Source organism: Abyssisolibacter fermentans, from assembly GCF_001559865.1.
Taxonomy (GTDB): Bacteria; Bacillota; Clostridia; order Tissierellales; family MCWD3; genus Abyssisolibacter; species Abyssisolibacter fermentans.
The window spans coordinates 1-57,671 of sequence record NZ_LOHE01000052.1 but is presented as its reverse complement, the minus strand read 5'-3'; the positions used below and the strand labels follow the sequence as shown (position 1 = coordinate 57,671).

Sequence of the window (57,671 nt, the reverse complement as noted above, 5' to 3'; positions counted from 1 at the left end):
AAAATTATATGAATAATCAGGGTTAAATATTAATATACATTTTTTATATATGTTAGCATATATTAAGTAGTATTTAATAATAGTATATAACAAAAAATATCATTGAATAGTATTTAAATCCAGATTATTAATAGAAAAGTAAACACTATACAGCATATTATCGGGAGTTATATGAATAATCTGTTTAAACAATGAGGTGATAAAAATGAAAATAAAAAAACTTACATGCTTACTTATAGTCCTATCAATCCTTTGCATAAACAGCACTACATTTGCAAATTATAATATCACTCCAAACCCATCTAGTCAAAGTAGTATATTAATGGAAAAATCCACTGGTAGAATTTTATATTCTCAAAACCCTCATAAAAAATTACCTATGGCTAGTACTACTAAGATTATGACAGCTTTAGTTGCTCTAGAATATGGTAATCTGGATGATATAGTAAAAATCCATCCAAAAAGTGTAGGTGTTGAAGGATCTAGTATTTATTTAAAACATAATGAGAAAATTACATTAAAAGATTTACTATATGGATTAATGTTACGCTCTGGTAATGATGCAGCAACTGCAATTGCATATCATGTAGGTTCTTCTGTTGAAGGATTCGTTGAATTAATGAACAAAAAAGCTAAAGAAATTGGTGCATTAAATACTCATTTCATGAATCCTCATGGATTGCATCATAAAGACCATTATACAACTGCTTATGATTTAGCTTTAATAACTAGAGCGGCAATGAATATAGATGAATTTAGAAAGATTTCTAAAACTAAACTATATATTTCTAATGGAGATATCAAAAGATACTTTTATAATAAAAATAAAGCCCTCTGGCAATTTAGTGGTGGAGATGGTGGCAAAACAGGATATACAAAATCATCAGGTCGCTGCTTAGTTTCAACAGCTACAAGAAATGGTATGCAGCTTATTTCAGTAGTATTAAATGACGGTAATTGGTTTAATGACTGTTACAATTTATTAAGTTATGGATTTGAAATGTATTCTCCTAGTATAATATTACAAAAAAATCAATTCATTAAAAACATAACAGTAATAAATGGTAAACAGAATTATACATCTGTCATAAACACTTCTGACATAATACTACCATTAACTAATCTTGAAAAAAAAGAAATTAAGATAATTTTGGATATGCCAGAAAAACTAAAAGCTCCTATTAAAAAAGGACAAAAAATAGGAACTGCTAAAATATATTTTAAAGGTAAGCTCTTATGTAGCAGTATTCTTTATGCACATAGAGAAGTAGTATCTAAAACACTTAAAGATAAATTAGTTGATTTCTTTTATAATATTTTTGATTAGGTAAGTCATTATAAGTTGAAAAGCTCTATCTAGGAGTAAGCGATTTACACCAAATTAAAGGTTAGGTTCACTGTTTGAAAATTTTACTTTCGTCAAGAAAGTAAAATTTTTTATTGCTTTTAAAAAAGTATAAGTAACAAAATAAAAACATATAAATATTCTAATATTAGAAATATTATTTACTACCTCATACTATAAAGGGGGGATTACGTGAAAAAGAATCTTGAGTGCATAGACGCCGGGGGAGAATACTGTCCCTGTTATTTAGCTGAAACTAATAACTGTATAACATGTTCAATACTACAAGGTAAAGACTTTTGTGATTGTAATTGGAGAGGCACATGTATCTATCAGGAATATGTATGGAATGGTAATAAGAAAAAAACTCCAAGACAATCTATACCTGTCAATGTAGTCTCAAAGACTAAAATAAATAAAAATTGCTATCTATTAAAATTAGAAGTTTCAAAGACACTAGCAAGATATTTAAAACAACCTGGTTCATATGTTTTTTTAAGAAATATTGAATGTCTACATTATTTTGATTTACCAATGTCAATTTTAGACGTTAATGATGTAGATGGATATATATATATTGCCTATCAAGTTGTTGGTTCAAAGACAAAACAATTAAATTTATTAAAAGACAAACTACTTCTTAGAGGTCCATATTTTAATGGAATACTTGGTTTTAAAAATTTAAAAACCCTTAAAAATAGTGAATGTTTATTAATTTGTAGAGGTATAGCACAAGCACCTTGTGTGCCAGTTATCAAATATCTTATAAGAAATAATAATAACATAACATTATTATTAGACAAAGGTAAAGTAAACGAACCATTTATTAAAAATTTTATTAAAGATTTAAATATAAATATTATTGAGGAAAATGTTATGAGTACTAGCTGCCAAAAGTTAATCAATATTATGTTAAAAAATAATAGTTATGATTTTTTGTTTTTGGCTGGTTCGGATATTGTCCAACAAAAAATTATCAATATTGTAGATGAATTAAAAATTAACCCTTTAATATCTGCAACAAACAACAATGAAATATGTTGTGGTGAAGGTATTTGTGGTGCTTGTTCAAAACGTTTAGAAGATGGAACTGTTGTTAAAACGTGCAAGACACAAATTGATGTCAGAGAAAGTATTAAAAGGAGGGTTAATCTTGATTAAAGTTGTAATTATAGGTGGCGGCTGGGCAGGTTGAGCAGTCCATCAAGAACAACAGCATATTATTATTTAAGCAATTCAATCTTTATAGTGTTGTTTTCAGAATCCCAAATAACTGATTTTACAATAGTTTTAATGTATTTCTTTTTAAGTGCAATATCATCATCCAAATAAACAAACTGCATAATTTGATTATGCAAAACATCAACATTATTGTCATTTAAATTATTAATAAGTTTTTTTCTTTCTAGAATTAATAAGTCTTCTTTAAGATTACGATTAATAACTGATAATTCTTCTATCTTTTTAGTTATAAATAACGAAGCGTCATTACTTAACAGTGTAAGTTTATCAACCAAATTATCAATAGCTTTATTGTTTAATGATATTTTTTTATCTATTTGCTTAATTTCTATGTCCACATCAACATCTTTTTTATTGCTCTTTAAACATCTTTTTAGATACTCTTTGTCTAAGTACTGCTTAATAGTTTCAAAAACATATTTTTCTGCAATATCTACTTTAAGAAATTTACTACAACCTTTAGTGCGACATCTAAAATAAAATATCCTTGTTCCATTCTTTCTCCTATGCCCAGGCTGTATAATCATATTTGAACCACACTTACATCTAACTAATCCAGATAAAAAAGAATAATTACTTTCTCTAGGATGTGGGTTAGTACAATTTTCTTCTAATTTCTGATGTACCTTCAGCCACAACTCCAAATCAACGATTGGTTGATGCATAGAGGTAGCAACAAATTTCTCACTGCTAATTGTCACTTTCTTTCCCTTAATTCTTGGCCTACGATTATATGGTAAAAAACCACAACCATTAGGTTCACCATATACAATATATCCTAAGCTCTCTAAATGCTTAATAGACTCTTTAGTCGCACGTAAGTATGTAGGATTAGTCAATATGTTTTGTATAGTCTTAATTGGGTAATTTAGGCCTTTGTTTTTGAAATATTTACTAATTTTATAGGTAGAATAACTGTTGCTATACAATTCAAACATTTCTTTAATATCTTTTGATTTATCCTCAATTAATTCTAAATAAGTAACCTTTTTTCCCATTTCCAAAACTTTTATAGTAGAGTAGCCAGTAGGAGGTGTGCCACCACTCCAACGACCTATTTTAGCTAATTCCTTCATATTATCCTTAACACGTTGAGCAATATTCATACGTTCCATTTCAGCAAAAGAAGCGAGTAGAAGCATCATCATTTTACCTGCAGCAGTTCGAGGGTCAAATCCTTCCGTAATACTAACAAGTTGAACACCCATGGTTTCAAGCTCATCATAAATATTCACAAAATCAACTATATTCCTAGCAATACGATCTATTTTATATACAGCAATAACATCAAATTGTTTTATCTTCACTAACTCCATCATTCGCTGAAAAGATGGTCTATTAGTATTCCCACCAGTAAATCCTTCATCTTCAAATATTTCAAATTTACAATTATTTTCTTGTCTCATAAAATAATCTTTACATAATTTAACTTGGTTTTTAACACTTTCACCCTTACCAGTATCAATAGATTTCCTAGAGTATATAGCTATATTCATAAATAACAATCCTTTCATACTTATTCTTGAAAATATTGTATCATAAATACATTTTAATAAATAGGTTATATATTCAGTATATCCTTAATGATACTAATATCACTTTTGTTATGAATAATAAAATATTGATCACGTCCTAAAAGCCAGTCGGTAGAAATATGTAGAGTGTCAGCGATATGAACTAAAGCATTTGTATTAGGAATTCTGTTACCATTTTCCCAGTTTTGATATGTTCTAAAGTTAACTTGTAAAATATCTGAAAATTTTTCTTGAGTTAAATTTAGACTTTCTCTGATATAGATTAGACGGTTTCCGATTATATTCGACATAATTTTTCACTCCTTTTGCTATATTATAACATAGCAAAAACGAAAGAATGAGTGGTATAATTTTCAATAAAAGTAGCATAAATCAATAAAAAAATCACAAATTTATACGTCATAGTTTCGTGACAAAATACGTCAAAATGGCTATTTGACAGTATTTAAGATAAGTTTTATACTAATATTAAATATTTAAAGAAAGTAATGTTACTCAGCTGACAGAAGGGGGATAATCTTGTGAAGCATTTTCATTTTGGAGTAAATTATTTTGAGCAAATTGTTATTGACTATGAAGTTTACTATAATTTGGATTTTAATGGAGAGTTATATAAAATTAATAAAGACAAAAAATAAAATTAGGACTAGAATAATCCTAGTCCTATTAATTTGCTTTTTTACTCCTCACAAACTCAACGAACCGCAATATTTCTTTAACCTCGGCTTCCCCCAGGTCAGAAACATCAATAATATTTGTAGTATCCTTATTAACAGGCGCATCCTTCTTTTTAAAACTAAAATATGTAGTAATAGTACCAGTCAGCATACCAATAAAACCAATACCAGCAAGCATCAATATAGATGCAACAATCCTTCCTAATGAAGTACTTGGAGAAATATCACCATATCCAACAGTTGTAGTAGTTACAAAACTCCACCAAACAGCATCACCTAAGCTATCAACTGTTTGTCCCTTTTCAATTATATAAATAGAAATAGCACCTATTATAACAATAGAAAAAGTAATATATATATTATAAATAAAGCCATTAGTACGCAAAAATTTATTAACTTTTTTTGCAAATTTCTTAGAGAAGGCAACAAATCTAATTAATCTAACCGTTTTAAATAGTTTAGTTAACCTAGTCATTTTAGTAAGCCTTAATAATCTTGTCACTCGTAAAACTCTAAACATTGAATTAAAAGGTATTATTGCTATTAAATCAAGAATGTTGCTTTTAAAAAATTCTTTTTTATTTTTTGCTAAAAATAATCTAGTAAAATAATCAATAGTAAATATTATTAGGATAGATTTGTCTAAATAGACTAATATATAATTATCAGGAGAAAGTTTACCACAAATATCAATAAATGCAATAGTAACAGCAATTAGAGCTAATATTGCTATAACAATATCATATAAAACAGTTATTTTTTTATTTTTAGTTAAACAAAGCATTGCTTGTCCTCCTATCAAAAACCTTCTATTGGTAACATATATTCAATAATACATTTATAGAATATATAGGTAACGGAATAGCAAAAAAAATAATAACCCATTGAGTTATTACTTTTTTAATCCTTTAATAACTTTTAGCAACTTCTCAACATCCTCAGGTGGTATTTCATTATCTTTAAAACTTTTTGCCAAGGCTATATATTGAACACCTAACTCTTTTAATTCATCAGGTATTATAGCTGGTTTTGTATCTGAATCTATTAATAAATAATCTGTAGATATATCGAAAATTTTTGCAATTTTTACGATTAGCTCTACATCAGGTGTTCGTCTCCCTTGTTCGTATAAACCAATAGCAGCAGGAGTTAAACCTAGTTTTTCAGCTAAATCTTTTTGAGTAAAATTATATTTTTTCCTTAAATCTTTTAATTTAGTACCAAACATCATGATTCCTCCAAACAATTTCATATACTAAATTATAACATTTAGTATACTTTAATAAAAGAAACTAAACAAAATGTATATAAATCACTTGACACTATACAATTTGTATATTATTATATAGATATACAGAATGTATAGTAAAAGGAGATGATACTATAAAACGCAATAATTTAAAAAAACTTAGAAAAGAAAGAGGATTAACTCAAAAGCAAATTGCTGAACATTTTGAAATAACAACCGTATTTTATGGAATGATTGAAAGAGGCGAAAGAAATCCTACTTTAGATTTAGCAAAACAAATATCTGTTTTTTTTAAAACCACTATAGAAAATATTTTTTTTAAACAATAACTATACACATTGTATAGTTATTGAACAACAAAATGCCTAATCATTTATTAACATTATCGCATATATCATAGAGATTTAAAGAGTTAATTTATACCAATTAGCATTTTGAAATGGGTTAAATGAGAGTAAAAATTTAAAAGAAAGGAGAAATAACAAATGTCAAATAAGCAATTGTCAAAACATGAAATATTCGAAATCCTCGAATGTATAAAAGGTGGAGAATCAAACATAAAAGACTTATATAACTTTTATGGTGCTACATGTACAGTAAAAAAAGTTGATGATGTAAACGGCAATAGAACTTATAGAATTACTAGCAGAAACACAAAAGTTATTATTGAATATAGCATAATAAACGAAGCTTCAGGCGAATTGTGGGCTTGGATAGTTAAAAAAGGCAAAAAGATGGATAAACAGCTTGGGATTAATAAGTAAATACAAAAAAGCATTAAAGAATTTAGAAGAAACTATAGCTGTAAAATATGATAATTGATGAAACGTTTTAACATAGGACGAACATCAAGAAGCATACAATGATAGCAGAATTGTATGGAGGTGTAAATGATATGCCTAAGAACAATAAAAACGAAGAAATAAAAGTTATAATTGTAAATCCTGAAGCAATAGAAAAAGCAAAAGAACGTTTTACAGAGTGCGTATATAATTCATATTTGGAAAGAAGCACTACTGATAAAAATATAGAAACAGGTGAGGATTCAATAAAATGGAGGTATTGAAATGGATGAATATGATGCATATTTAGAAGAATTATATGATGAATATTTAGAAGAACTAAAAGAAAAATACATCCAAAGAGGATGCATAGATTATAAACTAACTACCATTGAAGATTTAAAATCTATATATCAAATTGACTGCAATTCTATACATGGTTATAAAAATTTAATAAATCCCAAATTATTTGAGAATTTTATAATCAATTTTTACAACGCTTGGGGTTTAGAGGCTAGAACGACTATAAAACCAATAGCTGTAAAACATTGTAATGATGAATCTAATGGAACATATTTAAGATTTGAATATAAGATATATACACGCAAAGAATGGTTACATGTGAAAAATGCAACAACATGGTACTGATAAAAATAAGGAGGAGCTAAAAGGAGGTATAACACGTGCTACACGAAAAAATCGACCAAGCTGTCAAAAATTCGGACATGCCAATAAGTATTATAGCTGAAAAATGCTTTATTGACGAAAAAGTACTTTACAAAATAAGAAAAGGACAACAACAAGCAACAGCAGACAAAGTTTTGCGTTTGGCAACTGTACTTGATAATGCTGATTTAATTAGGTACCAATGTTCAAGTTGTACTATAGGTGAGAAGTTTCATTTAGTGTGCCTTGATGGAAATATCCGCTCTCAAGGTCATGAAATACTTATGAAAAACAAAACAGAAATCAATGAATTTTTAGCAGTCTATGAACAAATGCTTGAAATACTCTTTGATAAAGATACTTACACAGATGAAGAATTGAACCTAATTGACAAGGGACTTGATGAAGCAATAGACGTAAGACATTGCGTTGAAACTCTAGAACTATGGTATGCCAAGAAGTTTGGTATTGAAAAATTAAATCAGAAGATAGAAGATCATAACGAAAAGTGTATTAAGAATGGTTATGCTAGGGGGTGAAATAGATGTGTAAGATTGAGTTGAATTATAAAGAACTAAGATGTCTAAAAAGGATTATTGTCTTTACAGATCATGAGTTAGAACAATGTTTAAAAGAAGGTATCAAGATTTTAGATTTAAGTAAAGAACTAATGTTAAAAGATGAATGCGACAGACAAATACATCAACATTATAAGAATGTTTTAAAAATTTATTTAACAAGAAAAGAGGAACTTCAAGAAGTAAAAGACTTAGAAGTTAAAATTAAAATGTTTATAAAGTAAAAATATGAAGGGAAAAAGTAAAATGCTAAGGCTGTTTAGAGTCGTAAAAAAGATTAACAACCAAGTATTAGAATCAGCTGATATTGGAGAAATTTTATATCAAAATGAAACAGGGATATATAATGCCTATAATCAAAAAATTTGTGATGTAGAAAGTGAAATAGCTAAGGAATGTATAGAAGAAATAACAAATTAGGACGGTGTATCTTTTTTAGTATAAAAGGTTATGCAGTTAGATAAAGATGGAGGTAACGTATGAAAATTGATGTTGATTATGAGGTTTTGCACAATGCAATTAGAAAATTTAGAAATGGCCAAGAATTAAGTGATATTGAAAAAAAGAGTTTATTAATTTTAATTAGTGCTACTCAAGATGATTACTATCCAAATGAACATGAATATAACAAACAAATTGAAAGAGTAAGAATACTAAAAAATTTAGATTACGACAAAAATCGAAAAAAATGGAATCGAATCATGGAACAATGCACTATTTTTGAAAACGAGTATATGTAAGGAGGTATCATTTTGAAAATTGCATTTAGAGGAAAAGATGGATTGTGTCCATATTTCATAAATAATAAAGACAAGTATTTTATTCAAGATGAGAAAGTAGATGGTGTTTGGAAATATAAGTTGATGTATGTAAGTTTGGAAACTAAAGAAAGAGTTTATGATAACTTTGATACTGCAGAAACATTTACCGAAGCAATGTTAAAAGGAAAACAATATGAAAAATTCTATAGTGATAGCTACAAAAAAACCGTTGGATATAAAACAAAAACTAAGTTTTACATCATAAAAAACAATAACCTTACAATAAGAATGGTACCTATAAACCTGTCTAGTCTTTTTGATAGCTATAGAGAATGCTTAGAATTTTCCAAAGATTATGTTCGTAAACAACTAGGTGAACAGCTATCGTTTTTTAAAGGTTCAAATAAATGAAAGGGGTGAAAATGTGAACGCTATTTTGTGTCTATATGTAGGCAAAGTTAAAGATTTAGAAATAAAAAAAGCGACTCTCTCGAGCCACCAACCTAATTCAATTATAGCAAACAATGTAAACTAATACAAGGGTAAATAAGGAGGAGAAAAACTTGATTATTGGAGTAGATAAAGGTTCAGCATATACCAAAACTAGCAAAGGTATAAAAATCAAAAGTACTATTAGAGATTGGAATGAGAACGATATTAGACTTAGTGGTGATGATACAAAGCTTGTTGAAATATTTGGTCGTAAATTAGTTATTGGAGGTACTGGTAGCTTTTCTACAGATTTACTTAAATCACAGCATGAAAATACCAAAATATTAACTTATACAGCTATAGCTGAAAGCTTCAATCAGGATTATATAAAAACTAATATGGTAATTGGTTTTCCTATTGGCTTGTATTCAAGAAATAAAGCAGATATGAAAAATTTATTTCCTACAAATGAATTAGTTGAAATATCAATCAATTCTAAAAAAAAATTTATTGTTTTTGAAAATGTAGAAGTTTTTCCAGAAGCTGCTGGAATTTACTATCTACTTAATGTTAAAGATGCTTTAATAATTGATATTGGAGGTTTGAGTGTAGATATTGCTTATTTTAAGAACGGTAAATTAATTAAACATAGAACATATCCAATGGGCATATTGAAGCTCTATTCTAAAATTGCTAATCATCTTAATTCCAGCTATGATTTAGATCTTTCCGAATGGGATATTGAAGATGTATTAGTTAATGGGTTAGAGCTATGTGGCAAGAAAGTTGATCTTAATACAGACCCTATAATAATCAATCATGTCAATGAAATAGTGGAGAAAATCAAGTTGGAGTTTCCAATAAAGACAATAAGTAATGTTTTCTTTGCAGGGGGTGGAGGTAAAATGTTATTTTATAAATTTAAGAAGTTTATATCTCAAAGTAAATTAGTTGAAAAATCACAAATTGCTAATGCTAAAGCTTTTGAAGAAATAGCAAAAAAAATATTTAGCAAGTAGAAAATGTTATGTTAAAAATTTATATAGATGAAAATGTATTTAATAACGCAATAGCTCCATACAAAAGAAAAAATTATGTTTTCACTAAACTAGAAGCTTATTTATATATTTTAATTGCAATTGAGAAACAAGAGAGCTTTAGAACCAAAATATATACTTTATCAAAAGAATGGAACTGGAGTAGAAATAAAGTCAGAAAATTTTTAGATGATTTAGTTATTGATAATAAGATTATTATTTCAAAGGGCACTGAAAATAACATTCAAATTCTTGCTAATATCAATAATTATAAAAAATTAAGAGACAACAAAAAAGACAGTCAAAAGGACAGTACAAAGGACACTAAAAAAGACACACTAACTACTGTTAATAACAGTATATACAAGGATTTAAGAGACAGCGAAAAGGACAGTATAAAAGACAATCAAAAGGACATTAAAAAAGACAGTGAAATTAATATTGATGTAAGTAGTATTAATGAAATATTGAACATGTAAGGCGGTGAATAATTACGAAGAGGATATTTGTTTTAAATGAACCTAATGCTCCAAGGCTTAACCCTGCATTAGCAAATGAAATAGGACTGAACGAAAGCATAATACTTTTACAAATTGAGTATTGGATTTCAATTAGCAATAACATACAAGATGGGTTTAATTGGACATACCAAAGCTTAAACGATTTTAAGAGAACATTCCCATTTTGGAGTAAAGCAACAATCAACAGAGCATTGAAAAAACTAATAGATAGCAATTATTTACTAGAAGGTAACTATAATAAAAAAAAATATGACAAAACACGCTGGTTTACACTTGGTTATCAAAAGTTATATGAATTAAAATCAATAAAAATACAAGGGGATGAAACACGCTCGGCTCAAAATGAAACACGCTCAGCTCAAAGTGAAACACGCTCGACTCAAAATGAAACAACGATACCAGAGACTACTACAGAGACTACTACAAAGATTACTACAAAAAACATAATACAGCAAATTAAAAATTTGCGTTTGAGGTATTCGGATGAACAAATTAAAACTATAGATTCATATTTAGATATTTTAAGATGGACCAGAAAACATGGCAAAATAGCAGACAGTGTAATTATAAAAATATACGAGAAATGGACCGAGTATAAACCAGAAGTAGTAATATATGCACTTGAAATATATATAAACAACCCAAAACATCATGACAAAAAAGAAAACTATGCTTATGGCATTATGCGAAATACAACAGCAGAGCAAATAGCAGATAAAAAAAATAAATCACAATCAATCAAAAATACAAATGCCGGCAATCAATTCAAAACAAAATTCCACAACTTTAAGCATACGACTACTAAGTACAACGATGATGAATTACAGGATAAGCTAAATAAAAATTTAGAAAAGAAATTGAAACGGATCAATGGGGGTTTAAAAAATGACTGACTTAGAAACAGCTGATTTATATGAAAAAGCTATTGATAAATTTGGTATGGTCGAACAGCTTGTAGTAGCTATAGAAGAACTAGCAGAGCTACAAAAAGAGATAACAAAAGCAATAAGGGGCAAAGCAAATATTAAGAACATGACAGAAGAAATTGCTGACGTATTGATTATGATAGATCAAGTGACAAGGATGTATTTCATAGAAAATAAAGATATTGAAGTAGCTAAAGATTATAAGTTGAACATATTGAAAGAGATTGTGGAAAAGAGGGATTGATATTGAAAACTATAAAGGTGATGTGCTTAGAATGTGGTGGGGTTAACATAGTTGAATTTCAAAAAGAATTAACACCACAAACAAAAAGCGTAGAAATCTTCTGTGCGAATTGTGGGCGAAAAATAGAAGTGAGATTACAGTAAGGAGGATAAGATGGGTTATTGGGTAGAAAAGGTAAATACTTCACCAAAGCAAAAGAAAATCAAAGTAGCTCTTGAAAAACTAGGACACACAAATGTTGAGGTATGGTGGGAAAATATTAGCTCAGCGCCAATAATGTGTGGACCAGAAGGAGGATTTAGTTTTCACAGCGACCAAGAAACAATATGCGGATTAGGCTATTCGTATAAAGAAGCTATGGAAGCCATAGAAACATGGGAATGGTTAAAAGTTATTAAGTAATCTAAATTACGATGATAAAGGTGATGAATAAAAATGGATAAAAAATTATTAGCATACCCAAAGAAAAACAATAAAGGCAAGTGGAATGTTGAAGTTGAAACAGATAGCGGTAAATTGTTAATTGGCCACATGATAGATAACATATTTATGGAATATGATGAATGGGAAAATGAGCAGGAAGCTATTGAATTTATTGATGGACATGAAGGATTGAAATTATTAAAAAAGGAGTGTAAATAATGAATAATTTAGAAAATAGTATAAAAGATTGTATATCAAAAGAATTAGAAAAGGGGATTATAGAAAAGGTTATTAGCGACAAACTAGAAAAATGCATTGAAAGTGCATTGGAAGACATGTTCGGTTGGCGTGGAGAAGTTAAAAAAGTAATAGATAGTAAAATTAAGTCAGTTATGATCCCGTATTTGGAAGACTACGACTATTCGGAATATATTACAAAACTAGATTCTGTTTTAGTTGATGTTTTGAAAAATTCAACCACAGAAAATAAAAAATTATTAGAAAACTTTAAAGAATTAATGTCAGTTAATGAGATCCCCAAAAAGATGAAAATAACGGACCTGTTTAAGAAATGGTGCGATTATTGCGAAGAAAAAGTAGATAGAAGCAATCTTGAATTTGATTTTGATGGAACATATATAAGCTTAAGTTTTGAAGTTGAAGAAATAAGCATCAATTGGAGCAATTGCGACAAAAGGATTGTAAAATTTGAATGCGAAGAAGACGACAGTATGAATATCGAGTTCATAATTAACCGATGGACTAAAATCGATGAAAATTTTACGTTGAATTGGAATAAAATCCATGATTTGAAATCTTTAAAGCATTTAAGTGAATTTGATATGTTAATGATGAACATAGATCAGGCTTATTGCAAGATTGAAATTGACAAAGAATGTGATTCAGATGAAAGATTTATAGAATACGAAGAGTAGGAGGACAAGTCATGAGTAAATATTATTGGAACTTTAACCAAGATGAAGAGTTTTGGCATAATTCAGAAGATACCATTGAAAATTGTATTGAAGAAGCAAAGCAAAATTGCGAAGAAGGCGAGCATGAATTTTTATATATTGGGGTTATTGAATATCATATACCAGTAATTAGCGGAGAAGATATCATAGATAATTTAAGAGACCAAGCTTATGACGAATGCGGAGAACGTTGTGATGGGTGGTTAGATGGAGCAGACGAAGAAAATCTTGAAACCAAACTCAATGAAGTTTTACAAGAGTGGCTAAAAGAAACAAAACAACAACCATCATTTGGCAAATTTTCGGAAATATATTGCTATGAATTAAATACAGGCAAGAAGGTTGAACAACAGTAGAAAGGAAGGATTATAATGAATAGCGTGCTATTAATAGGCAGATTAACAGCTAATCCAGAACTAAGATTTTTACCAGGCAATGGAATTGCTGTAACTAGATTTTCATTAGCAGTAGATAAAGACCTATCAAAAGAGAAAAAAGCTGAAGCAGAAAGATTAGGTAAACCTACAGCAGACTTTCCCAAAATAGTTGTCTGGGATAGACAAGCAGAAAATTGCGCTAATTATCTTGCAAAAGGGCGATTAGTAGCAATACAAGGAAGAATACAAACAGGGAGCTATAAAACAATAGAAGGTTACAAAAGGTACACCACTGAGGTAGTTGCTGAAAGAGTAAAATTCTTAGATTATGGAAACAGACAGCAAAATAATTATGATGCTACAGGTGGTTTTCAGCCAGTTGATGATGAAGATATACCGTTTTAATTAGATATAAATTGGTGGATAAATAATTAAATCAGGAGGATAAATATGAGAATTTATGAAACTTGTTACGATGGTAATCGGTGCACTTTTAATGCATTAAGAGGTGCAAAAGATATGCTGTTATGTAACATTAAATATAGTGAAGAATTTACAGAAGAAGAATATCACAAATATGAAAAAGAAATCAATGAATTAACAGAGGGAGATTTAGAAAACGAACCATACCATGCTAAAGAGTATTCTTTAGAAATTGGAGGAATGAACGAAGAAGAATTTAATAATCTTCCTGAGTTTGAAGGTTATTAAACATTTAACGAGGTGAGAACATGCCAAGTGGATGCATATTAGGAATATGCCCAATATGTAAAGAACTGATATGGGAAGATGAAAAACCTATATTTAAAGATACATTTTACCATGAAGATTGCTTGGATAAATTACCATACGGAAAAGATACAAAAAATATAAGACTTAGTTTATTAGAAAACAAAATCAAAAAAATAGAAAAATCAATAAATAAGCTTAATGACAAAATAGATATTATTAAATCAGAAATAAAAATAATTAAAGAAGAATAATAAAAAAAATAGGAGGGATGGGACATGCAGAATACCCTTGGAGATCTAAATAATCATCTTTTTGCACAACTTGAAAGATTAGGGGATGAAGAAATAAAGGGAGAAAAACTCCAGGAAGAAATAACAAGAGCTAAAGCGATAAATAAAGTTGCTAAACAAATAATATCAAACGGATTTTTAGTCTTGGAAGCTAAAAAAATGATGGATGATAAAATGGACGCTAATGCTAAATTACCAAAAATGCTGGAGGCCTAAATATGTTTCACAGCTACACAAAAGAAGAAAAAAAGTTTATTGCTGACAATGTAAAAGGTAATGGAAATAAAAAATTAACAGAAATGTTTAATAAGCAATTCAACTTAAATTTAGATATATCTCAAATAAGAGCACATAAGAAAAACCACTCTTTAAGCAGTGGATTAGATGGTAGATTTAAAAAAGGACATACCCCATTCAATAAAGGGAAAAAAGGTATCAATATTGGCGGAAAGACTACACAGTTTAAAAAAGGGCATAAACCTTATAACTATAGACCAATAGGCTTTGAAAGAATAACAGTAGATGGATATACAGAAGTTAAAGTAGCAGAGCCTAATAAATGGAGATTAAAACAACAATTAATATGGGAAAAACAAAATGGACCTGTACCAGATAATCATGTTGTTATATTTGGTGATAGAGATAAACGCAATTTTGACATAAATAATCTAATTCTTGTATCTAGACAACAGTTATTAATACTAAACAGAAACAAGTTAATACAAAAAAATGCAGATTTAACACGTGTTGGGATAGTTATTGCAGATGTACAACAGAAGATAAGTGATAGAAAAAAATCAGGAGGTAAATATGTTCATAGTTATTGAAATAGATAACGAGTTCACGCTAGGAATAGATCAGAGCAAAGGCATGAAAGGTATAAGGTTAGGATTTATTGCTATACACATAGTAAATCTTAAGTTTGAAACATTTATAAAAAAAGTATCGAAATACCTAGATTAAAAATGTTTAAAGGGGATGGAAAAATGAGTATAGAAGTAGCTGCTTATGCATTCAGGGGAATAATAAGACACTTAAACGGTGATCAAGAAGAATTTTCAAGACTAACATCTATAGCAATGCAAGAATATAGAAATATTGAATACAACAAAAAATCAATATGTAGTATAGGTGAGATATTACCTAAAGAAACAAAAGAACAACTATACACAGTTGCAGGGGGTATAAACTGATGGAATATAAACAAGGTGAGAAAGTTTCAGTGATATATAAATATAAATACAAAAAGAAAAACACTACTAAAAAAGGAACTATAGCAGGGATTACAGATAAATTTGTAATCGTCCAATTTAAGCAGTACAAAGAATGTTTCTTAATAAAAGATATTGAAACAGGTCTTGTAAAAATCGAAAAAAAGGTTAAAGCAGCATGAATTTTGAACAGGGGTTAAGAGAATCTATAAGAGAATTAGCTAACAAAAACAACATGACTGATAAAGATATTGTTTTAATAGGGATAAAGCTATTAAAGGGGGAAAACAATGAGTAAATTAAAAGAATACGAATGTGTTAATTGCGGTTTTCGAGCTTGGTCAATAAGGAATGTTGCAAAATGTGAAAAGTGCGGATCAGTAGTTTTATGTACCGAACCAACAGTTATAGTAGATAAAGAAGGGAGATTAAGCAAGCGTGAACGCATATTGTAATAGAACAACACAAAATCACAATAGAAAATCATTAGTTTATTATGAAATATTCATTACAATTTTAGCTTTAGTAGCTGTGGTTACAACGGTGTTAGATAAAATGGAAAAGCTTAATGATATGATTTTGATAATATTTGCAATAGATTATATTGGCAGACTCATTGTATCAGAGAATAAACTTAAATTTATAAAGAGTAATGTATTAGATCTAATAGCGATCATTCCATTCAATTCATTATTTAGAGCTTTTAGAGTTGTAAAGTTACTAAAGCTTGTAAAAATAATAAAAATAACAAAAGCAACTAAGCTATTAAGAATACTTAACTATACAAAGAAGTTTCATAAAAACACAAAAAAATTCTTAAATACTAATGGATTTAAATATATGATATATATTACTATTGCAATTGTTTTCGTAGGCTCTATAGTAATCTATGCAGTAGAAAAAGGCGACATAATAAAAACTTATAATGATGCTGTATGGTTGAGTTTTACAAGTGTGACACTGTTTGGTTATGAGGGGGTCGAACAGATGTCAATGGCAGGAAAAATAATTTGTGGAGTACTAGCATTAATAGGAGTAATATTCACAGGCTCATTTACAGCAACGCTTATAAAGTATATAGATGAAAAAAAGAATAATAATAGTAATGGTAATGATGAAGAGAAAGTTACAAGTATTGATATATCAACACTTTCTCAAGATGAACAAAAAGAAGTAATAGAATATATAGAGTATATCAGATTCAAAAAAAGCATTTAAGGAGGTTACATTTATGGTTACATCTATAAAGAAAAAAGGAGCACTAGAAAATAAAATAAATAATTTTATTGACAATGTATTAAACATAGCACAAACACAAGGTAAATTAGATTATATAGATATTGAGATTAGTAACCACAATGGCACATTACAAATGAATTATAAACTTAGAGATAGAAAAAAAGCATATTAAGGTCCTACTGGACGTCCAGCGGACACTCTTAGAATTACTAGGAGTGTCTATTTTCATTTATTAGAAACATGGGGGAGGAAGTTATGTATAGAAAAATTGAAGAAATATTATATAGTCACTATGAAAAGAAAAATAAGATTAATAGATTAAAGAACAGATTATCAAGAATTGATAATAGAATAAAAGTTTTAAAGCAAGATATAAAAGAGTGTAATATTGAAATGCAGGACACTATGAAATCTATGGATTATTCAAAGAATAGTAGAAATTCTAATAAAGTATCTATCATAGAGATTGAATTAGAACGAGCATTTAATGTATTAGAAAAAAGAATAAAAACTGCATATCACAACAAATACAAGCTAATAAATAGAATTAGAGATTTAGAAAAGAGAATTGAAAATATAGATATAGTATTAAATGAGCTAGATGAAGAAGAGTTGCAACTAGTAGAATATAAGTATAATGATAAATATGGATGGATAAAAATATCAAAAATACAACATTGTAGTACTGCAACTATATACAGAAAAAAAGACAAGATCATAGAGTATTTATCAAACGAATTAATAAAATGAGAAACATTTGAGAAACTTTTGAGAAAAAACAGTCAATATTGTATGTTATAATGTGTATTGTAAAAGTTCATCAAAAAAATAAGAGCTACTGAGAAGTAGTTCTTTTATTTATTTCCCCAATACGGTTGACAAGTATATATATTGAATTGTATTCTTAAAATGAAATAGAAATTTATATACTAAATAGTAATAAGTTCATAAGTTAGGGGGATAAAAAATGTTAGATATAATTATGAAAATAATTGACAAAGCTTTACTTCCAATATTGATACCTGTGATTATATTTCAGTATTACAAGTATCCAATAAAAAGGAAAAATAAATACATTCAATTAACAAGTGTTAAAAATGAAATATTGAAATTTATACTAGGGGTAACAATAATATATCCATTAATTAGTATACCCATGCAATTTGTATTATATAAAATATTCGGGTTTAGTATATCATCAATTATTAATATTAGTATATCTATATGCATATATTTTTTTATAGGTTATTTATATGTTAAAAGTTCATTAAAATATGATAAAGAAAGGAATGTAAATTTTGGTCCTGAATTCAACCGTAAAATAAATTATATATACAGAAATTATATAAAACCCATATTAGCAACAGTATCAATGTTATTAATTTCTTTCTGCACAACTTTGACAGCTCTAGGAGTTGTTGAAAACATAAATAAATATAAATCAATTAGAGATAGTATGGCATATATAGGTGTAACCTTAGAATTTTTTATAATAAACATATTTTTTGTTTATTATTTATATAGTACTGATAAAATTGGGTTACAAGAATATGCTAAAGATATTAATATATTTTACTTGCAAAATGGTAATCAAAAAGTTGTGTTGGGAGTAAAGTATAATGATTTTGATATAAACAAGGATTTTGTCATAGTTTATTCTAGTAATAGAAAAAAAAGCATTGTATTTCCTAGAAAAGATTTATTAAGAATAGAATATTTTTATTAAAAGACAGTAAAAGCACTGTCTTTTTTAATACAAAAAAAGGTGGTGACTATGGATAATATAAGATGGGCCAATAAGAAAAATCTGTATGAATTAAAGAAAAAAATAAGGCAAGAAACAATACAAGAAATAAAAGAATGTTGTGAATGTAGGAAATGTAAAAAGTTCAAAAATTACTTAAAAAAATCAGGTGTTTAACTATGGCTAAAAAAAAGAAACCAGCAAATCCTATCAAAGATAAAAATTTAATACTAGATATACAAGATTATCTAAAATGTAAAAGCGAAAGAAACTATATATTATTCACATCAGGCATAGCTACAGGATATAGAGCAGGTGATTTAGTTAAGCTCAGAATACGAGATATAAAAACAGCACTCAATAATGGGTATTTTGAGATATTAGAAGGTAAAAAGATAAATAGTAAAAATATCAGAAAAGAGAACATAAAACCAAGAAAAGTAAAAGTCATAGACAACTTAGAATATATATTGAGACGATATATAAAAAACAAAAGGGAATATGAATATATGTTCTTATCAAGAAAAGGCAAAAACAATCACATAACAGTTAGTCATGTAAGTAGGATATTAAAAGAAGCTGGTAATGAATTTGGATTAAAAAATATAACAGCACATTCTATGAGAAAAACATATGCCTATTCAATTTATGTTGAGAGTGAATATAATATTACTTTAGTAAAAGAGATGCTAGGACATAGCAGCATAGAAGAAACTAAAGATTACCTGGGATTAGACAGGGAAACATATGATAAATACAGTGACACATTGAATGGTTTGATTAGGATATAATCAGGCTTTTTTTATTTTCACATTTTTGAATGTTTTATAATCTGACATATGAACATTAGAAGATAAAAAAACAATGACATATATAAGAAGAAAAAAATAAAATTGAATGTTTGATTCCCTATGAAAACCGAACATTCAAAAAAGTAGTCAAAAACCTTTATAAAGTAGCATGATTAAATAGTTAAAAAGGTTTTTAGTATAAAAATAGTATCCGTAATATTTTTTTCTTAAAAATAGACCTGATTTTTCAATTGGTACAAATAGAAAGGAGGTGTTTTATACTGGCTAAAAGCAAATGGGGAAGAGTAAAGCAAAAGCTTGAACAGGTTGAAATTTGGGCATCTATGGGACTAAGTGAAAGAGACATAGCACATAATTTAGGAATATCAAAATCAACTATGGAGAATTACAAAAAGGCTCATTTGGACTTTTTGGGCAGCTTAAAAAGAGGAAAAGAAGTAGCAGATAGTAAAGTTGAAAATGCACTATATAAAAAAGCTACTGGATACAAGTACATTGAAAAGCAAGCAATAAAAGTAAAAAATAAATACTATGATGAAAAAGGTAAGAAGGTAGAAAAGGAAGATGTAGTTGTTGTAGATATAGAGAAAGTAGTTCAACCAGATGTAGCAGCTATGAAATTTTGGTTAGTTAATAGACAAAAAGGAAGATGGAAAGACAATCCTCATAAAGTTCAAAACGATAAAGAAGTACTTAAGTTAAGAAAAAAAGAAATAGAAGAAAAGGAATGGTAACATGGCTCAAGGATTTAGTAAGAATTTTTATAACAGTAAAGAATGGCTTGTATTCAGACAAATGTTAATTCTAGAGCGTGGACCGATATGTGAAGAATGTGGAAAGCATTTAACAGAAAGCAGCGACATTATACTACATCACGAGAAAGAACTAACATCTGATAACATCAATGATGTAAATATAACGTTGAATCCTGACAACATTAAAATAGTATGTAAGAAGTGTCATAACAAGATACATGATAGGTTCTGTGGTAATGTAAATACAAATAGGAAAGGTATATATATTGTGTATGGACCACCAATGAGTGGCAAGACATCATATGTATTAGATCATAAAACAGATAAAGATATTGTTGTAGATATGGATAGATTATTTAGTGCTATAACTTTATTACCAACTTACAATAAACCTGATTGTTTAAAATATAATGTGTTTGATCTAAAGAATATGTTATTAGATAATATTAAAACACGTAAAGGGAAGTGGCATAGTGCATGGATAATTGGAGGATACGCTGACAAATGGCAAAGAGATAAACTCAAGAATGATCTAGGAGCTGAGTTAATACAAATGAACTTAACAAAAGAAGAATGCTATGCAAGATTAGAATGTTGTAATGACTATAGACAACAACATAAAGAAGAATGGGAAAAATATATAAATAAATGGTTTAATAGCTTTACAGAATAGTCCCCCCATGACAAAATTAAACGAGCTGTCCGAAGGACCGAAGGGGGAAGGACAGATTTACACACACCGAAAATTTGACTTTTTTGCCGAGAGTTTTAGACAACTTTCAAAAAGGAGGGTTGAGCTTGAAAGTACAAAAAGAATACGAAAGAATCAAAGCACTATTTGATGGAGTGGATGAAAAGCAATTGAAGTTGGTTGATGGGAGCATATTAGAAACAGCAAGATTAAAAATAGAACTAGACAAGCTACATGAAATAATCAATACAACAGGTTTAATAAAGGTTAATCCAAATAACCCAAATCAACAAAAAGAGCTGCCAGTATCTAAACTAATTATAAAAACTAGAGCTAATTATCTTAATTACATTTCAAAGCTATCAAAATTATTAGGCGTTACCATTGATGAAGATGATGATCTATCAGATTATGAATAAGTTGGTGGTTATATGATTAACTGTAATCACAAAGGCGAACACAGCTACTTAAAAGAATATTACATCAAATGCAAAACCAAAGAAATACTAGTTGGCCATGAAATGATGCTAGAGCTTGATAGGCTTATAAATGAAATTAATAGCCAAGATGTAGTTTTTGAATTAGCTAACCCTCATAAAAGAATTAAATTTATAGAAAAAGAATGTAAGCATTATGAAGCACCATATGCTGGAAAGCCTTTTATACTTGAGTTGTTTCAAAAAGCATTTATAGAAGCATTGTTTGGCATCAAGATATATGACGATGAAATAAATAGATATGTAAGAAAATATCAGGAAGTAATATATTTAGTTGGTCGTAAAAATGGTAAGACACCTTTCATAGGAGCAATATGTTTGTCAGAGTGGTTTTGTGGTGAAATGGGAACAAAAGTAATATGTGCATCAAATGACTATGAACAAGCTGACTTGTTATTTAGTGCAATCAATGCCATGAGAGAAGAAAGTAAAACCTTAGCAAAGGTTACTAGAAAGAACTTACGAGGTATGTACTTTGGTAACATAAAACAAAGGAAAAAAAGAGGTAAATTTAGTAAACAGAATAAAGGCAGCATAAGAAAGCTTAGCGCAAAAACAGGAGCAAAAGAAGGAAGAAATATAAAAATAGGTGCAGTTGATGAAGTCTTTGAAATGCAAGATAGTAGTTTAGTATTGCCTATCAGACAGGCATTATCAACACAAGATGAACCAATATATGTAGAACTAACAACAGAAGGTTTTACCGATGATGGATATTTAGACAAAAGATTAAAAGAAGCAAGAAAAGTTCTAAAAGGAGAAATAGAGAGACCACGTTGGCTAATTTGGCTATATACACAAGATAGCGAACAAGAAGTATGGGAAGACGAGGACACATGGTATAAAAGTAATCCAGGACTAGGAATTATTAAAAAGAAATCATTCCTTAGAAAAATGATAGAAGAATCAAAAGATGATAAAGCAATGAGAGCATTTGTATTAGCAAAAGATTTCAACATAAAACAAAACAATGCACATGCTTGGCTAATGGAAAAAGAAATAGTAAATGAATTAACCTATGACTTAGAAGATTTAAGAGGTAGCATTGGTATAGGTGCAACAGATTTATCAGAAACAACAGACCTAACATCTGCAAGAGTATTAATAATGAAACCAAACAACAAAATAAAATACTTTATAACAAAGTATTTTATACCTGAATCTAAATTACAAGAAAAAGACGATGGAAAAGACTATGTTGAATGGGCGAAACAAGGTTGGGTACATGTGTGTGAAGGTAACGAAGTTGATTATTCAGATATAGTAGCCTGGTATGTAATGCTTTGGAAAAAGTACAACATAAGAGTATATAAGGCAGGCTATGACAAGTGGAATGCAAAAAGCTTTAAAGGCGAAATGGAAGACTATGGCTTTGATATGGAAAAGGTGACACAGGGATATGATTTATCAAATGCAATGAAAATGGTTGGTGCAGATCTAAAGTCAAACCTAATAAACTATAATTGCAATCCAGTAGACATATGGTGTTTAAAAAACACAGTAGCAAAAGTAAATGATAGAGCACAAATAATGCCAATAAAACCAAAGGACACAGGCAATAAACGTATAGACGGAGCAGTAACAATGATAATAGCCTATGAAACATTTGATAGATTTAGAAGAGAATACTTAGAGATTGTAAGGTGATGCTATTGGGAATATTTAATATGTTTAAAGGAGTAAAAAACAAATATAAACAGTACCAGTATTCAAAAATGTTAAGTGGAATGACACCAATATTCAGTCAATTTGGTGATGATATATATACAAGTGATATAGTAAAGAATTGCATAAGAATAATAGCAACAGAAATAAGTAAATTACAACCAAAACAAATTAGGTTTGAAACAGATAATCAAATCATAGTAAACAATAGCATTAATAGACTATTGAAATTTTCACCAAATCCATTAATGACAACAAGTGAATTCTTAGGAAAATGTGTATGGCTTAGAGAAAAAACATATAATTGTTTTATCTATCCTATGTATTATGTAGGAGAAAATAACAAAAGACAATATACAGGACTATATCCCCTTAATCCTAACCTAGTAGAATTTCTAGAAGATAACGCACATACATTGTTTGTAAAAATGCATTTCAATAACGGAGAACATTACACGCTACCTTATGAAGATATAATACATTGGAGAAAAGATTTTAGTTTCAATGATGTAATGGGTGGAGATATAAATGGGAGACCTGATAACAAAGAATTATTAAAAGTTCTCAAAATCAATAACACCATAACAGAAGGATTAGACAAAGCAGTCAAGACATCATTAAATGTTAGGGGAATATTGAAAATTAAGACTTTATTATCAGACGAAAATCAAGAAAAAGAAATAAAGAAATTTGAACAGTTATTAAAAAATGCAGATACAGCAATTTTACCAATGGATTTAAAAGGTGAATATATACCAGTAGATATAAATCCCCAAATAATATCGAAAGATACATTAGAATTTGTTGAAAAGAAAGTACTAAATAATTATGGTATATCATTAGCAATATACAACGGTGATTTCACAGAAGAACAATACCAGGCATTTTATGAAAAGAAAATAGAGCCAATGATAATAAGTCTAGGACAATGTTTCAGTAAGACACTGTTAACCTCCAGAGAAATAGATGTAGGAAATGAAATCATATTCTATCCTCAAAAGCTTTTATTTACAAACACAGCAAATAAAATAGCAGTAGCAGATATATTAGGAAACAGAGGAGCATTGACAGATAATGAGTTATTAGAGCTCTTTGGATATCCACCGTTTGAAGGTGGTGAAACAAGACATCAATCATTAAATTATATAAATAGAGATATAGCAGATCAGTACCAAATGAAAAATAGGAAGGAGGAAAAAGGTATTGAATAAAAATAATCTAAATGAGTTTAGATTAATAGATTTTAGAACAGTTGACAATGACGATGGAAAAATGCTCATAGAAGGATATGCAATAACTTACGATCAACCAGCAACACACGAATGTGGTAAATATAAATTCACAGAAGTAATAAAAAGAGGAGCAATAGCCAATACAATAATGAAAGATGTACCACTTCGATATAACCATAAAGATGGATATGTAATAATGGCAAGAACAAGAAACAATAGCTTACAGCTAATAAAAGATGATAAAGGCTTAAAAATAAGAGCAGAATTAATAGATACACAAAGCAACAAAGACATCTATAAATCTATCCAAGAAGGATTGATTGATAAGATGTCTTTTGCATTTACAGTAGAAGAAAAGGGCGATAATTGGACCTATGGAGAAAACGAAACAATAAGAGAAGTAACAGCAATAAAACGATTGTATGATGTTAGCGTGGTGGATACCCCGTTTTATGATACAACTTCAGTTTATGCAAGGAGCGTTGAATTATTGGAGAATAATTTAAAGCAGCTGGATAGCTTTGACTTGGATAAAAGGAAGCTAAAACTAAAATATGAATATAGGATGGTGAATTAATATGGATTATAAAAAATTATTAAAAGAACTAACAGACAAAAGAGCAGCAAAATATCAAGAAATTGATACAGTAGCAAATAGAGAAGCACTTGACAAAATAGAGCTTGAAATACGCAAACTAGATATACAAATAAAAGAAACACAAGCAAAAATAGACGAAGAAGAACAAAGAGCAGCTAACGAAGGAAGAGGACAACAAGCACAGCCACAAGGTGGATTTAATCCAATAGGAACATATGGAACAACAGGAGAAACCAGAAGCGATGAAATAGAAGATATATATGGAACAATGGAATACAGGCAGGCATTTAAAGACTATATAGTAAAAGGAACACCAATTCCACAGCAGTATCAAGAAGCAAGAACCGCAGAATTAACAACCGTTGGAGATGTAGCAGCAGTAATACCAACAACAATAATGAATAAAGTAATAGAAGATATGACAGTAGAAGGAAAAATACTAAATAGAATTACACAAACAGGTTTTCAAGGTGGAGTAGCAATACCAATATCAGAAGTTAACCCAGAAGCAACATGGTTAAGCAGTGAAGAAGAAACATCAGAAGAACAAAAAGCAAAAATGAAAGCAAAAATAACATTTGCATATCATGTATTAGAAGCAAAAATAGCATTAGGATTAGTAACAGCTACAGTAAGTCTATCAGTATTTGAAACAACAATTGTAAAACAACTAAAAAAAGCAATGATTAGAGCATTAGAAACATCAATAGTAGCTGGAACAGGTAGCGGTCAGCCATTAGGTTTTACAAAATATACATTACCAATAGAAAATGTAGTAGAGATGACAGTAGATACAATAGGAACAGTAACACAATGGGCAGAGGTTGAAGCAGCAATACCAGAAGTTGTAGAAGATTCAGTTATATATATAATGAGTAAAGCTACATGGGAAAAACACTTAAATGGAATGACAGATACAACAGGTCAAAAAATAGGTTTAGGTAAAATAAACGAAAAAGGACAAAAAATATTAAACGGTAGAGAAGTATTAACAACAGGTAAACTACCATCATTTGATACAGCTAAAGCAGGAGATATATTTGGAGCTTTAATTGATCTATCACAATATATGCTAAACTCTAACTTATCCATGTACTACAAAAAGTATTTCGACGAAGATAAAAACAAATGGATTCATAAATCACTAATGATAGCAGACGGTCAAATGGCTATAGGTAAAGATTCAGAAGATAAATTAGTCGGTGCTCAAGGATTAATATACTTGAAAAAGAAAGTTGAATAGTCATGGCGTTAATAGATGATGTTAAAATATCTTTAGGTATTACTACAGATGATACTGATATTATGAAGAGTATAGATTTAAAAATAAAGGCTGTACAAGTATACCTAACAAATGCAGGAGCAACAGAAGCAAGTATAAATACAGAACTTGGCACATCATGTATAGTCATAGGTGTGAATGACATGCTTAATCAGAAAGCAGGAGAGATGAAGTTTTCTCCTGCTTTTAAAATACTTGCGAATCAAGTTTGTAGGGGGTAGTATTTTGAAATTTATAACACCTATTTATTTAGTCACCAATGAAGTAGATGTATTTGAAAGTATACCAAAAGATAAATTAAACAAAGTGTATGCAAGTGAAGAATCAATTAGTCAAAGAGAATTTTACAAAGGACAATCGGCAGGGTTTAAGTTAGAAAAAAAACTCGAAGTAAGATATTTTGAATATAAAGAAGAAGAATATTTAATATATGACAATGAATTATTCAAAATACTTAGAGCCTATAAAAATGAAAGTAAAGGAATATATGAACTGACATGTATAAAAGAAAATAGTAGGGTTGTTATTGATGGCTAAACTACCGAAGTCAGTTAAAATAAAAAGAAATGGTGTTGAATATATCTCAAATGTTGAAAGGGTTCAGTATACATTACATGAACTTATAAGAGCTGCACTTAGAGATGTAGGTAAGTTAATAACTAAGAGAGCTAGGCAAAACATGGATAAAGCTGGTATAAAAAGACATAAGGGTAGAATGAAGAAGAATACACAATATTGGGTAAGAAGAAAACAAAAAACACCTAATTTACAAGTTGGATACAAACCAGCTGGATTTTATGCCGGCTTTTATGAACTTGGGTCTAGTAAACATAAAAAACATGGCATGTTGCAAAATGCAGTTAAGGACAATATGGAGGATATTCAAGACATACAAGCACAATATTTAAGTGCTATAGAAGATGAAAGAAAAGCCATAAATTTAATAGATGATAATGAGTATCAAGGAGGATAGATATGGGTAAGACAAATAGACTGATTGAATATTTAAAAGAACTATTATCTCAAACATCTAGCATAGAGGTCTATCATGAGCAGGCAATTAGACCATCTTATCCATATTTAGTATTTGATTTTGATAGTTTTGGATATAGCAACATACTAGAAATAAATTTATGGGATAAGGGTAGTGCAGTAAGGATTGAAGATATAGCAGATATATTAGAGAAGGAACTAGATAAATCTACAGATATTAATGATGATATGAGAATAATTTTACATTTTAAAAACAGAAATAATGTAAGTGATCCTCAAGATAATCTCAAAAGAAGAAGGCTAACGTTTTATATGGCATATTATAATTTGAAAGGAGAATGATATGAAAAAAATATTTTCAGGCTTCACAAATAAAACAGGTGAAAATCTGTTACTAGATGCAGGAGCATACTTCAAAAACTATGATGTAGAAACTGATACTTTTGAAAGTGCTGTAACAGCAGGAAAATTAATAGGTGCAACTAGAGGAGGTGGAGAGTTTAAAGCAGTACCAGAAATACGAACTGTTGAGGTTGACGGAATTAAAGGCAGAGCAAAAGGATTGACAGAAATAGATAGTTGGGATGTAAGTATACAAGCTAATGTATTAGAAGTAACTACAGAAACACTAAAACTAGGATTAGGAGTAGCTACAATTGATACACCAACAGAAGGTAAATATGACATAGTAACAGCTAAAAACAGTATTGAAGATGAAGATTATCTTGATAATATTACTTGGGTAGGTCAATTGAGTGGAAGCAATGAGCCTGTAATAATACAGGTGTATAATACTTTGAACATAGAAGGATTAACATTAGCTACAGCTCCAAAAGGGGAAGCTGTTACAAGCATGACTTTTGCTGGTCATTACAAACAAGATGATCTAAACACTCCACCATTTAAGATATATTATCCAAAAGCTAGTTAGGAGGTTTGTATGAAAAAATTTTGTACAGAAGATGTATTTAAAACCGCAAGAATAATAAAAAAGTATAAAGCTACAGAAATCATTAAATATTTTACCAATGAATACAAACAAGAAGATATGAGTGAAGAAGAAGCTGGGTTAAATGCAATAATAAACATTGCAAGTGATCAAAAAATTGAGAAGGCTTTTTATGAAATCGTGGCCATTCCTTTAGAGGTAGAAAGTAAAGATGTTAAAATGTTGCCAGTAGATGAATTAATAGACGGATTAATAGAACTTAACAAGGAGCAAAACTTAATACGTTTTTTCAATTTAGCGGGTCGATTGAGCTTGAAGTAGTTCAGGACCTGCTTTTAAAACGTTATAGTTCATTAGATTATATATTAAAGCTTGATGCAGATGAAGGAATAGAATTGATTCAATATGCTTTTGATCAAAGAGTAGAAGAATTACTTATGAAAAGATGGATAATGCATTATCAAGATCAGGTTTCTTTTGATGAATTTAAGAAACAACTAGGTGCAAATAGTAAAAAGAATATTGATAATAGATCAGCAGAACAAATACTTGAGGAAGTAAAAAAAATCCTACAAAAGGATTAGCTTAATACTTTGGGAAAAAATAAAAACAAAAAGGAAGTGCTACCACTTCCATAAATTAGACTTAGCTAGGACCTTTGCCTTAGCTTTATTTTTTGCTCTTTTTGTAATTTTTTTAGAGTCACCTGATGCAATAGCTTCAACATCTTTAGCAATTGAAGCTACTTTATTAATTTTTCTCAGGGCTTTTTTCCATGTCATAATTACCACTCCTTAATAATATTATACGTTATTTTCCAAAAAGAAAGAAGGTGGAATTTTGGAAATATTTCGCTTAATGGGTTCTATATTTGTAGACAATGAAAAAGCAAACAAGAGTATAGCAAAGACTGATAAACACGCTGAAAGCTTAGCAACTAAGTTTACGAAAGGTGCAAAAACTGTTGCTAAGTGGGGAGCTGCTATTGGAGCAGGAGCAACAATAGCAGGGGGAGCATTATTAACAGTTGCAAATAAAGCAGCTGCTACAACTGATAACATAGACAAGATGTCTCAAAAACTAGGCATGAGTAGAAAAGCATACCAGGAGTGGGATTTTATTTTGTCTCAAAATGGTGCTTCTATAGATAGCTTAGGAGCTGGTATGAAAACTCTTACAAACCAAGTTGACGAGCTTGGGAAAGGTGGAAAAGTAGCAACAGAAGCATTTGGAGAATTAGGATTGAGTTATGAAGATATGGCTGGGTTAACTCAAGAACAAATATTTGAGAAAACAATAGTAGCATTGCAAGGAGTAGAAGATACAACCAAAAGGGCAGCAATAGCAAATGATTTACTTGGAAGGTCAGGCCAAGAGTTAGCACCTTTGTTAAACGCTGGAGCAGATAGTGTAGAACAAATGAAGAAGAAAGCAAGTGAACTTGGAATAGTGTTAGGTGATAAAGCCATTGATAGTGGAGTTAAATATACAGATACAATGGACCAGATGAAAAGAATGCTAGGCTCTTTTGTAACTAAAATTGGAGTGCAAGCCATACCAATGATGCAAGACTTTATGAATTGGATAATAAAAAATATGCCTTCTATTCAATCAAAAATAGAAACTGCATTTAATATTATTAATGCAATAATAGACGGTTTTTCAGAAGCTATTGCTTTTGCTAAAGATAATGCAAATTGGTTAATACCAATTGTGATTGGTTTAGCAAGTGCAATAGGTACACTGGAAATTATAGGAGTGGTAACTGGATTAATGAACGCCTGGAAAGCTACAACATTTGCACAAACACTTGCACAACATGGTCTGAATGTAGCATTAAAAGCAAATCCAATAGGGATAATAATAACTTTGATAGGCTTAGCAGTAGCAGCAGGAGTGGCATTGTACCGAAATTGGGATACTGTAAAAGAAAAGGCAGGGGCATTATGGGATAAAATAAAGGATGTATGGGATGGAATAAAAGGAGTATTTATTGGAGCAAAAGATACAGCTATAGGTTGGGGAAAAAATATAATAGAAGGACTAGTCGGAGGTGTTAAAGCACTAGCCTTAAAGCCAGTAAATGCCATAAAAGATGTATCTAAAAAAATGGGTAATGCAATTAAGGATTTTTTTGGAATACATTCACCTGCTAGACTTACACAAGAATACGGGAAATATATAGATGAAGGTTTGGCCGAAGGTGTAAAAAAGCATTCATATAAACCAATAGAAGCAACAATAGAGTTATCACAAAAAATTGGTGATGCTCTACAAAAAGTTAATGATTTTGTAACTTCATCAGTTGATATTATACAAAAAAAGTTTGAGTTATGGAAATTAAAAAATACTGACTTGATAGGAAGTTCTAAAGAGTTAGAGATGCAATTAATAATGCAAAGAGAACAGCAAACACTATTACAAAAAAATATAGGAGAAACAGAAAAGGCACTAATTCAAATTACCAGTAAATATGGTGAAAGCTCTAAAGAAGCACTTGAATATAAAAATAAACTTCTAGATTTACAAATACAACACTCTCAATTAACTAATAACATTGAAAGAACTACACAGGCATTGAACAAACAGCATGAAGCTCAAACAAAATTAAAAATAAACAGTGATGGCAGTGCTATAATAGGAAACACAAAATACAGTAAAGAAAGACTTAGGGAATCAGGCAAAAAAAGAAAAGAAAGGTACGATAAAAATAGAGATGAAATAAGAAAAATTGCAGAAAGAAACGATGTAGACCTAGGTGTAGCAGAGGATATGTTTGATCGAAACAGGCTAGACAAAATGTTAGGTAAAACTCCTCAATATGCAAAAGGTACTGATTACCATCCAGGCGGTTCAGCAATAGTAGGTGAAAAAGGTCCTGAGTTAGTAAATCTACCAAGAGGTAGTCAAGTGTTTACAAATGAAAAAACAAAAGATATGTTAGATCGAAAGATTGAAAACAATTTTAATATATCAAAATTAGTGGTGAGAGAAGAAGCAGACATTAAGAAAATAGCTAGAGAATTATATTTCTTGCAACAAGAAGAAGAAAGGGCAGGTGCATATTGATGTATGGATTTACTATAAATAATAAACATAGCAGTGAATTTGGACTATATTTAAAAACAAAAGTATTTCCTGCACTTGCAGAAAAAAGATATACAGAAGAAATAATACCCAATAGAGATAGTTCATATAAGTTTGAAAATGGATATGAGGATAAAATTATAGAATTACAATGCACTCTTATTGAGTCAAACTATGTTTTAAGAAGGTCTAAAATTAGAAATATTGTTCAGTGGCTTGATAATGGTGGAAATTTAATATTTGATTATGAAAAAGACAAATATTATATAGTTAAGCTCTATAAATCAATAAATTTAGAAGCAGTTTTATCTTTAGATATTTTTGTGATTACTTTTACAGCGTATCCTTTTCAATATTCCACCGAGTTAAAAAAACATGAGGTACATGTTGATGGGTATACAGAATTAAATATATTAAACTCAGGGACATATATAACAACGCCCATAATTACAATAGATGGGACAGCTGACAGTATAACCATAAGTAATAGTACTGGTGTTTTTACTATACAAAACATCACTGAAAAAGTATATGTTAATTGTGAAAAAATGATATGTTATACCTTAGATGCTTATGGTAAAAAGGTTAACAAATCAATAGACTTTACAGGAAATTATTTAAATATTCCTTTAGGTGCGTCTCAAATTGTGGTAGATGGTACTAATTTAAATTGTAATGTATTAATTAATTACAAACACACATATCTCTAAGGTGGTGTTAACTTGAATTATCCAATGATTAAAAACAAAGACGGTAAAATGTTAGCAGTATTAAATAATGTAATTAAAAATGCTATAAAAGAAAGAATAAATGGTAAATACACATATAGCTTTACATGCATAATAGAAGAACTTAAAACGGACTATATTGAATATGGCAATCAAATAGAAATAAATAATCAGCTTTTTAATATAATGACTTATACGAAACGAAGAACAAATAGTAATAAATTAGTATGCAGTGTATACTGCGAGCAGGTGGCATATGAGTTATTAGATCATATGTCACTTTTTAATTATTCAAATATCACAGCAGAACAAGCAATGCAAAACCTGTTACTAGATACATCATCATTCACAGTAGGTCATGTTGATTATCTTGAAAAACATACATTTCAAAGAGACGAAAAAGAAGCGAATAAAAAGGCTTTACTATTAGATATTGCACAGGCGTATAATGCTGAATTGTATTTTAATAAGTATGAAATATCTTTATATAGCCAAATTGGAGCAAACAACGGAGTTCAAATAAGGGTAGGAAAAAACTTAAAAGGAATTACTAAAACAGTAGACGGTACAAAAAAAGACATAGACGGTAAACCATCTATAATATATGAAATTAATATATTTGAATTGGTTGAAACAGAAGAATATACAGATTATATAGAATTAGAAACTATTAGATTAGGTGATACTGTACATGTTATAGACGAAGGGTTAAACATAGATATAGCTGCTAGAGTATTAGAGTATGAATATAATCCAATAAAAAACATCAATTCTAAAATAGTACTAGGTAACTTTGTAGAAAATATTGCAACATATAATGTAGAAGTAAAAAGACAAATAGATGTAGTAAAAAAATATAAAGACATATGGAATAGAGCAAAAATAATAAATCCAAACAAAACAATTAGTACAGAAATACTTGAGGGTTCTATTAACACACTTAACAATGAAATACTAGCAGGCTTAGGAAGCGTAAGAATAACAGAAAATAACGGAATAATGGTCACAGATAACCCAGATGAAGCACAAGCAACAAAAGCACTAAGATTACTTGGCGGAACATTAGCATTAAGCAATGAAAAAGACCAAAGCAATAACTGGATATGGCGATCATTTGGAACAGGTGACGGATTTGTAGCAGATGAAATTATATCAGGGCAAATATGGACCTCAATGATAAATATTGTAGGAAATGTACAGCAACCAAACGCTTTTAAATGGGATGCAAATGGAATTAAAGTCCATAAAATTAAAGAAGACAACAATATTGATTTTAACCAATTTATATTACTGGACAATAAAGGATTGAAATTTACAAAAGATGGCGGTAACAATTTTGAATTAAGCATGACATTTGCTGGTGGTTTAAAAATAGGTAAGCATAGCATTGAAGGATTAGAAACAGAATTAAACAATATAAATGAAATAGCTTCAAATGCACAAAACACAGCAAGTACAGCAAATATAAATGCACAAGCTGCACAAACAAAAGCTAATGAAGCAAATACAAAAGCAAGTGAAGCTTATGAAAAAGCAGAAGATGCATTACAAGAAGGTATTCAATATAATAATGTTTCAATAACTACTAATAAAGGTGTTGTTGCAACACATGGAGATGGTAGTGAAACAATTTTAGATGGAGATGGATTTAAAAGAAGAATTATAAGTAATGGGAATGTTTATAATTATGTAAATTTACAGAACGCAGGAACTTATACAACTACGGGCAGTTATTCAAAAAGTGACAGTAATATAAGCCCAATTAGTCAATCAAGTTTGGACTCAAGAGGCGTAGGTGTAAATTGGATAACTATTCCCAATCCTGATTTTAAAGGCAGACATTTTATTGTTATTTTAGCCATCTTAGGAATAGGTGAAATTTTCACAGGGTTTTCAGGAGGTGGTAGTTATTCAACATGGAATTTTTTCTTAGAAACTAATCTAAAAGTATTAGAATATGATTATTCTAATGGGAAATTTAAAGTTAGAGCTAGAATAAAAGATTCTCGAACAGAACGAGGAAGGCTAAAGTATGAGAGATGGAGAGGTATGCCAATCAGTTATTATGTATATGCAACAGATTAAATGGGAGGTAATTTATGTTATATTTTATTAAAATAGAAAACGATATAATAAATGGTTCTTTCTCATGTGATGAAGAAGATTTTAATAAATTTGAATTAGAAGATTGTTATAAACAAGTATCCAGAAAAGTTTTTGATAGTATAATGCTACCTTCAACATTTGAAGTAAATGAAAAAGGTGAAATCATAAATGTTCAGTGTACTAGAAAAGAAAATAATGAATTAATAACTATTATTAATGATTTAAAACATAAAATCACTAAATTAGAAAATCGAATAAGTAAAAAAGAAGAAGCATTAGTTGCAAATAGTGTATTATGAGGTGAAAGATTTGACTGATTACAAAACCCCACTTTTTACACAATTTAATGATGATGGGAGAAGACAAAAAATAAGCAAAGAAATATTAAACGAGGAAAAAAATATAGCAAATTCAAGTCTTCAAGGCAATATAACAGCACAAGGAACAATATTATGTACACATGGTGGAACAGATAAGAATGATCCAGAAGGACGTTATACAAGTAAAAGTTCATCAACAACAAAAACATATAGTGATGGAACCCCAGATAAAAGAATGGCAGAAGGAAATGTTGACATTAACATAAATACATCACAGCTAGAAATAAATACAAATATGACACCAGTAGGAGAAGGACAGCCACATAATAATATGCAGCCTTGGGCTTGTGTAAATTATATTATTTATGTGGGAAAATAAATGAAATTAATTATAAATACACACCACCTATATAAAAAAATTAAAATCTATGGTTGTATAAAACCATAGTTATCGACTTATATGTATGAAAGTATTTAAAAGTATACTTTTAAAAATACAATAAAAGGTGGGAGAGAATAATGCAATACAATAGTAAAACTAATTGGCAAAGAGATGATATTGTTACTGAAAAGGATTTGAATAGGATAGAACAAGGGATTAAAGATGCATGCACCAAACTAGCAGGAATTCAAGAAGGAGCAACAAATTACCAACATCCAGCTACACATCCAGCTACTATAATTACAGAAGATTCTACTCATAAATTCGTAACAGATACAGAAAAAACTAACTGGAACAATAAGGCTGATACATCAAAATTGAATGAGATAGAACAAGGTATAGAAGATGTGCATGAAAAAATGGGCAAAATCAGATATATGCAAAACACAGAACCTACAGTAAAAGAAGAAGGGCTTACGTGGTTTAACCCAGAAACGGGACTTTTATATATACACGATGGGACAAGATACGTTCCAGTTCCCCCAGTTCAAATCTTACAAGAAGTTATAGATTTTTATGAAGATGACGTAAAAATACAACACAATAGCACAATAAAAAATAATGGGGGGATAGTTATTTGTAATCAACATGTAGGTAGCGATGTTATGCAGTTAACTGATAATCAAGACCCTGTAATTGATGGAAAGTGTGGTATTAAATTTATTGCCAATAAAGATATGGACGGTATTCGTTATTATTTATTTAAAACTCACCCTAACATGGGAACAATAACGTTATTTAATGATAATTTTCAAGAGTTGAAAAGCCAAAATATTTATTCGAGTGGTTCTTTATATTACCCGATTGTTGCAGGAAAAACATATATTCTTTGTGCCGTATCAAAAATAAATAAATATATGTATTTAGGTGCAAATGGTACGCCTGCTTTTCCGTACGCATCAGAATATATAGATGTAATTAGTAGTGTATTAGATACGAATACAACGGTAAATAGCTATGTTTATGCTTTTAGATGCATAAGTCCAATTGTACCCGCATCTACCTCGGGTACTGCAATTGTAGAAATAACCAATACAGAAAAAAATATAAAATCATGGGACCTAGCTACTTATCAAAACACGCTAGATGGTGAAACGGTAACTATTGATATAGAAACTAGTCCCGATGGCAGTGTGTGGACAACGGAATTTGTTGATATATCGCAAAATTTTGATATATCAACGATAGATTCAATGAAAGACATAAGATTTAAAATTAATTTGTCCAGAAGTAATATAGACAATAATCCTTCATGCGATTATTTGGCGAGGAGGTTTGTTAGATAATGTATGCACAACTATTAAAAGAAGTTAGGGCGCTTAAAAGCGTTGTGGAAAATTTAGTAGATGAATTAGATGAAGTTGAAACTAGGGTCGCAAAACTTGAAAATAAAGAACCAAAACCAAAGCCAATAAAACCAAAGATGGATGAAATAAAACCAAAATGGGAACGTGAAGGATTTAAAACCAAGAAAGATTGGAATGAAAATAAAGCACATAAATAAGGTGTTATTTTTATGCTCAAATCATGGAGGTGAGGAGTTGCAAAATGTAAAAGAAAACATGAAAGAATTAGAACTATCTAATTGTATACAATGGTGGAAAAAAGGATATAAAGGGCAAGGTGTAACAGTTTTAGTATTAGATGATGAAGGAGATAGACATAAATGGTTTGATGAAAAAATCATAACTGGTGCTAAATTCCATGATGGAATAGGACATAATACAAATGTAACAAAAGTTATAAGGACTCTTGCTCCAGATGTAAATATAATTATGTATAATTGCTTTGGAAAAAAATCAGACACAGATAAAGAAGTTTTACAATTCATTAAAACACACGATATAGATTTAATCAATATAAGTTACAGCACATTTAAAAGATCAATGTATGAAGAAATTAATAAGCTAGATATTCCTATGATATGTGCTGCTGGAAACGCAGGTAATGATAATAGTATTAGTTATCCTGCTAGATTACCATTTACTATTAGCGTAGGTGCATTTAAGGAAGCTAGATGGGATAATGCTCATTATAGTAATGAAGGTGAAGAGTTAGACTGCATGGGTTTTACTGATGTGTATGTATGGAATAGTAGAAAAGATAGAATTTTTGTATTTACAGGCACTTCATGTGCGACACCTTATGTAACTGGCATATTAGCTTTATATTTAAGCTATATAAAAGCTAATAAACTACCTAAGCCTACAATAGAAGAATTAAAAAGTTTTATACATGAAAATTGCATAGACTTGTACGATAAAGGTCATGACACCAAAAGTGGTTATGGTCTTTTTATTTTACCAAATTTAAAAGAATTGAAGGTAAAATATATATTTAAAGATATACAAGATCATTGGGCTAAAAAAGATATTCAAGAGGTAGTAAGTAAAGGATTAATGAATGGATATCCAGACGAAACTTTCAAACCAAATAAGCAAGTAACAAGAGCTGAATTAGCTGTAACATTAAATAGATTAATAAAAATGGAGGGGTAAAGATGGATAACAATTTACTTATAAATGGATCCAAAGGAATTCTAGCAATGATAACTGGAATATTCATTTATGTAGCTGGATCAATTACAGAACTTGTAATAGTTTTAGTTTTCTTAATGATCTTGGATTATATTACAGGTATGATTGCAGGCTATATACAGAAAAAATGGAGTTCTAGTATAGGTCTTAAGGGAGCTGTTAAAAAAGTAGGCTTTATTTTTTTGGTTCTAATAGCGATTTTAACCGACTATGTAATTGTACAGTTAGGGGCAAAAATAGGAATTACATTAGGCTTTGTAGGTGTGTTTACATTTGCAGTTACATGTTGGCTTATTAGTACAGAGCTACTCAGTATAACTGAAAATCTTGGGAGGATGGGAGTTACTATTCCAAAGTTTCTAAGAATAGCATTTACAAAATTAAAAGATGTGTCTGAAAAGGTTGGCGGTGAAGCAGCTGAAAAAATTAAAGAGGGTGAACAATCAAAATGCAAATAATACAAGATTTTATTGATAAAAGATATAACAAAATGATTCCGCAGTATATCACAATCCACGAAACAGCATGTTATACAAAAGGTGCTAATGCTAAAATGTGGAACGGATATTTGAACAGAAAAAATACAGATGATAAATGTTGGCATTTTACAGTAGATAGTACAAGTATATACCAGCACATACCAATAGATTATAACGGTTGGCACGCAGGCGATGGACTCAGAGGAAAAGGCAACCGAGAAAGCATAGGCATAGAAATGTGCGTAAATAAAGATGGAGATTATGAAAAGACATTAGAAAATACTATATGGCTTTGTAAAAAGCTGATTAAAGAAAATCCAAGCATTATGGATGTTGTGCAACATAACCATTGGAAAAGCAAAAAGTACCCTAATGGAAAAGATTGTCCGCATGTACTTAGAAGTACCGGCAGATGGAACGAATTTAAAAATGCAATATACGAGGATAAAAAGCATTGGGCAGAGGTGCATTATAAAAATTTAATTAATAAAGGTGTTAAAATCAATGAAAAACGATTTAATGACAACATGACTCGTGGTGAGGTATTTGCTTTGATAGATAGAATTTACAAAGGCTAGCGTTTTGCTAGTCTCTTTTTTTATGCCTAATTTAAACATGATTAGTGCAAAAGTTACATGGAATAAAGGGTTTGTATGATATATATAGAAGTATATTATTGAATTATAAATTATTAAGCATTAAAGTAATATGAATTTACTAGATAATATGTAAGAGGTATTCGTGAACTATAGTTCTGATTATTACCAAAATCAAGTAATAATCAGAACTAACATACAGAGATTTACAAGTTAGGTGAAATTATCATTCTAAACAAAAAGTTATATTATAAAGGAGTGAAGGAGATGTCATTTCCAAAACGAAAAAAAAGTGCAAAACACGGCATAACAGGGCAATCATATTTTAACCATTATGTGAATCAAAAACTTGATTGTATCTATCATCCTATATATCAAGAAAATGATTTTGGTATAGATGGATATATTGAACTTGTGTGTGATGACAATGTGATCGGGAAGAAGGTGGCAATTCAAATAAAACATGGTGATTCATATTTTAAGTCAAAAACAAAAACTGGCTACAAATATTATGGTGAAAGCAAACACTTGAATTATTACCTTAATATCATGGTTCCTGTATATTTAGTTATAATGAATGAGGACTTTAGCCAATTACATTGGGTAGAATTTGATATTTCTAGAACATCGGAGAGTGGGAAAAATGGATGGTGGATAAATATACCCTATACAAATACTTTAAACAGTGAATTTAAGGAAGCTATATTTAATACCGTCGGACCTGTGATTGATTTTGATCAACAAATAAAGTCAATTTGGGCTTTGGATAAGGCATTAAAAAAGTCTAAATATACTTTAATATCAATATTGAAAGATGATATTGATTCTTTAAGTTTTATAAGAATTGATGAATTAATATCTCAATTTACTAAGAATTATGAAACTCTATTAAAATTAAGGTCAACGATGGACATCTTTTTCACAGACTATGATAATGACGAAAGAGAAATTTTTCAGATACCTGAGGTTGTAAAATGGTTAAAATACTCAGTTGAACACGGCATACCATGGTTTTATTTTTTGGGGTATCAAGAAAAGAGTAATGGTTTAGATTTATTGTTGCATGCTTGTTGTGGTAATTATGATATTAAACGACATGATAAAAATTATGAGCTAATTTATTCTAGTGATGATATTAAAGCCTTCTTTAGAGTTAATTATAAGAATCTAAATAATTTTACAGAAAAATATCAAATTGATGAATCAATTAACAATGAAATATCTAAAGGTATTGGTAATTATATCAAAAGAGAATTTAATAAGTCATAGGAAGTATGAATAATAACTACACCCTAACACACTATTTGCAAAATGCTATATTGTCCACGATTAGCTTGTTTTGTCATATAGAGTGGTTGGTCAGTACTGTATGAATGTAAAGGCAACGTACTTCGCAAATAGTGGGAACGTTACAACTACCCATTATACATATTTTCAAATATAAGTCTGTTAGCTTTGTATTCATTATCATCAAGTATAAAATTTACTTTAAAACAAAATATAGTTATAAAACATTGCTGTTATTCCAGACGGGCAGGTTGTGCCGCAGCAATAAGCGCAAAAAAAGCTGGTGCAGACGTTACTATTATAGAAAGAACAGATATGCTATTAGGTCTTGGCAATGTTGGCGGAATAATGCGAAATAATGGACGTTATACTGCTACTGAAGAAAGTATATGTTTAGGTGCAAAGGAGCTTTTTAATATAACTGACAAAGTTTCGCGACATGTAGATATCGATTTTCCTGGACATAAACATGCTTCACTATATGACGTAACAATTATAGAACCAGAAGTTAAAAGACTGCTAAAAGAAATGGATATAAATATTAAACTAATAAGCAGAGCAACAGATGTTATAAAAGATAATAATAAAATCACAGGAATTATTCTTGCTGATAATACAATAGTAAGTGGAGATATTTTTATAGAAACAACAGGCTCAACAGGACCAATGGGCAATTGTTTAAAATACGGAAATGGATGCTCCATGTGCATATTAAGATGTGCTTCATTTGGTCCTAGAGTAAGTATTAGCTGCAGGGCAGGTATTGAAGATATACTTGGACAGAGAAGTGATGGATCGTATGGCGCTTTCAGTGGTTCATGTAAATTATGTAAAAACTCGTTAAGTAAAGAGGTACGTCAAAAACTAGACAATGAAGGAATGGCTATTCTGTCTATTCCAGAAGAAGACATAAAACTAGATAAATTAAAATTAAAGGTTTGCCAGCAATACGCACTAAAAGATTTTGCAGAAAATCTAATACTTCTAGATACAGGTCATGCAAAGCTAATGACACCATTCTATCCACTAGATAAACTGAGAAAAATAAATGGACTAGAAAATGCCAGATATATCGATCCTTATGCCGGAAGTATAGGAAATTCAGTCAGATATCTTTCAATAGCTCCTAGAAATAACTCTATGAAAGTAATCGGTTTAGACAATCTTCTATGTGCAGGAGAAAAATCAGGTTTATTTGTAGGACATACAGAAGCAATCGTAACAGGTTCACTAGCAGGTCATAATAGCGTTAGATTGTTCTTAGGAATGCCACTACTAAAACTACCTAGGAATTTGGCAAGCGGGGATATAATAGCATACTCTAACGAACAAATACAAACAGAAGAAGGCAGAAAAAAAAGATTCACATTCTCAGGTTCTTTGTATTTTGAAAGAATGAAAGAATTAGGCTTATATACTATTGATAAAAATATAATAGAAAATAAGATAAAGAAGATAAATTTATATAATATTTATGATATAAAATTGGTTTAATTTTTGTTTAAGCATCTAATGATATGTAAATTAGATATAATATGAATAAAATTTATTAATATAGTTCAGGGATGTTTTGGTTCTTGGACTATTTATTTTATAGGTGCAGTGAGTTCAGTCACTAACGCATTATGATTTTAATAGGTATGTTGTTTAATTAATATACTTCGCCATAAAAATTATCATATAAACTTTTTAAAGCTTTATATCTTACGGACACACTTCGTTAAATGTAATAAAGGATAATAAAGATAAATATAGAAATATTACATTATATCTTTTTAAATGAATTAATATTTATTAATGAAAGGGGAAGATTGATGAGCGAATTTACAAGCGGGAATTTAATATTAAGCAAACATAAAAATGTGATTGACAAAAATAAAATTGAGGGAATAAAAATTGGAGAATTAAACTCAAAATGGACAGTTATTTTAACTGAAAATGATTATTTAGATGAAGTACCTGAATATATAATTAATATTTCTAAAGAAACTCCTGTTATGATTTTTTTAAACTTCGAAGATCATGGATGGGGCTATAAAATCATTAATAACAAAAAAGAACTTGCTAATATATATGTTGATTATGAATTAGTATTTACAATGATTACTCAAAAAGCTGAAGAAAGATATCCAAATGAAGATGATATTATTGAATTTTTATTTTCCAATGATACAGGAAAAGATGTACATGAAAATCTTTATGACGAAGTATATAATTCAAGTGAATATAAAAATGCTGTTGAAGAACAATTTAAAAATAAAAATGTTGAAGTATTTGAGCTGTTTGGCTTAGATACAAAAGATATAAATAAATTAACAGAATTATTAACTGCCGATACTTTTTTTAAAGGTAGATATATGCGTGATCAAGTTGAAAACTTCAAAGAAATTTTAGGTATAATAGAAATGGAATGGGTAAATTATAACCTTACTGATACTTTAAATATATAAATAACTTCAGAAACACTAATAAAGAAAGTGGCAATGAGCAATCTAATATAGATCATATAACATATATGTATGAGTTAGAAAATGGTGTTGGGAAAAATAAATTTAATAATAGAACTATATTATGGATTATTAAGAATCATTCAATATCATTTTCATATTAAACAATACTATACATAGATGATATTAATTAATAACAATTGAATAAAAAGATTGAAAATTAACCTCTTCTAGATCATTATCATTGTTCACTACAGAATTGAAAGATTGAATATTTAATAGAATGGCTACTACAATGACTATAGAAAATATTATACTAAACTTAATATACGGTTTCATAAGTATCACCTCTATATTATTTAATTTAGGTAAAAGATGAATAATAACATATTTACATTTGGTCCATAAGCACTATAAAACCTATTAGGCTCAAGCCCAAATACTACAAGTGAGCTTAAGCCTAACAAGGTTTTATCATGTTTTAACTACCATCTTACATCTGAAAGAAGATAGTCATCAATAACTTTTAAACAAGCAGTACACACATGGTTAAATTTAATAATAGTATTTGTATTAAATTTTTTCTTAAGCTTTTTCATAATAAACCTCCTTTCCAATTGAAATTAAGTATTTCACTTAACATATATTAGATGATTTCAAATGTTAATTTGTTCCTATTCTGACGATTTTTATTTAACCTGTGACTAGTATAAAAGTTACATTAAATAAAGAAGGGAAAAAATCAGGTTTATTTGTAGGACTTATAGAAGCAGTCGATACAGGATCACTAGCAGGTCATAATAGCTTTAGATTGTTTTTAGGAATGTACTATTAAAACTAGCACGCGGGAATATAATAGCATACTCTAATGAGCAAATACAAACAGAAGAAGGCAGAAAAAAAGATTCACATTCTCAGGTTCATTGTATTTTGAAAGAATGAAAGAATTAGGTTTATATACTATTGATAAAAATATAATAGAAAATAAGATTAAGAAGATAAATTTATATAATATTTATGATATAAAATTGGTTTGATTCTTGTTTAAGCCTCTAAACAATATATAGATATAATATGAATAGATGCTGATTAATATAGTTCATGGGTGTTTTGATTCTTGGACTATTTATTTTATGTTAGAGTATAATTGTAACTGGTGAATGACCAAATAATAAAGAAGAAGAAACCTCTTTCATATATTTTTTTATAAATTTTTAAGTAATTGTCCATGCATATATAAATTTTAAGTTTTTTTTACTCAATTTGTAAATTCATAGGTGATAAAAGGGTTTGTACGATAAATATAGAATATTATAAGTGTTAAATTAATTAGCTTTTTTAAGGTACCTAATGTCTATAATAATAGCTAGAACTAACATACAAAGATTTAAAAGTTAAACAACAACATCATCTTTTAAGTAACTCTTTGGAGGGAAAATATGAAAAAGAAAATTATAAGAGTATTGATTATAATAGTATCATTGATACTTGCTTTTAAAGTGTATGAGAGTGAGTACTTTATAAAAGCTAACAAAGCTAGCATTGAAAAAGGAATAGAAGAGTTTCTTGAGTTAGATGTATCTATACTACAATACATAAAATTCCAAAACGTTTTAATCGTTTATTATGAAGTTGCAGGCGGGGACTATAATGGGTCTACAATTTTATATAGAGGTATTAATAATAGATATCAAATTAGAATGGCTGGTTATGGAATGAATAATAGAGTTTTTTCAGGAAAAGCCTTTAAATCTCATGGTGAAAATTATTTAGCCATTATGGGTACAAATTATGATCTAATGATTAATGAAGTTATAATAGAGACTTACTCAAATCAGAAAGAAAGTTTTTTTACAAACGGTGAGAAATATCTCATAAAAGTGTTTCCATCAGAAACAGAGCGGGAGGGTTTATTGAAAGGCTATAAATTATATGATAAGCAAGGCAATGATATAACAAAACAAATGGATGAATATGTATATAGGCGTGGTGGTTTTAGCAGTGTAAGAGGAAAAGCAGAATTGTTTATGTTATATGTTTATTGTTTTACTATTATTGCGATTGGATATTTCGCATCAAAAATGTTCATAGCAAAGAAAAGTGATAAAAAAATTGATGATAACATCGTCTAGTAATGAATATTCGTAAAGGTTCGAAGGGTATTCCTCTTAGACTTGCTGATAAAAGTATTCCTAATAGGTTTGAAATGCATTTTATGGGTATTTAGTTTTGACAAAACTGAAATAACACAAAATATGGATTTATTAATGTTGTAAAGGTGGGGGTAAATTGTACGTTAAGCAACTATCAGAAAACGAAAAAAGAGCACTGAATCAAAGATTCGAAAAGATAAAAGAGTTGCAAGAAAAAGGTATATGCTTTTCATGTTATAATTTTATTACCGGAGATATATTCCCTGATGAGGGTTTGATTTTTTACGAGGATGATAAGGTGAGATGTCAATTTGAAAAATACCCAAGAGCAACTGGACATACAATTATTGTATCAAAGGAACATTATGAAGACATTTCTGAAATGCCTCTTGAATTAGGAGTACATATATTAAAAATATCAGATGCAATAATTAAACTTCATAAAGAAATTATAGGTGCAGAAAAAGTATATATGTGTACAATATGTGACGGTAAAAGAAATCATTTACATTTTCAACTGTTCCCTCGACTAAAAGGAGATACAATAGGCTTTGGGAATTTTGCCAGAGAAGAAGGAATTATTATGGATTATCATGAAACAGTAGAACTTTATAAACATAAATTAAAAGATATTATACTATAGATCAGGAAGAAAGAATGCCATACATGTAGTAGGAGTAATTTTATTACAATTTTAGCAGACATAAATATTTTGTTGAAGAAGATTTAAACTGACCTTCTTTCTAAGGTTGAGAAACGTCGCAAATCTAAAGCGTTATGCGCAATATTAGTTTAACATATACCTTATTGATTTTAGATTTTATAATAGTTGATCTTTATGAGTGAGAACTAATGACATAAAATTTGAATTTGTTCCATAACTTTTGAATATGTTAATTTAATTAAAGCTTGGAAATATACGTGAACCTGATTTCACAGGGAAATATGGAAAAGATTTTGTACATCAAGGAATTAATTTTGGAATACAGAAGTTTAAATACAAAGGGAAATATATTAAATTATCAGTAAATATTCTTAACAAACCAGCGACAAGAATCTATAAAAAAGTAGGATTTGAGGAACAAAAGAAAAAAGATGATGAGATTGAAATGAGTAAAGCGTTGTAAGTTACAATTTTTAAGAAAATTAACAAAGATTAATATAGTTCAGGAATATTTTAATTCTTGAACTATTTATTTTATGTTAGTGTATATTAGATTGACAAAGAAGTATAAAGCCTTAACCATAATAAGAGAAAATATACTGAATTTAGAAGGATGAAAAAGTATAATAAATTGGCGAAAACAAACACTAAAAATGGTTGCGTTGAGTTGAGATGTATAGTAGATAACTAATAAATCATTACCTATGTTTTATGTATAAGAAAAAGCTAGAATACAAAAATATAAAAGAAGAAGAGGAGATACAATGACAGAGAAAAATGCAATAATAGAAGCAGGATGGAACTTTGACAACAGTTATGCTCGTCTACCAAAATCATTTTTTTCCAACCTTAACCCAGAACCTGTACGCTCACCTACGTTAATCATTCTCAATAATCCGTTAGCAACATCCCTAGGATTGAACAATAAAGCGTTGCAAAGCTACAATGGCGTAGCGGTGTTTGCTGGTAGCCGTATTCCCGAAGGCGCTTTACCAATTGCTCAAGCTTATGCGGGACATCAATTCGGATATTTTACGATGTTAGGGGATGGTCGAGCTTTGCTAATTGGCGAACAGATTACGCCTTTAGGAGAAAGGTTTGATATTCAGCTCAAAGGTTCAGGTAAAACTCCATATTCCCGACAAGGGGATGGTCTAGCTACACTAGGACCGATGTTACGTGAATACATCATTAGTGAAGCAATGCATGCGCTTGGTATTCCTACCACCCGTAGCCTAGCAGTAGTGACAACTGGTGAATCAATAACTCGCGAATCTGACCTGCCTGGTGCAATTTTGACACGTGTAGCTGCTAGTCATCTGCGCGTAGGCACTTTTCAATATGTTTCAAAATGGGGTACTGTAGAGGAGCTCAAGACTCTAGCTGATTATACATTAGAAAGACATTTTCAAGACTTTGATGCTGTTGAAAACCGCTATCTTTTCCTACTAAAGGAAGTGATAAAGCGTCAAGCCGCGTTAATTGCCAAATGGCAACTAGTTGGCTTTATCCATGGGGTAATGAACACAGACAACATGACTATTAGTGGAGAAACCATTGATTATGGTCCTTGCGCCTTTATGGATGCATATGACCCGAAAACGGTATTCAGTTCCATTGACATTCATGGCCGCTATGCCTATGGCAATCAACCGCAAATTGCCGCATGGAATCTCGCTAGATTTGCTGAAACCCTACTTCCTCTACTACATGTTAACAAATCGCAGGCTATCAAACTGGCAGAGAATGCAATCTCAGATTTTAATGAGTTGTATCACCGTAATTGGCTCGCGGGAATGAGAGCAAAACTGGGAATATTTAACGAAGAACTACAGGATGAATCCCTTATTGAAGGTCTCCTCAGCATGATGAATAAGTACGGTTCGGACTATACCAATACCTTCCTATCATTAACTTTTGATAAGCTAGAGGATACAACCCTATTTAACACTACAGAATTTGCTCAGTGGTATGAGCTGTGGCAAACGAGACTAGGCAGGCAGCAGGAACCAAAGGCATCTTCATATCAGTTTATGCAAAATAATAATCCTGCAATAATACCTCGTAACCACCGAGTAGAAGAAGCATTAGAAGCCGCGGTGAAACAAAGCGATTACAGCGTGATGGCAAGATTTCTTGATGTTCTTTCAAGCCCTTACGAACACTCTGCAAAACAAGCTGATTATGCTACTCTGCCTCCGCCATCAACCTGTCCTTACCGAACCTTTTGTGGTACCTAATGTTGCTAATATCATACAATATAGCTTGGTATTAGCAAAGGCTGTAAGAGTATTACTTTATGATATAAAATTGGTTTGATTTTTGTTTAAGTCTCAAATGAATATATAAATTAAATATGAATAGCTATTTATTAATATAGTTCAAGGATGTTTTGGTTCTTGGACTATTTTATATTATAAGAATAAATATAGAATAATTAGTACAATTGTGTAATTTAACTTGGAATTAAGATAGTATTCAATATAAATAAGATAGAAATCTATAAAACAAAAGAAAAATTATTGTAGGAGAGTACATCCTTTGTAAGTCACGTGGCTAATTACTCTTTGATTCAGCGATGTAAGAGATTCTCTCTCAATATTAGAAGTACTGAAAGATGTAAAGATTTATAATTACAATATATGAGGTTGTTAAGTAAATTCAACTGATATTAAAATGCTTTTACCCGAAAATGAGGTTGAATCTGATAGTTTTTTTACTCAAGATAAAATCTATATACATGTAAAATTTCTTAAAAACCTTGGTTATAATGGAAAGTTAAGATGTATTATAGAGTATAATTAAGGTAGATGTGTAATATTTACTATTCTTTTTTATGCTTAAATTAACATGATTAGTACAAAAGTTACGTGGATTAAAAGGGTTTGTATGATAAATATAGAATATTATAGATGCATGATTTTTAATAGTAGATGATAAATTAATTTGATATTCTAGGGTATTGTTACTGAGACATATGTTGCGAAGGTGGTTTGATACGACTGTTCCAGAAGAAATAAGTAATTGAATTAAAAGGGAGAGGATAAAGACTATGGAATATGAAATTATACATTTACCAAAAGATAAATGGAAGGGAACTATAATTCCAATAAAGTACGAAACAGATAAATATTATGATGTTATAGTAAATAAAATAGATAAAGGATTTGTTATTGAGATAGAAAAGAAAGATTTTACAAAGCCAGTAACTCATACACCAGAAGAATATGATTTCTCAGATAAATTATATTCAGATCACTGGGAAAATGCTTATGCTTGGGGAGTGTTAGTTAATGATGATTTAGTTGCTGCAATTGAAACTGATCAAGAATTATGGTCTAATCGACTAAGAATTACAGAACTATGGGTATCAGAAAAATATCAAAAACAAGGAATAGGTCATGCGTTAATTGAAATGTCAAAGGAGCAAGCAAGAAGAGAACGTCGTCGAGCTATTATACTAGAAACACAATCTTGTAATGTTAATGCAGTAGATTTTTATCAGCATGAGGGTTTTAGCTTGATTGGTATGGATACTTGTTGCTACAAGAACAATGATTTACAAAGAAAAGAAGTAAGGTTAGAATTTGGATGGTTTCCAGAAGAAAGGAAAAGATTAAATCATGAAGAAATAGAAATTAGAATGGAAACAGAGGATGATTGGTACAATGTAGAGTTAATGACACAGCATGCATTTTGGAATAAACATCATCTTGGATGTGACGAACATTACCTTGTACATAAATTACGTCAAGATAAAGACTATCTTCCAGAGCTAAGCAGGATAGCAGTAAAGGATAGAGAAGTAATAGGATGTATAATGTATTCAAAGGCACGAGTTGTTGATGGTGCAGATACGCATGAAATTATAACCTTTGGACCTCTTTGTGTAGAGCCTAAATGGCAAGGATGTGGAGTTGGTGAGCTGTTATTAAGAGAAACAATGAATTTAGCTGCAAATAAAGGTTATAAAGGTATTGTAATTTTTGGAGAACCAGATTATTATCCTAGGATAGGATTTAAAACATGTGATAATTTTGATATTACAACTGCTGATGGTAAAAACTTTGATGCATTTATGGGAATTGAACTAGCAGAAGATAGTATGAAAAGCATAAAAGGCAAATTCTATGAATCGAAAGTTTTTGAAAATCTTCCAAAGGAAGAAGTGGAAGAATATAATAAAAATTTTCCACAACTACAAAAATTAAGATTTCCAGGACAATGGGATTAATTAAATATAAAAATCAATTTAAACAACATTCTTAACAATGTAATAATACATAATCTACCAGTGAACTCATAAGGAATATGCACTACACAATAAAAAAATTAATGTGGATTAAGTTAAAAATGATGATGCTTGGAAGATATTTCGTCAAGATAAAGATTTTTTAAGAATTCTAAAAAAATATAAATTAGATTAAATTATATAATAAACTATTAGGCTCAAGCTCAAATACTACAGTGGGCTTAAGCCTAATAAGGGTGTATCATGTTTTAATTACCATCTTACATCTGAATTCAAACGATCATCAATGGCTAGCATACAAGCATGACATAAATAGTTGAATTTAATAATAGTATTTGTATTAATTTTCTTTTTAAGTTTTTTCATAATAACCCTCCTTTCCAATTGAAATTCAAGTATTTCACTTAACATATATTTAATGATTCAAAAGGTTCAGTTCCCAGCGCATTATAAAAATAAAAGCTGATTTTTAAAGGTGAAAATATAATATAGAAAAAACTCTTATGAAATTGAGGAGTTTATTCTTTAGAATGTTGAAGTACATATAATCTTTGTTATTTTAATTCTTCCTCTAAAACTCATTACAAAATCACCCATTGCAATTACTTAATTCATAGTTTACAGCTTGAGAAGTAAAGAGTTTGTAGTACAAACTATCTTTTTTGTTCATCAAGTTAGTATGAGTATCAAAATCAACAATTTCACCATCTTGAATTAATAAGATTCGATCACAAAATACACTACTTGACATGCGATGAGAAATATATATGGCTGTTTTGTTCTTGACTAAGTTGTTAAAATTCATATATATTTCTGCTTCTGCCAATGGATCAAGTGCACTGGTTGGTTCATCAAGAATAATTAATGATGCATCTTTATAGAGCATTCTCGCAATAGCAATTTTTTGCCTTTCACCACCAGAAAGCTCTACACCTTTATCTTCGTAAGATTTACCTATGACTGAGTTAATACCCATTGGTAAATTGTTGATAACTTCATTTAATCCTACTTGATTAATCAATTCTATTATCTCATCACTATTTTCACATATATCTTGGCATGTTATATTTTCTTTTATTGTAAACGCAAAAATTTTAAAGTCCTGGAATATAGCAGATACTTTATTTATATAACTTACATATTCATATTCGTATATATCTTTACCATTGATTAGAATTTTTCCAGAGGTTGGAGCATAAAGTCGGCAAATCAATTTAATTAGAGTCGATTTACCAGCACCATTAAGACCAACAATAGAGATCTTTTCGCCATATTTTATGTCAAAAGAAATATTTTTTAGTACATAGTTATCACTGCTTGGATATTTAAACGATACGTTTTGAAAAGAGACAGATTTAATATTCTCTTTCATTGACAATGTTCCACTATTACTTTGATATTCAGGTAAATTCACAAATTCCATATATGGATCTAGGTAATCAAGCATTTGCAATATAGTTGTTATGTTTTCACCAAGTTCTTTTGTAGTATTAGAAAAATTAATTGCAGCAGATACATACATAGTAAAAGACCCTATAGTAATAGGAGCATGTAGTTTACCTAGAGCTTTTAATCCTACATAACCATAGGCTATACTAGCTTGTAAATTGTTGATTATACTATATAATCCTTGAATTTTTCCTAGCTTGTTATAATAGATTTTAAATTCATTTATAAACTCTTGATTATAGGATGCTATTCTTTGTATTAGCAAAGGTTCAAAATTATACAGTCTTATATCTTTTTGAAATTTTTCTATAAGGCATATATTAATATAGTATGCATACTTACGATTGATAGGTATAAGGGACTGAAAAAATGATTGCTGATATTTCATAAAAGAATAATATATGAATAATGATAAAACAATAGTTAATATTAAAAATAAAACTAATATCCAGCTCAAAGTAAATAAAATAGTTACCAAACCTAACATACTCACTATATTTTTCACTATGTTAGCTGTACTATTAACAATATTTTCTAATGCTGAGCGATTATTAATCGCAAATACTGCTCGTTCTTTTAAATCTAAATAATATGGATCTTCTAAATAAGAATAATCTATGTTCATGATTTTTTCTGCCATAGTTAGACTCATCTTTTCGCTTATATTTATTTTCTTTATGGACATAACTTTTTTAAAAAGATTATTACAAAAAGCAAAAAACACATTGGATAATACTATTGCAGCTCCAAATATTATGAGTTCGTCAACTCTTTTATTACCGATTAATTCATTAATGAGGTATTTAGGAAGTACCACATTAACTACAATTCTTAGTCCTGAAAAAATAGCATCGACAATTAGCAGTACAATGTAACTTGGTGATATTCTCCAACAAAGCTTTAAAAATGATTTTAGTTTATTATAAAACATTTTAACATGTCTCCTTTTGATAATATTTACCTTGAGTAATAAACATTTTATAGTATTCACCCTTTAAATCCATTAATTCCTTGTGATTTCCATATTCAAGTAAGCCGTCTTTATCAAATAAAGCTATTTTGTCGCAGAATTTAGTACTAGCAAGTCGGTGTGATATATAAATTGAAGTTTTATTTTCTATAAGTTCGTTGAATTTTTCATATATTTCTGCTTCAGCTAAAGCATCTAGAGAACTTGTGGGTTCGTCCATTATTACCATATTTCCATTCTTATATAAAGCTCGAGCAATAGCTAGTTTTTGGTTTTCTCCTCCTGATAAAATTCTACCATTTGCATCTATTATCTTTAACATCATTTGAGATAGACACTCATTCGATGATTCGACTAAGTTGCTTAGTCCAGCTTTACATAATACTTTTACTGCTTTTTCATTATCCATATTAGATGTACATGCTACATTTTCACCTAATGTGTAGGCTAATATATTGATTTCTTGAAATAGAACAGAAAACATTGTGAATAGCTCTTGCTTATCAAAATCCTTACTAGAAATACCATTTATCAAAATTTCTCCTTCGTTAACATCATATAAACCAACAATAAGTTTTATTAAAGTAGATTTGCCCACACCGTTAGTTCCAACTATACCTAACCTTTGATTTTTTGGAATATGTAGATTTAAATTTTTAAACACATATTTATCAGTTTTAGGATATTTGAAGCTTACATTTTTGAATTCTATTTCTAATGTAGAGTCATTAATAGCTTTTCTACTGCCTCCTTTTTCATTTAAATCCGCTTCTAATAATTTGAATAAATCATTAATATATATAGTTTCAATATAAATAAATGACAAATCACTAAGTAGTGTGTTTAGTAAAAATGATAATTGCAATATTAGAGCCAAATACATAGAAAAATTTGCAATAGACATGCCATGAAAGACTTTTGATATTAATATTCCATACAATAGGCCATTACTGATAAGTAAAGAAAATAATCCTAAAAAACCTAATAAAAATTCCTTTTGTTTAATCAGCCTGTGTAAATTTATAAATTTCTCAAGTTCTTTTCTGTAATTTTGTACTACTCTTTCCTTAAGATTATAAAGGCGAATATCTTTACCATATGAAAAGTCATGAGTTATTTCATAATAGTACTTTTTTTTGCGTTCTTGATGAGATATTTTTGACTTTAATTTGTATTGATATTCATTAACTTGTTTCTGAAGACATAAACTAATGATTAAGTTCAAAATCAAACCTAAAAAAATTAAACTACTAACTGTACTTATCCAAATAGAAAGTAATATCGTAGTTAATAAAACTGATGGAACAGTAAAAAGTCTATGATAAACACCTTCTACTCCATAATCAGAACTACTAGCAGCATTTAATGCTCGTCCATGTTCTTCATAAAATCTAGCATCTTCTACATATTTGTAATCCATGCGAAGTAATTTTTGAGTTTGCATTTTTAAGTAGTTTAGTCTCAAAATAGAAATTTTGGTATGACAGTTTTCTTTTATATAAGTCTTAGAATAGCCAGTAATACTTGTTAAAAGAAAATAGCTAATAACTATGTAAATGATGTGTTCATATTGAGTGTTTATATCTAATAACTTATCTATCAACAGTTTTGGTAACAGAATAGAAAAAAAAGGATATACAATTTCTAAAATAGTGAAGCTTAAAAAGTATAAAAAAAGCTTTGGGTTTTGAGTTTTAACGTTTCTAAGTAATTTATTAATAGTTTTAAAGAAAGGATGTTTAAATAATGATTCCATAAGCTTAATTACTCCTTATTAATTATTTTCAAAAAGTTAAACCCAGATTATTCATAGAAAATTAAATAACTATACTTCATCTTTCCGTTTAGAAGATGTCCATTAAATCCTTGACATACCAACTCGGTATGCCTTCGAATTCACTGAAAGCTTCTATTTCAAAAACTTACAGCATATTAAGGTTAAATATTAAATTATTAGTATTTTAAATATAATGGATTAGCTATTTAAACTAATTATATAATATAATATAAATATTTGCAATATAAATAATATTTGCCATTTATATTAATTTATGGTAACATATTAAATATAAATTCCATTACTAGAAATTATTGATTCATTAATTCAACTTAGTATATTCTATTAAGAAGAATTATTGATGATTAAATAATTATAAAGGGGGGAAATGTATGCAAAAATTAAGCAAACCTTCATGGTTAACAGTTAGTCAATCAAGCGATAATTCATGTTGTTTGAAAGGCACAGTAGAAGTAAATGTTCAGTAATTAGAAAGGTGGATATACTTAACATTCTAAGGAATAATTATTCCTTAGAATGTTAGGTAAACCATTTAAAATGGACAGGAGGTATGAAGATGAAATTATGTCAACGTGTATATGTTCACACTATAGAATTTGAAAATAATTTTATTTTTAATGGTTTAACAGGATCAATCGATTTAGCAAATCGTAAAGTAGCTGAATTTTTAAAAAGTAAAGATATAGATAAGTTAAATGACCTTGAATCAAGCGAAATTGATGAACTTATAAAGTCTGGATATTTAATTGAAGATGATAGTGAAATTAGTGAAGAATATGTTTTTGATAAATATGTTGAATCATTAGGTAAGAGGTATGATAATAATCATTTTGAAATATGTCCAACTATGGATTGTAACTTATGCTGCCCATATTGTTTTGAACGTGATTTTAAAAATAGAAAAGACACTTTGGATGAAGAGAAACTTAACAGAGTATTTGAATTTATACTAGAACGTATAAAAGAAAATCCTAGACCTTCTAATATAGAGCTTTTTGGCGGCGAACCACTATTAAAAAAGAATTATCATATCATAGAAAAAATCTTTGATTTTGCAAAAGAAAATGATATAGGTATATTAATAACTACAAACGGAACACAGCTTAATGAATTTAAGCAACTTTTTTCAAAATTTAAAGAGCAAGTAAAACAGATTCAAGTTACTCTTGATGGTGATAAGAAAACACATGATAATAGGCGTATATTTAAAGATGGTTCAGGTTCATTTGATATTATAATAAAAAATATTACGAAAATATTAGATCTAGGATTCAAGATTGATGTGCGTGTTAATATAGATAAATTTAATATTGAAAATATATCGCAATTAGTAAATGGTGTTATCAATTCAAGTGAGCTACCAATGTATGATAATTTTTCATATTATTTTAGTAATGTAACGGATTATAAAAATTTAAACAATAATACATTAATAGATGAAGCAGATTTAGCGATTGCACTCGATCAATTGAATTTAGTGGACAAGGGTAAATTCCCATTATTGGGTTACTTAGTAGATTCAATTAGCAGTGTTTCAGCAAAGAGATTACCTAGTTTTACAAATTGTGAAGCTAATTCTATATATAATTATGTTATTACACCAGATGGATATGTATGTAACTGTCCAGAGGCAATAGAAATAGAAAATTATACAACATGGAAATATTATCCTGAAACAGTTAGTTTTGATACTTCAGATAATGGTTTCTATAAAAATATATTGAATGATAGTAATAGACCTAAGTGTCAAAAATGTAACATAGCTTTACTTTGCGGCGGAGGCTGTGTCATGATAAAGAATGACAAATCCAGAGCAATTCAGTTCTGTTCTATGCAAAAAGAAACTGTGAACAAGTATTTGAATTATTTAAGAAAAAAATTAGAACTTTGTTAATTGGTACAAAGACTAATGATCATTACTTAGGAAAGGGTGGTATTGAACATGATATGTGATTATATTTTAGTTAATCCGCCAAAATTAAAGTTTATGCAAAAAAAGATAGATGATGCTTGTCTAGGATTGGGATATATAAATGCAGTAGCTAAAACAGAAAATAGTGGGATGATTTTAGATGCATACCTGAATGATTGGAGCGTTTCTGAAACTGTTAATAAGATTATTAACCATAAACCAACTGTTGTAGGCATCTCATGTAATTTTTATTCATCAGTACCAACTACTGTTGAAATTGTAAATGAGCTTAGACATAAAGGGTATAAAGGACATATATGTTTAGGTGGACATGGTGCTTTTTCTTGTAAAGAAAATTTATTGAAATTTTTAGATATTAATTCACTTTGTTTAGGGGATGGAGAGCTAGCTTTTAAAGAGTTACTAAAAAAAATTAAGGATGGTACTTTCTCAAATAATGTAGATGGATACTATTTTAAAAGCGATGATGTAATTATAGATAAATATGCTAAAGTTCAATTGATAGATATTGAAAAATTACCATATCCTACTCGTATATATGAGGAGTCCTATCCTGTACGTGATGCAAAAGCACTACTAAATAAAAGAGGAACTCACTGCATATCTACTACTAGAGGATGTACTTACAACTGTTCGTATTGTGATATTTCTACATTTTATAATAAAAAAAGAAGAGTTAGAACGGTTGATAGCGTAATTGAGGAAATAAAACATTTAATTGATGAGACTGGTATTAAATCTTTTGTATTTAGTGATGATAATTTCATTGGTGGTACTAAAGAAGGTAGAGCTAGAGCAATAGAGTTTTGTAATGCGATTAAAAGAAACAATTTAGATATTGAATTTATAATGGAAGCAAGAGTTACTGATATATTTAATGATATGTTATTGCCATTAATAGATGCTGGTTTAGTTCATTTAAATGTTGGAGTAGAGTCTGGTTGTCAAAGGATGCTAAATACATGGAAAAAAGGGATAACAGTACAGCAGAGTGAAAAAGCAATAGAAAAATTACAGTCATTAGGTTTAAGTTATAACATCAATTTTATACTATATGATATGTATACAACATTAGATGAATTATGGCAAAACTATGATTTCTTTGTAAAAACTCGAATAGTAGAGTTTGCTGAATTATATATGACTTTGTTTGAAAATCATTTAGGTGTTTTTTCAGGAACTCCAATAGCTAAAAAATTAGAAAAAGAAGGATTGTTAAAGAACTATACGTTAGATTATGCTACAGAGGAAGAACAAAGAATATTTGATAAATTCCATCCAATTTATAGATATGAATTAATAGATAATAATATGAGATACTTTGTTGAAAATCATAATTATTGGCTAAGAAAAATCAGAAAATTAATAAAAGATAATGAAATGGATTTCTATAGCTACAGTACTAAAGCTATGAGGTTTTTGTGTCTAAAATGTTACAAAAAATCTATAGAAAATGGAGAAAAAAAAATAGTAGACACAGAGTCTTTAGATAAATTAATTGATAAGTTCAAGCTAATTAAGAATTTGGCATAGATGAACATAGGTTTTAATAGAATAAATATTATAATAAGTATAACCATAACTAATCATAGAATGATTAATTGTGGTTTTTAACTTTTTAAAAATATTATATTAAACTCAGATTATTTATAGAAAATTATGAGCAGTGAACTAAAATCTATGATTTTATGTGAATCGCTTAATCCTATTAAAAAGTAGAATAGGAGATTTATTAATTTGGTATTCTTTCTGATTAGAAGATGTCCATTAAATCCTCGACATACCAACTCGGTATGCCTTCGATTTCACTGGAATCTTCTAATTCAGAAACTTACAGCATATTATTCAAAGTTATATGAATAATCAGGCTTAAAAGTTATTTTTTTGGTGTTACTACCATATGACAGCAACATTCTCCTTTAGCTAATAACTTTTTAAATTCTAAGTTTAATTCTGGGAAACAG

General features: G+C 29.2%; 77 protein-coding genes. 69 read left to right on the top strand and 8 right to left on the bottom strand.

Translation table 11 applies throughout. From position 1 onward, the window contains the following. Positions 1–205: 205 nt before the first annotated feature. On the top strand, positions 206–1,327 hold the full coding sequence (locus AYC61_RS08780; protein WP_066500056.1) for a D-alanyl-D-alanine carboxypeptidase family protein: 1,122 nt from the start codon (positions 206–208) through the stop codon (positions 1,325–1,327). 210 nt (positions 1,328–1,537) lie between these two features. After that, positions 1,538–2,506: a sulfide/dihydroorotate dehydrogenase-like FAD/NAD-binding protein gene (locus AYC61_RS08775; RefSeq protein ID WP_066500054.1), complete on the top strand. Its 969-nt coding sequence runs from the start codon at positions 1,538–1,540 to the stop codon at positions 2,504–2,506. A gap of 62 nt (positions 2,507–2,568) precedes the next feature. Here the strand turns inward: AYC61_RS08775 and AYC61_RS08770 are convergent, their stop codons facing one another. From AYC61_RS08770 to AYC61_RS08755, 4 genes are all read right to left on the bottom strand, one after another. Continuing rightward, positions 2,569–4,083, bottom strand: coding sequence for a recombinase family protein (locus tag AYC61_RS08770; RefSeq protein WP_066500052.1), 1,515 nt, complete (start codon positions 4,081–4,083; stop codon positions 2,569–2,571). A 65-nt stretch (positions 4,084–4,148) separates the two neighbouring features. Continuing rightward, entirely contained in the window at positions 4,149–4,412 is a 264-nt protein-coding gene (locus tag AYC61_RS08765) for a helix-turn-helix domain-containing protein (RefSeq protein WP_066500049.1), read from the bottom strand. A 376-nt stretch (positions 4,413–4,788) separates the two neighbouring features. Next, positions 4,789–5,583: an ion transporter gene (locus tag AYC61_RS08760; RefSeq protein WP_066500038.1), complete on the bottom strand. Its 795-nt coding sequence runs from the start codon at positions 5,581–5,583 to the stop codon at positions 4,789–4,791. A 108-nt stretch (positions 5,584–5,691) separates the two neighbouring features. Continuing rightward, on the bottom strand, positions 5,692–6,027 hold the full coding sequence (locus tag AYC61_RS08755) for a helix-turn-helix domain-containing protein (protein ID WP_082759869.1): 336 nt from the start codon (positions 6,025–6,027) through the stop codon (positions 5,692–5,694). Positions 6,028–6,128: 101 nt separating this feature from the next. Here AYC61_RS08755 and AYC61_RS22190 point away from each other — a divergent pair, with 101 nt between their 5' ends. The 47 genes from AYC61_RS22190 (at position 6,129) to AYC61_RS08550 (ending at position 29,043) form a co-directional block, all read left to right on the top strand. Further along, positions 6,129–6,377: a helix-turn-helix transcriptional regulator gene (locus tag AYC61_RS22190; protein WP_338026032.1), complete on the top strand. Its 249-nt coding sequence runs from the start codon at positions 6,129–6,131 to the stop codon at positions 6,375–6,377. A 156-nt stretch (positions 6,378–6,533) separates the two neighbouring features. Then, positions 6,534–6,812, top strand: coding sequence for a hypothetical protein (locus AYC61_RS08750; protein WP_066500036.1), 279 nt, complete (start codon positions 6,534–6,536; stop codon positions 6,810–6,812). Between the two features lie 131 nt (positions 6,813–6,943). After that, positions 6,944–7,114 (top strand): hypothetical protein, encoded by a 171-nt coding sequence (locus AYC61_RS08745; RefSeq protein WP_162265458.1) that lies wholly within the window; start codon positions 6,944–6,946, stop codon positions 7,112–7,114. A 1-nt stretch (position 7,115) separates the two neighbouring features. Beyond that, positions 7,116–7,478, top strand: coding sequence for a hypothetical protein (locus AYC61_RS08740; protein WP_066500028.1), 363 nt, complete (start codon positions 7,116–7,118; stop codon positions 7,476–7,478). A 35-nt stretch (positions 7,479–7,513) separates the two neighbouring features. Continuing rightward, positions 7,514–8,035, top strand: coding sequence for a hypothetical protein (locus AYC61_RS08735; protein WP_066500025.1), 522 nt, complete (start codon positions 7,514–7,516; stop codon positions 8,033–8,035). A gap of 5 nt (positions 8,036–8,040) precedes the next feature. Beyond that, positions 8,041–8,298 (top strand): hypothetical protein, encoded by a 258-nt coding sequence (locus tag AYC61_RS08730; RefSeq protein WP_066500023.1) that lies wholly within the window; start codon positions 8,041–8,043, stop codon positions 8,296–8,298. Positions 8,299–8,302: 4 nt separating this feature from the next. Continuing rightward, positions 8,303–8,494: a hypothetical protein gene (locus AYC61_RS21215; RefSeq protein ID WP_156456410.1), complete on the top strand. Its 192-nt coding sequence runs from the start codon at positions 8,303–8,305 to the stop codon at positions 8,492–8,494. 59 nt (positions 8,495–8,553) lie between these two features. Further along, on the top strand, positions 8,554–8,814 hold the full coding sequence (locus tag AYC61_RS08725; protein WP_066500019.1) for a hypothetical protein: 261 nt from the start codon (positions 8,554–8,556) through the stop codon (positions 8,812–8,814). A gap of 12 nt (positions 8,815–8,826) precedes the next feature. After that, complete coding sequence (locus AYC61_RS08720; RefSeq protein ID WP_066500017.1) at positions 8,827–9,246, top strand: hypothetical protein; 420 nt, start codon at positions 8,827–8,829, stop codon at positions 9,244–9,246. A gap of 152 nt (positions 9,247–9,398) precedes the next feature. Continuing rightward, on the top strand, positions 9,399–10,286 hold the full coding sequence (locus AYC61_RS08715; RefSeq protein ID WP_066500016.1) for a ParM/StbA family protein: 888 nt from the start codon (positions 9,399–9,401) through the stop codon (positions 10,284–10,286). 8 nt (positions 10,287–10,294) lie between these two features. Continuing rightward, positions 10,295–10,783: a hypothetical protein gene (locus AYC61_RS08710; RefSeq protein WP_066500014.1), complete on the top strand. Its 489-nt coding sequence runs from the start codon at positions 10,295–10,297 to the stop codon at positions 10,781–10,783. Between the two features lie 233 nt (positions 10,784–11,016). Further along, positions 11,017–11,718, top strand: coding sequence for a hypothetical protein (locus AYC61_RS08705; protein ID WP_066500010.1), 702 nt, complete (start codon positions 11,017–11,019; stop codon positions 11,716–11,718). Further along, the gene (locus AYC61_RS08700) at positions 11,711–11,995 is read left to right on the top strand and encodes a nucleoside triphosphate pyrophosphohydrolase family protein (RefSeq protein WP_066500007.1); all 285 of its coding nucleotides are present in this window, start codon (positions 11,711–11,713) and stop codon (positions 11,993–11,995) included. The genes AYC61_RS08705 and AYC61_RS08700 overlap by 8 nt, the downstream gene beginning before the upstream one ends. A 2-nt stretch (positions 11,996–11,997) precedes the next feature. Beyond that, positions 11,998–12,138 carry a hypothetical protein gene (locus AYC61_RS21210; protein ID WP_156456409.1) on the top strand — a complete coding sequence of 47 codons (141 nt, stop codon included), beginning with the start codon at positions 11,998–12,000 and terminating at the stop codon, positions 12,136–12,138. 10 nt (positions 12,139–12,148) lie between these two features. Next, positions 12,149–12,397: a hypothetical protein gene (locus AYC61_RS08695; protein WP_066500004.1), complete on the top strand. Its 249-nt coding sequence runs from the start codon at positions 12,149–12,151 to the stop codon at positions 12,395–12,397. 33 nt (positions 12,398–12,430) lie between these two features. Beyond that, positions 12,431–12,637: a hypothetical protein gene (locus AYC61_RS08690; RefSeq protein ID WP_066500001.1), complete on the top strand. Its 207-nt coding sequence runs from the start codon at positions 12,431–12,433 to the stop codon at positions 12,635–12,637. Beyond that, complete coding sequence (locus AYC61_RS08685) at positions 12,637–13,353, top strand: hypothetical protein (protein ID WP_066499998.1); 717 nt, start codon at positions 12,637–12,639, stop codon at positions 13,351–13,353. The genes AYC61_RS08690 and AYC61_RS08685 overlap by 1 nt, the downstream gene beginning before the upstream one ends. Positions 13,354–13,364: 11 nt before the next feature. Next, complete coding sequence (locus AYC61_RS08680) at positions 13,365–13,748, top strand: hypothetical protein (RefSeq protein WP_066499990.1); 384 nt, start codon at positions 13,365–13,367, stop codon at positions 13,746–13,748. Between the two features lie 15 nt (positions 13,749–13,763). Then, on the top strand, positions 13,764–14,174 hold the full coding sequence (locus tag AYC61_RS08675; RefSeq protein WP_066499988.1) for a single-stranded DNA-binding protein: 411 nt from the start codon (positions 13,764–13,766) through the stop codon (positions 14,172–14,174). 45 nt (positions 14,175–14,219) lie between these two features. Continuing rightward, positions 14,220–14,480 (top strand): hypothetical protein, encoded by a 261-nt coding sequence (locus AYC61_RS08670; RefSeq protein WP_066499987.1) that lies wholly within the window; start codon positions 14,220–14,222, stop codon positions 14,478–14,480. 20 nt (positions 14,481–14,500) lie between these two features. Then, positions 14,501–14,752 carry a hypothetical protein gene (locus AYC61_RS08665; RefSeq protein ID WP_066499984.1) on the top strand — a complete coding sequence of 84 codons (252 nt, stop codon included), beginning with the start codon at positions 14,501–14,503 and terminating at the stop codon, positions 14,750–14,752. A gap of 24 nt (positions 14,753–14,776) precedes the next feature. Beyond that, complete coding sequence (locus AYC61_RS08660) at positions 14,777–15,007, top strand: hypothetical protein (protein ID WP_066499982.1); 231 nt, start codon at positions 14,777–14,779, stop codon at positions 15,005–15,007. Positions 15,008–15,009: 2 nt separating this feature from the next. Beyond that, positions 15,010–15,618, top strand: coding sequence for an HNH endonuclease signature motif containing protein (locus tag AYC61_RS08655; RefSeq protein ID WP_066499979.1), 609 nt, complete (start codon positions 15,010–15,012; stop codon positions 15,616–15,618). Continuing rightward, on the top strand, positions 15,602–15,754 hold the full coding sequence (locus AYC61_RS21205; protein WP_156456408.1) for a hypothetical protein: 153 nt from the start codon (positions 15,602–15,604) through the stop codon (positions 15,752–15,754). The genes AYC61_RS08655 and AYC61_RS21205 overlap by 17 nt, the downstream gene beginning before the upstream one ends. A 23-nt stretch (positions 15,755–15,777) precedes the next feature. Beyond that, entirely contained in the window at positions 15,778–15,984 is a 207-nt protein-coding gene (locus tag AYC61_RS08650) for a hypothetical protein (protein ID WP_066499976.1), read from the top strand. Beyond that, complete coding sequence (locus AYC61_RS08645; RefSeq protein WP_066499972.1) at positions 15,984–16,184, top strand: hypothetical protein; 201 nt, start codon at positions 15,984–15,986, stop codon at positions 16,182–16,184. Before AYC61_RS08650 ends, AYC61_RS08645 begins: the two co-directional genes overlap by 1 nt. Before the next feature lie 108 nt (positions 16,185–16,292). Further along, positions 16,293–16,457: a DUF7129 domain-containing putative zinc-binding protein gene (locus tag AYC61_RS21200; protein WP_156456407.1), complete on the top strand. Its 165-nt coding sequence runs from the start codon at positions 16,293–16,295 to the stop codon at positions 16,455–16,457. Next, the gene (locus AYC61_RS08640) at positions 16,441–17,220 is read left to right on the top strand and encodes an ion transporter (RefSeq protein ID WP_066499966.1); all 780 of its coding nucleotides are present in this window, start codon (positions 16,441–16,443) and stop codon (positions 17,218–17,220) included. Before AYC61_RS21200 ends, AYC61_RS08640 begins: the two co-directional genes overlap by 17 nt. A gap of 13 nt (positions 17,221–17,233) precedes the next feature. Then, positions 17,234–17,413, top strand: a complete 180-nt coding sequence (locus AYC61_RS08635; RefSeq protein ID WP_066499955.1) for a hypothetical protein — start codon at positions 17,234–17,236, stop codon at positions 17,411–17,413. Between the two features lie 83 nt (positions 17,414–17,496). Continuing rightward, on the top strand, positions 17,497–17,991 hold the full coding sequence (locus AYC61_RS08630; protein WP_066499949.1) for a hypothetical protein: 495 nt from the start codon (positions 17,497–17,499) through the stop codon (positions 17,989–17,991). Between the two features lie 217 nt (positions 17,992–18,208). Next, positions 18,209–18,967: a hypothetical protein gene (locus AYC61_RS08625; RefSeq protein ID WP_066499942.1), complete on the top strand. Its 759-nt coding sequence runs from the start codon at positions 18,209–18,211 to the stop codon at positions 18,965–18,967. Between the two features lie 48 nt (positions 18,968–19,015). Continuing rightward, positions 19,016–19,162 (top strand): hypothetical protein, encoded by a 147-nt coding sequence (locus AYC61_RS21195; RefSeq protein ID WP_156456406.1) that lies wholly within the window; start codon positions 19,016–19,018, stop codon positions 19,160–19,162. 2 nt (positions 19,163–19,164) lie between these two features. After that, complete coding sequence (locus tag AYC61_RS08620; RefSeq protein WP_066499934.1) at positions 19,165–19,776, top strand: tyrosine-type recombinase/integrase; 612 nt, start codon at positions 19,165–19,167, stop codon at positions 19,774–19,776. 251 nt (positions 19,777–20,027) lie between these two features. Further along, positions 20,028–20,531, top strand: a complete 504-nt coding sequence (locus AYC61_RS08615; protein WP_066499929.1) for a hypothetical protein — start codon at positions 20,028–20,030, stop codon at positions 20,529–20,531. A gap of 1 nt (position 20,532) precedes the next feature. Then, positions 20,533–21,225, top strand: a complete 693-nt coding sequence (locus AYC61_RS08610; protein WP_066499927.1) for an HNH endonuclease — start codon at positions 20,533–20,535, stop codon at positions 21,223–21,225. 125 nt (positions 21,226–21,350) lie between these two features. Further along, positions 21,351–21,662, top strand: a complete 312-nt coding sequence (locus AYC61_RS08605) for a zinc-binding protein (RefSeq protein WP_066499925.1) — start codon at positions 21,351–21,353, stop codon at positions 21,660–21,662. Positions 21,663–21,674: 12 nt separating this feature from the next. Next, positions 21,675–23,387: a terminase large subunit gene (locus AYC61_RS08600; RefSeq protein ID WP_066499923.1), complete on the top strand. Its 1,713-nt coding sequence runs from the start codon at positions 21,675–21,677 to the stop codon at positions 23,385–23,387. Positions 23,388–23,407: 20 nt separating this feature from the next. Then, positions 23,408–24,616: a phage portal protein gene (locus AYC61_RS08595; RefSeq protein ID WP_156456405.1), complete on the top strand. Its 1,209-nt coding sequence runs from the start codon at positions 23,408–23,410 to the stop codon at positions 24,614–24,616. Continuing rightward, positions 24,609–25,214, top strand: coding sequence for an HK97 family phage prohead protease (locus AYC61_RS08590; protein WP_066499920.1), 606 nt, complete (start codon positions 24,609–24,611; stop codon positions 25,212–25,214). Before AYC61_RS08595 ends, AYC61_RS08590 begins: the two co-directional genes overlap by 8 nt. Before the next feature lies 1 nt (position 25,215). Next, the gene (locus AYC61_RS08585) at positions 25,216–26,478 is read left to right on the top strand and encodes a phage major capsid protein (protein WP_066499919.1); all 1,263 of its coding nucleotides are present in this window, start codon (positions 25,216–25,218) and stop codon (positions 26,476–26,478) included. A 2-nt stretch (positions 26,479–26,480) separates the two neighbouring features. Continuing rightward, positions 26,481–26,738, top strand: a complete 258-nt coding sequence (locus AYC61_RS08580; protein ID WP_066499915.1) for a hypothetical protein — start codon at positions 26,481–26,483, stop codon at positions 26,736–26,738. 4 nt (positions 26,739–26,742) lie between these two features. Continuing rightward, entirely contained in the window at positions 26,743–27,054 is a 312-nt protein-coding gene (locus AYC61_RS08575) for a hypothetical protein (protein ID WP_066499906.1), read from the top strand. Further along, positions 27,047–27,490, top strand: coding sequence for an HK97-gp10 family putative phage morphogenesis protein (locus AYC61_RS08570; RefSeq protein ID WP_066499903.1), 444 nt, complete (start codon positions 27,047–27,049; stop codon positions 27,488–27,490). Before AYC61_RS08575 ends, AYC61_RS08570 begins: the two co-directional genes overlap by 8 nt. 2 nt (positions 27,491–27,492) lie before the next feature. Beyond that, a complete protein-coding gene (locus tag AYC61_RS08565; protein ID WP_066499897.1) occupies positions 27,493–27,852 on the top strand; it encodes a hypothetical protein in 360 nt (119 codons plus the stop codon). 1 nt (position 27,853) lies between these two features. Then, positions 27,854–28,441, top strand: coding sequence for a hypothetical protein (locus tag AYC61_RS08560; protein ID WP_066499893.1), 588 nt, complete (start codon positions 27,854–27,856; stop codon positions 28,439–28,441). Between the two features lie 9 nt (positions 28,442–28,450). After that, positions 28,451–28,780 carry a hypothetical protein gene (locus AYC61_RS08555; protein WP_066499884.1) on the top strand — a complete coding sequence of 110 codons (330 nt, stop codon included), beginning with the start codon at positions 28,451–28,453 and terminating at the stop codon, positions 28,778–28,780. A 74-nt stretch (positions 28,781–28,854) separates the two neighbouring features. Further along, the gene (locus AYC61_RS08550) at positions 28,855–29,043 is read left to right on the top strand and encodes a hypothetical protein (RefSeq protein ID WP_066499877.1); all 189 of its coding nucleotides are present in this window, start codon (positions 28,855–28,857) and stop codon (positions 29,041–29,043) included. A gap of 39 nt (positions 29,044–29,082) precedes the next feature. On the opposite strand, the gene AYC61_RS21190 is transcribed toward AYC61_RS08550, so the two are convergent. Next, positions 29,083–29,241: a hypothetical protein gene (locus tag AYC61_RS21190; protein ID WP_156456404.1), complete on the bottom strand. Its 159-nt coding sequence runs from the start codon at positions 29,239–29,241 to the stop codon at positions 29,083–29,085. A 58-nt stretch (positions 29,242–29,299) separates the two neighbouring features. Between AYC61_RS21190 and AYC61_RS08545 the strand changes: the two genes are divergently transcribed. The 13 genes from AYC61_RS08545 to AYC61_RS08485 all read left to right on the top strand — a co-directional run bounded on the left by AYC61_RS08545 (position 29,300) and on the right by AYC61_RS08485 (position 42,491). Beyond that, positions 29,300–31,528, top strand: coding sequence for a phage tail tape measure protein (locus AYC61_RS08545; protein ID WP_066499871.1), 2,229 nt, complete (start codon positions 29,300–29,302; stop codon positions 31,526–31,528). Next, positions 31,528–32,256: a phage tail domain-containing protein gene (locus AYC61_RS08540; RefSeq protein WP_066499865.1), complete on the top strand. Its 729-nt coding sequence runs from the start codon at positions 31,528–31,530 to the stop codon at positions 32,254–32,256. The genes AYC61_RS08545 and AYC61_RS08540 overlap by 1 nt, the downstream gene beginning before the upstream one ends. A gap of 12 nt (positions 32,257–32,268) precedes the next feature. Beyond that, positions 32,269–34,359, top strand: a complete 2,091-nt coding sequence (locus AYC61_RS08535) for a phage tail spike protein (RefSeq protein WP_066499853.1) — start codon at positions 32,269–32,271, stop codon at positions 34,357–34,359. Between the two features lie 14 nt (positions 34,360–34,373). After that, entirely contained in the window at positions 34,374–34,679 is a 306-nt protein-coding gene (locus tag AYC61_RS08530) for a hypothetical protein (protein ID WP_066499846.1), read from the top strand. A 10-nt stretch (positions 34,680–34,689) separates the two neighbouring features. After that, positions 34,690–35,079: a hypothetical protein gene (locus tag AYC61_RS08525; protein ID WP_066499845.1), complete on the top strand. Its 390-nt coding sequence runs from the start codon at positions 34,690–34,692 to the stop codon at positions 35,077–35,079. A gap of 140 nt (positions 35,080–35,219) precedes the next feature. Further along, complete coding sequence (locus tag AYC61_RS08520) at positions 35,220–36,428, top strand: hypothetical protein (RefSeq protein WP_066499842.1); 1,209 nt, start codon at positions 35,220–35,222, stop codon at positions 36,426–36,428. Next, positions 36,428–36,646 carry a hypothetical protein gene (locus AYC61_RS08515; RefSeq protein WP_066499839.1) on the top strand — a complete coding sequence of 73 codons (219 nt, stop codon included), beginning with the start codon at positions 36,428–36,430 and terminating at the stop codon, positions 36,644–36,646. Before AYC61_RS08520 ends, AYC61_RS08515 begins: the two co-directional genes overlap by 1 nt. A 37-nt stretch (positions 36,647–36,683) precedes the next feature. After that, positions 36,684–37,640, top strand: coding sequence for a S8 family peptidase (locus tag AYC61_RS08510; RefSeq protein ID WP_162265457.1), 957 nt, complete (start codon positions 36,684–36,686; stop codon positions 37,638–37,640). Positions 37,641–37,642: 2 nt separating this feature from the next. Continuing rightward, positions 37,643–38,137 carry a phage holin family protein gene (locus AYC61_RS08505; protein ID WP_066499834.1) on the top strand — a complete coding sequence of 165 codons (495 nt, stop codon included), beginning with the start codon at positions 37,643–37,645 and terminating at the stop codon, positions 38,135–38,137. Then, entirely contained in the window at positions 38,128–38,736 is a 609-nt protein-coding gene (locus AYC61_RS08500) for a peptidoglycan recognition protein family protein (protein WP_066499828.1), read from the top strand. The genes AYC61_RS08505 and AYC61_RS08500 overlap by 10 nt, the downstream gene beginning before the upstream one ends. 285 nt (positions 38,737–39,021) lie before the next feature. Beyond that, on the top strand, positions 39,022–40,023 hold the full coding sequence (locus AYC61_RS08495) for a DUF4365 domain-containing protein (RefSeq protein WP_066499817.1): 1,002 nt from the start codon (positions 39,022–39,024) through the stop codon (positions 40,021–40,023). 237 nt (positions 40,024–40,260) lie between these two features. Next, the gene (locus AYC61_RS08490) at positions 40,261–41,535 is read left to right on the top strand and encodes an FAD-dependent oxidoreductase (protein ID WP_242866769.1); all 1,275 of its coding nucleotides are present in this window, start codon (positions 40,261–40,263) and stop codon (positions 41,533–41,535) included. A 320-nt stretch (positions 41,536–41,855) separates the two neighbouring features. After that, the gene (locus AYC61_RS08485; protein ID WP_066499816.1) at positions 41,856–42,491 is read left to right on the top strand and encodes a hypothetical protein; all 636 of its coding nucleotides are present in this window, start codon (positions 41,856–41,858) and stop codon (positions 42,489–42,491) included. A gap of 183 nt (positions 42,492–42,674) precedes the next feature. Here AYC61_RS08485 and AYC61_RS21185 read toward each other — a convergent pair whose 3' ends face one another. Then, positions 42,675–42,827, bottom strand: a complete 153-nt coding sequence (locus AYC61_RS21185; RefSeq protein ID WP_156456403.1) for a hypothetical protein — start codon at positions 42,825–42,827, stop codon at positions 42,675–42,677. Positions 42,828–43,188: 361 nt separating this feature from the next. Between AYC61_RS21185 and AYC61_RS22000 the strand changes: the two genes are divergently transcribed. The 5 genes from AYC61_RS22000 (at position 43,189) to AYC61_RS21835 (ending at position 49,539) form a co-directional block, all read left to right on the top strand. Then, positions 43,189–43,323, top strand: a complete 135-nt coding sequence (locus tag AYC61_RS22000; protein ID WP_275935226.1) for a hypothetical protein — start codon at positions 43,189–43,191, stop codon at positions 43,321–43,323. A 604-nt stretch (positions 43,324–43,927) separates the two neighbouring features. Further along, positions 43,928–44,620 carry a hypothetical protein gene (locus tag AYC61_RS08480; protein ID WP_066499813.1) on the top strand — a complete coding sequence of 231 codons (693 nt, stop codon included), beginning with the start codon at positions 43,928–43,930 and terminating at the stop codon, positions 44,618–44,620. Positions 44,621–44,777: 157 nt separating this feature from the next. Continuing rightward, on the top strand, positions 44,778–45,284 hold the full coding sequence (locus AYC61_RS08475; RefSeq protein WP_066499808.1) for an HIT family protein: 507 nt from the start codon (positions 44,778–44,780) through the stop codon (positions 45,282–45,284). A 785-nt stretch (positions 45,285–46,069) separates the two neighbouring features. Further along, the gene (locus AYC61_RS08470; protein ID WP_066499806.1) at positions 46,070–47,545 is read left to right on the top strand and encodes a protein adenylyltransferase SelO; all 1,476 of its coding nucleotides are present in this window, start codon (positions 46,070–46,072) and stop codon (positions 47,543–47,545) included. Between the two features lie 812 nt (positions 47,546–48,357). After that, positions 48,358–49,539, top strand: coding sequence for a GNAT family N-acetyltransferase (locus AYC61_RS21835; protein ID WP_242866768.1), 1,182 nt, complete (start codon positions 48,358–48,360; stop codon positions 49,537–49,539). Positions 49,540–50,146: 607 nt separating this feature from the next. On the opposite strand, the gene AYC61_RS08455 is transcribed toward AYC61_RS21835, so the two are convergent. Then, positions 50,147–51,937, bottom strand: a complete 1,791-nt coding sequence (locus AYC61_RS08455) for an ABC transporter ATP-binding protein (RefSeq protein WP_066499804.1) — start codon at positions 51,935–51,937, stop codon at positions 50,147–50,149. Position 51,938: 1 nt separating this feature from the next. Next, positions 51,939–53,732, bottom strand: coding sequence for an ABC transporter ATP-binding protein (locus tag AYC61_RS08450; RefSeq protein ID WP_066499802.1), 1,794 nt, complete (start codon positions 53,730–53,732; stop codon positions 51,939–51,941). 598 nt (positions 53,733–54,330) lie between these two features. Between AYC61_RS08450 and AYC61_RS08445 the strand changes: the two genes are divergently transcribed. After that, positions 54,331–55,668: a radical SAM/SPASM domain-containing protein gene (locus AYC61_RS08445; RefSeq protein ID WP_066499799.1), complete on the top strand. Its 1,338-nt coding sequence runs from the start codon at positions 54,331–54,333 to the stop codon at positions 55,666–55,668. 48 nt (positions 55,669–55,716) lie between these two features. Continuing rightward, positions 55,717–57,240 carry a B12-binding domain-containing radical SAM protein gene (locus AYC61_RS08440; RefSeq protein ID WP_066499795.1) on the top strand — a complete coding sequence of 508 codons (1,524 nt, stop codon included), beginning with the start codon at positions 55,717–55,719 and terminating at the stop codon, positions 57,238–57,240. Positions 57,241–57,671 lie beyond the last annotated feature (431 nt).

Excerpts from the sequence above, each read along its gene's own strand:
- AYC61_RS21195 (WP_156456406.1), top strand. The coding sequence starts at position 19,016 with ATGGATAATATAAGATGGGCCAATAAGAAAAATCTGTATGAATTAAAG.
- AYC61_RS08445 (WP_066499799.1), top strand. The coding sequence starts at position 54,331 with ATGAAATTATGTCAACGTGTATATGTTCACACTATAGAATTTGAAAAT.
- AYC61_RS08580 (WP_066499915.1), top strand. The coding sequence starts at position 26,481 with ATGGCGTTAATAGATGATGTTAAAATATCTTTAGGTATTACTACAGAT.
- AYC61_RS08635 (WP_066499955.1), top strand. The coding sequence starts at position 17,234 with ATGGTTACATCTATAAAGAAAAAAGGAGCACTAGAAAATAAAATAAAT.
- AYC61_RS08730 (WP_066500023.1), top strand. The coding sequence starts at position 8,041 with ATGTGTAAGATTGAGTTGAATTATAAAGAACTAAGATGTCTAAAAAGG.
- AYC61_RS08485 (WP_066499816.1), top strand. The coding sequence starts at position 41,856 with ATGAGCGAATTTACAAGCGGGAATTTAATATTAAGCAAACATAAAAAT.
- AYC61_RS08560 (WP_066499893.1), top strand. The coding sequence starts at position 27,854 with ATGAAAAAAATATTTTCAGGCTTCACAAATAAAACAGGTGAAAATCTG.
- AYC61_RS08770 (WP_066500052.1), bottom strand. The coding sequence starts at position 4,083 with ATGAATATAGCTATATACTCTAGGAAATCTATTGATACTGGTAAGGGT.
- AYC61_RS08515 (WP_066499839.1), top strand. The coding sequence starts at position 36,428 with ATGTATGCACAACTATTAAAAGAAGTTAGGGCGCTTAAAAGCGTTGTG.
- AYC61_RS21185 (WP_156456403.1), bottom strand. The coding sequence starts at position 42,827 with ATGAAACCGTATATTAAGTTTAGTATAATATTTTCTATAGTCATTGTA.
- AYC61_RS08585 (WP_066499919.1), top strand. The coding sequence starts at position 25,216 with ATGGATTATAAAAAATTATTAAAAGAACTAACAGACAAAAGAGCAGCA.
- AYC61_RS08630 (WP_066499949.1), top strand. The coding sequence starts at position 17,497 with ATGTATAGAAAAATTGAAGAAATATTATATAGTCACTATGAAAAGAAA.
- AYC61_RS08455 (WP_066499804.1), bottom strand. The coding sequence starts at position 51,937 with ATGTTTTATAATAAACTAAAATCATTTTTAAAGCTTTGTTGGAGAATA.
- AYC61_RS08625 (WP_066499942.1), top strand. The coding sequence starts at position 18,209 with ATGTTAGATATAATTATGAAAATAATTGACAAAGCTTTACTTCCAATA.
- AYC61_RS08765 (WP_066500049.1), bottom strand. The coding sequence starts at position 4,412 with ATGTCGAATATAATCGGAAACCGTCTAATCTATATCAGAGAAAGTCTA.
- AYC61_RS08440 (WP_066499795.1), top strand. The coding sequence starts at position 55,717 with ATGATATGTGATTATATTTTAGTTAATCCGCCAAAATTAAAGTTTATG.
- AYC61_RS08620 (WP_066499934.1), top strand. The coding sequence starts at position 19,165 with ATGGCTAAAAAAAAGAAACCAGCAAATCCTATCAAAGATAAAAATTTA.
- AYC61_RS08760 (WP_066500038.1), bottom strand. The coding sequence starts at position 5,583 with ATGCTTTGTTTAACTAAAAATAAAAAAATAACTGTTTTATATGATATT.
- AYC61_RS21205 (WP_156456408.1), top strand. The coding sequence starts at position 15,602 with ATGTTCATAGTTATTGAAATAGATAACGAGTTCACGCTAGGAATAGAT.
- AYC61_RS08480 (WP_066499813.1), top strand. The coding sequence starts at position 43,928 with ATGAAAAAGAAAATTATAAGAGTATTGATTATAATAGTATCATTGATA.
- AYC61_RS08725 (WP_066500019.1), top strand. The coding sequence starts at position 8,554 with ATGAAAATTGATGTTGATTATGAGGTTTTGCACAATGCAATTAGAAAA.
- AYC61_RS08780 (WP_066500056.1), top strand. The coding sequence starts at position 206 with ATGAAAATAAAAAAACTTACATGCTTACTTATAGTCCTATCAATCCTT.
- AYC61_RS08665 (WP_066499984.1), top strand. The coding sequence starts at position 14,501 with ATGCCAAGTGGATGCATATTAGGAATATGCCCAATATGTAAAGAACTG.
- AYC61_RS08500 (WP_066499828.1), top strand. The coding sequence starts at position 38,128 with ATGCAAATAATACAAGATTTTATTGATAAAAGATATAACAAAATGATT.
- AYC61_RS08660 (WP_066499982.1), top strand. The coding sequence starts at position 14,777 with ATGCAGAATACCCTTGGAGATCTAAATAATCATCTTTTTGCACAACTT.
- AYC61_RS08495 (WP_066499817.1), top strand. The coding sequence starts at position 39,022 with ATGTCATTTCCAAAACGAAAAAAAAGTGCAAAACACGGCATAACAGGG.
- AYC61_RS08520 (WP_066499842.1), top strand. The coding sequence starts at position 35,220 with ATGCAATACAATAGTAAAACTAATTGGCAAAGAGATGATATTGTTACT.
- AYC61_RS08595 (WP_156456405.1), top strand. The coding sequence starts at position 23,408 with ATGTTTAAAGGAGTAAAAAACAAATATAAACAGTACCAGTATTCAAAA.
- AYC61_RS21215 (WP_156456410.1), top strand. The coding sequence starts at position 8,303 with ATGAAGGGAAAAAGTAAAATGCTAAGGCTGTTTAGAGTCGTAAAAAAG.
- AYC61_RS08450 (WP_066499802.1), bottom strand. The coding sequence starts at position 53,732 with ATGGAATCATTATTTAAACATCCTTTCTTTAAAACTATTAATAAATTA.
- AYC61_RS08645 (WP_066499972.1), top strand. The coding sequence starts at position 15,984 with ATGGAATATAAACAAGGTGAGAAAGTTTCAGTGATATATAAATATAAA.
- AYC61_RS08755 (WP_082759869.1), bottom strand. The coding sequence starts at position 6,027 with ATGTTTGGTACTAAATTAAAAGATTTAAGGAAAAAATATAATTTTACT.
- AYC61_RS08700 (WP_066500007.1), top strand. The coding sequence starts at position 11,711 with ATGACTGACTTAGAAACAGCTGATTTATATGAAAAAGCTATTGATAAA.
- AYC61_RS08745 (WP_162265458.1), top strand. The coding sequence starts at position 6,944 with ATGCCTAAGAACAATAAAAACGAAGAAATAAAAGTTATAATTGTAAAT.
- AYC61_RS08570 (WP_066499903.1), top strand. The coding sequence starts at position 27,047 with ATGGCTAAACTACCGAAGTCAGTTAAAATAAAAAGAAATGGTGTTGAA.
- AYC61_RS08540 (WP_066499865.1), top strand. The coding sequence starts at position 31,528 with ATGTATGGATTTACTATAAATAATAAACATAGCAGTGAATTTGGACTA.
- AYC61_RS08675 (WP_066499988.1), top strand. The coding sequence starts at position 13,764 with ATGAATAGCGTGCTATTAATAGGCAGATTAACAGCTAATCCAGAACTA.
- AYC61_RS21200 (WP_156456407.1), top strand. The coding sequence starts at position 16,293 with ATGAGTAAATTAAAAGAATACGAATGTGTTAATTGCGGTTTTCGAGCT.
- AYC61_RS08695 (WP_066500004.1), top strand. The coding sequence starts at position 12,149 with ATGGGTTATTGGGTAGAAAAGGTAAATACTTCACCAAAGCAAAAGAAA.
- AYC61_RS08685 (WP_066499998.1), top strand. The coding sequence starts at position 12,637 with ATGAATAATTTAGAAAATAGTATAAAAGATTGTATATCAAAAGAATTA.
- AYC61_RS08610 (WP_066499927.1), top strand. The coding sequence starts at position 20,533 with ATGGCTCAAGGATTTAGTAAGAATTTTTATAACAGTAAAGAATGGCTT.
- AYC61_RS08750 (WP_066500036.1), top strand. The coding sequence starts at position 6,534 with ATGTCAAATAAGCAATTGTCAAAACATGAAATATTCGAAATCCTCGAA.
- AYC61_RS21190 (WP_156456404.1), bottom strand. The coding sequence starts at position 29,241 with ATGACATGGAAAAAAGCCCTGAGAAAAATTAATAAAGTAGCTTCAATT.
- AYC61_RS08600 (WP_066499923.1), top strand. The coding sequence starts at position 21,675 with ATGATTAACTGTAATCACAAAGGCGAACACAGCTACTTAAAAGAATAT.
- AYC61_RS08670 (WP_066499987.1), top strand. The coding sequence starts at position 14,220 with ATGAGAATTTATGAAACTTGTTACGATGGTAATCGGTGCACTTTTAAT.
- AYC61_RS08530 (WP_066499846.1), top strand. The coding sequence starts at position 34,374 with ATGTTATATTTTATTAAAATAGAAAACGATATAATAAATGGTTCTTTC.
- AYC61_RS08505 (WP_066499834.1), top strand. The coding sequence starts at position 37,643 with ATGGATAACAATTTACTTATAAATGGATCCAAAGGAATTCTAGCAATG.
- AYC61_RS08655 (WP_066499979.1), top strand. The coding sequence starts at position 15,010 with ATGTTTCACAGCTACACAAAAGAAGAAAAAAAGTTTATTGCTGACAAT.
- AYC61_RS08650 (WP_066499976.1), top strand. The coding sequence starts at position 15,778 with ATGAGTATAGAAGTAGCTGCTTATGCATTCAGGGGAATAATAAGACAC.
- AYC61_RS08740 (WP_066500028.1), top strand. The coding sequence starts at position 7,116 with ATGGATGAATATGATGCATATTTAGAAGAATTATATGATGAATATTTA.
- AYC61_RS21835 (WP_242866768.1), top strand. The coding sequence starts at position 48,358 with ATGGAATATGAAATTATACATTTACCAAAAGATAAATGGAAGGGAACT.
- AYC61_RS08565 (WP_066499897.1), top strand. The coding sequence starts at position 27,493 with ATGGGTAAGACAAATAGACTGATTGAATATTTAAAAGAACTATTATCT.
- AYC61_RS08555 (WP_066499884.1), top strand. The coding sequence starts at position 28,451 with ATGAAAAAATTTTGTACAGAAGATGTATTTAAAACCGCAAGAATAATA.
- AYC61_RS08470 (WP_066499806.1), top strand. The coding sequence starts at position 46,070 with ATGACAGAGAAAAATGCAATAATAGAAGCAGGATGGAACTTTGACAAC.
- AYC61_RS08680 (WP_066499990.1), top strand. The coding sequence starts at position 13,365 with ATGAGTAAATATTATTGGAACTTTAACCAAGATGAAGAGTTTTGGCAT.
- AYC61_RS08690 (WP_066500001.1), top strand. The coding sequence starts at position 12,431 with ATGGATAAAAAATTATTAGCATACCCAAAGAAAAACAATAAAGGCAAG.
- AYC61_RS08710 (WP_066500014.1), top strand. The coding sequence starts at position 10,295 with ATGTTAAAAATTTATATAGATGAAAATGTATTTAATAACGCAATAGCT.